Annotated in this window: 50 protein-coding genes and 1 pseudogene (2 of these 51 cut by a window edge); 25 read left to right on the forward strand and 26 right to left on the reverse strand. The window is 67.1% G+C overall.

What is annotated here, in order from left to right:
- Together pyrG and XARJCFBP2528_RS18260 are read right to left on the reverse strand one after the other, a co-directional pair.
- Window positions 1-1436: the 5' portion of a CTP synthase gene (gene pyrG / locus XARJCFBP2528_RS18255; protein WP_047124976.1), read on the reverse strand. 229 nt of this gene lie to the left of the window's left edge; the window shows 1436 of its 1665 coding nt (coding positions 1-1436); the start codon lies at window positions 1434-1436; the stop codon falls past the left edge of the window.
- 176 nt (window positions 1437-1612) lie between these two features.
- The gene (locus XARJCFBP2528_RS18260) at window positions 1613-1861 is read right to left on the reverse strand and encodes a hypothetical protein (RefSeq protein ID WP_047125010.1); all 249 of its coding nucleotides are present in this window, start codon (window positions 1859-1861) and stop codon (window positions 1613-1615) included.
- Window positions 1862-2023: 162 nt separating this feature from the next.
- Between XARJCFBP2528_RS18260 and parE the strand changes: the two genes are divergently transcribed.
- Window positions 2024-3913, forward strand: coding sequence for a DNA topoisomerase IV subunit B (parE, locus tag XARJCFBP2528_RS18265; RefSeq protein ID WP_047124977.1), 1890 nt, complete (start codon window positions 2024-2026; stop codon window positions 3911-3913).
- 489 nt (window positions 3914-4402) lie between these two features.
- Window positions 4403-5905, forward strand: a complete 1503-nt coding sequence (locus tag XARJCFBP2528_RS18270; protein WP_026064215.1) for a S10 family peptidase — start codon at window positions 4403-4405, stop codon at window positions 5903-5905.
- 247 nt (window positions 5906-6152) lie between these two features.
- Here XARJCFBP2528_RS18270 and XARJCFBP2528_RS18275 read toward each other — a convergent pair whose 3' ends face one another.
- The 3 genes from XARJCFBP2528_RS18275 to XARJCFBP2528_RS18285 all read right to left on the reverse strand — a co-directional run bounded on the left by XARJCFBP2528_RS18275 (window position 6153) and on the right by XARJCFBP2528_RS18285 (window position 8799).
- Window positions 6153-6914, reverse strand: a complete 762-nt coding sequence (locus XARJCFBP2528_RS18275; RefSeq protein WP_016902064.1) for a YdcF family protein — start codon at window positions 6912-6914, stop codon at window positions 6153-6155.
- Window positions 6915-7035: 121 nt separating this feature from the next.
- The gene (locus XARJCFBP2528_RS18280; protein ID WP_024939559.1) at window positions 7036-8163 is read right to left on the reverse strand and encodes an inorganic phosphate transporter; all 1128 of its coding nucleotides are present in this window, start codon (window positions 8161-8163) and stop codon (window positions 7036-7038) included.
- A 9-nt stretch (window positions 8164-8172) separates the two neighbouring features.
- Window positions 8173-8799 (reverse strand): DUF47 domain-containing protein, encoded by a 627-nt coding sequence (locus XARJCFBP2528_RS18285; protein WP_016902066.1) that lies wholly within the window; start codon window positions 8797-8799, stop codon window positions 8173-8175.
- Between the two features lie 274 nt (window positions 8800-9073).
- Between XARJCFBP2528_RS18285 and XARJCFBP2528_RS18290 the strand changes: the two genes are divergently transcribed.
- Together XARJCFBP2528_RS18290 and XARJCFBP2528_RS18295 are read left to right on the forward strand one after the other, a co-directional pair.
- Entirely contained in the window at window positions 9074-10414 is a 1341-nt protein-coding gene (locus XARJCFBP2528_RS18290) for a hemolysin family protein (RefSeq protein ID WP_016902067.1), read from the forward strand.
- Window positions 10398-11069 carry an exopolysaccharide biosynthesis protein gene (locus XARJCFBP2528_RS18295; RefSeq protein ID WP_026064216.1) on the forward strand — a complete coding sequence of 224 codons (672 nt, stop codon included), beginning with the start codon at window positions 10398-10400 and terminating at the stop codon, window positions 11067-11069. Before XARJCFBP2528_RS18290 ends, XARJCFBP2528_RS18295 begins: the two co-directional genes overlap by 17 nt.
- 31 nt (window positions 11070-11100) lie before the next feature.
- On the opposite strand, the gene XARJCFBP2528_RS18300 is transcribed toward XARJCFBP2528_RS18295, so the two are convergent.
- Together XARJCFBP2528_RS18300 and XARJCFBP2528_RS18305 are read right to left on the reverse strand one after the other, a co-directional pair.
- Window positions 11101-11601, reverse strand: coding sequence for a pyridoxamine 5'-phosphate oxidase family protein (locus XARJCFBP2528_RS18300; RefSeq protein ID WP_016902069.1), 501 nt, complete (start codon window positions 11599-11601; stop codon window positions 11101-11103).
- A gap of 60 nt (window positions 11602-11661) precedes the next feature.
- Window positions 11662-12663 carry an LLM class flavin-dependent oxidoreductase gene (locus tag XARJCFBP2528_RS18305; protein WP_016902070.1) on the reverse strand — a complete coding sequence of 334 codons (1002 nt, stop codon included), beginning with the start codon at window positions 12661-12663 and terminating at the stop codon, window positions 11662-11664.
- A gap of 367 nt (window positions 12664-13030) precedes the next feature.
- Here XARJCFBP2528_RS18305 and XARJCFBP2528_RS18310 point away from each other — a divergent pair, with 367 nt between their 5' ends.
- Window positions 13031-14440, forward strand: a complete 1410-nt coding sequence (locus XARJCFBP2528_RS18310; protein WP_039812537.1) for an MFS transporter — start codon at window positions 13031-13033, stop codon at window positions 14438-14440.
- Window positions 14441-14472: 32 nt separating this feature from the next.
- On the opposite strand, the gene XARJCFBP2528_RS18315 is transcribed toward XARJCFBP2528_RS18310, so the two are convergent.
- Both XARJCFBP2528_RS18315 and XARJCFBP2528_RS18320 read right to left on the reverse strand, forming a co-directional pair.
- On the reverse strand, window positions 14473-16170 hold the full coding sequence (locus XARJCFBP2528_RS18315; protein ID WP_016902071.1) for an ABC transporter ATP-binding protein: 1698 nt from the start codon (window positions 16168-16170) through the stop codon (window positions 14473-14475).
- A gap of 111 nt (window positions 16171-16281) precedes the next feature.
- Entirely contained in the window at window positions 16282-17343 is a 1062-nt protein-coding gene (locus tag XARJCFBP2528_RS18320) for a phosphoenolpyruvate carboxykinase (ATP) (RefSeq protein ID WP_016902072.1), read from the reverse strand.
- Window positions 17344-17499: 156 nt separating this feature from the next.
- Between XARJCFBP2528_RS18320 and XARJCFBP2528_RS18325 the strand changes: the two are divergent.
- Both XARJCFBP2528_RS18325 and XARJCFBP2528_RS18330 read left to right on the forward strand, forming a co-directional pair.
- Window positions 17500-19051, forward strand: a pseudogene (locus XARJCFBP2528_RS18325) (B12-binding domain-containing radical SAM protein).
- A 60-nt stretch (window positions 19052-19111) separates the two neighbouring features.
- A complete protein-coding gene (locus XARJCFBP2528_RS18330; RefSeq protein WP_016902073.1) occupies window positions 19112-20326 on the forward strand; it encodes a nucleotidyltransferase family protein in 1215 nt (404 codons plus the stop codon).
- A 289-nt stretch (window positions 20327-20615) separates the two neighbouring features.
- On the opposite strand, the gene XARJCFBP2528_RS18335 is transcribed toward XARJCFBP2528_RS18330, so the two are convergent.
- The 14 genes from XARJCFBP2528_RS18335 to XARJCFBP2528_RS18400 all read right to left on the reverse strand — a co-directional run bounded on the left by XARJCFBP2528_RS18335 (window position 20616) and on the right by XARJCFBP2528_RS18400 (window position 34231).
- Window positions 20616-21728: a glycosyltransferase family 4 protein gene (locus XARJCFBP2528_RS18335; protein WP_016902074.1), complete on the reverse strand. Its 1113-nt coding sequence runs from the start codon at window positions 21726-21728 to the stop codon at window positions 20616-20618.
- On the reverse strand, window positions 21725-22852 hold the full coding sequence (locus XARJCFBP2528_RS18340) for a glycosyltransferase family 4 protein (protein ID WP_026064219.1): 1128 nt from the start codon (window positions 22850-22852) through the stop codon (window positions 21725-21727). Before XARJCFBP2528_RS18340 ends, XARJCFBP2528_RS18335 begins: the two co-directional genes overlap by 4 nt.
- Before the next feature lie 136 nt (window positions 22853-22988).
- Window positions 22989-23687: a class I SAM-dependent methyltransferase gene (locus XARJCFBP2528_RS18345; RefSeq protein WP_016902076.1), complete on the reverse strand. Its 699-nt coding sequence runs from the start codon at window positions 23685-23687 to the stop codon at window positions 22989-22991.
- Window positions 23684-24904 carry an amidohydrolase family protein gene (locus tag XARJCFBP2528_RS18350; protein ID WP_049805025.1) on the reverse strand — a complete coding sequence of 407 codons (1221 nt, stop codon included), beginning with the start codon at window positions 24902-24904 and terminating at the stop codon, window positions 23684-23686. Before XARJCFBP2528_RS18350 ends, XARJCFBP2528_RS18345 begins: the two co-directional genes overlap by 4 nt.
- A 12-nt stretch (window positions 24905-24916) precedes the next feature.
- Window positions 24917-25759 (reverse strand): class I SAM-dependent methyltransferase, encoded by an 843-nt coding sequence (locus tag XARJCFBP2528_RS18355; RefSeq protein WP_016902078.1) that lies wholly within the window; start codon window positions 25757-25759, stop codon window positions 24917-24919.
- A gap of 157 nt (window positions 25760-25916) precedes the next feature.
- Window positions 25917-26768 (reverse strand): Wzz/FepE/Etk N-terminal domain-containing protein, encoded by an 852-nt coding sequence (locus XARJCFBP2528_RS18360; protein ID WP_026064221.1) that lies wholly within the window; start codon window positions 26766-26768, stop codon window positions 25917-25919.
- A 43-nt stretch (window positions 26769-26811) separates the two neighbouring features.
- Window positions 26812-27945, reverse strand: a complete 1134-nt coding sequence (locus XARJCFBP2528_RS18365; protein WP_026064222.1) for a hypothetical protein — start codon at window positions 27943-27945, stop codon at window positions 26812-26814.
- The gene (locus XARJCFBP2528_RS18370; protein WP_016902081.1) at window positions 27942-28892 is read right to left on the reverse strand and encodes a glycosyltransferase; all 951 of its coding nucleotides are present in this window, start codon (window positions 28890-28892) and stop codon (window positions 27942-27944) included. The genes XARJCFBP2528_RS18365 and XARJCFBP2528_RS18370 overlap by 4 nt, the downstream gene beginning before the upstream one ends.
- Window positions 28889-30142: an O-antigen translocase gene (locus XARJCFBP2528_RS18375; RefSeq protein WP_039812549.1), complete on the reverse strand. Its 1254-nt coding sequence runs from the start codon at window positions 30140-30142 to the stop codon at window positions 28889-28891. The genes XARJCFBP2528_RS18370 and XARJCFBP2528_RS18375 overlap by 4 nt, the downstream gene beginning before the upstream one ends.
- Window positions 30139-31251, reverse strand: a complete 1113-nt coding sequence (locus XARJCFBP2528_RS18380; RefSeq protein ID WP_039514354.1) for a DegT/DnrJ/EryC1/StrS family aminotransferase — start codon at window positions 31249-31251, stop codon at window positions 30139-30141. The genes XARJCFBP2528_RS18375 and XARJCFBP2528_RS18380 overlap by 4 nt, the downstream gene beginning before the upstream one ends.
- Window positions 31251-32162: a GNAT family N-acetyltransferase gene (locus XARJCFBP2528_RS18385; protein WP_080639681.1), complete on the reverse strand. Its 912-nt coding sequence runs from the start codon at window positions 32160-32162 to the stop codon at window positions 31251-31253. Before XARJCFBP2528_RS18385 ends, XARJCFBP2528_RS18380 begins: the two co-directional genes overlap by 1 nt.
- Before the next feature lie 7 nt (window positions 32163-32169).
- Entirely contained in the window at window positions 32170-33123 is a 954-nt protein-coding gene (locus XARJCFBP2528_RS18390; RefSeq protein ID WP_039812555.1) for a glycoside hydrolase family protein, read from the reverse strand.
- 2 nt (window positions 33124-33125) lie between these two features.
- Entirely contained in the window at window positions 33126-33797 is a 672-nt protein-coding gene (locus XARJCFBP2528_RS18395; RefSeq protein WP_016902086.1) for an acetyltransferase, read from the reverse strand.
- Entirely contained in the window at window positions 33794-34231 is a 438-nt protein-coding gene (locus tag XARJCFBP2528_RS18400) for a sugar 3,4-ketoisomerase (RefSeq protein WP_016902088.1), read from the reverse strand. Before XARJCFBP2528_RS18400 ends, XARJCFBP2528_RS18395 begins: the two co-directional genes overlap by 4 nt.
- Before the next feature lie 297 nt (window positions 34232-34528).
- Here XARJCFBP2528_RS18400 and XARJCFBP2528_RS18405 point away from each other — a divergent pair, with 297 nt between their 5' ends.
- The 14 genes from XARJCFBP2528_RS18405 (at window position 34529) to XARJCFBP2528_RS18470 (ending at window position 45861) form a co-directional block, all read left to right on the forward strand.
- Window positions 34529-35143: a cytochrome b gene (locus tag XARJCFBP2528_RS18405; protein ID WP_016902089.1), complete on the forward strand. Its 615-nt coding sequence runs from the start codon at window positions 34529-34531 to the stop codon at window positions 35141-35143.
- A gap of 71 nt (window positions 35144-35214) precedes the next feature.
- Window positions 35215-36567 (forward strand): hypothetical protein, encoded by a 1353-nt coding sequence (locus tag XARJCFBP2528_RS18410; RefSeq protein WP_026064224.1) that lies wholly within the window; start codon window positions 35215-35217, stop codon window positions 36565-36567.
- A gap of 24 nt (window positions 36568-36591) precedes the next feature.
- Window positions 36592-36981, forward strand: a complete 390-nt coding sequence (locus tag XARJCFBP2528_RS18415) for a c-type cytochrome (RefSeq protein WP_016902092.1) — start codon at window positions 36592-36594, stop codon at window positions 36979-36981.
- Between the two features lie 319 nt (window positions 36982-37300).
- Complete coding sequence (locus XARJCFBP2528_RS18420; protein WP_016902093.1) at window positions 37301-38035, forward strand: hypothetical protein; 735 nt, start codon at window positions 37301-37303, stop codon at window positions 38033-38035.
- A 63-nt stretch (window positions 38036-38098) separates the two neighbouring features.
- A complete protein-coding gene (locus tag XARJCFBP2528_RS18425; RefSeq protein ID WP_016902094.1) occupies window positions 38099-38680 on the forward strand; it encodes a sigma-70 family RNA polymerase sigma factor in 582 nt (193 codons plus the stop codon).
- Window positions 38677-39330: a zf-HC2 domain-containing protein gene (locus XARJCFBP2528_RS18430; RefSeq protein WP_016902095.1), complete on the forward strand. Its 654-nt coding sequence runs from the start codon at window positions 38677-38679 to the stop codon at window positions 39328-39330. The genes XARJCFBP2528_RS18425 and XARJCFBP2528_RS18430 overlap by 4 nt, the downstream gene beginning before the upstream one ends.
- On the forward strand, window positions 39327-40637 hold the full coding sequence (locus tag XARJCFBP2528_RS18435; RefSeq protein ID WP_016902096.1) for a S8 family serine peptidase: 1311 nt from the start codon (window positions 39327-39329) through the stop codon (window positions 40635-40637). The genes XARJCFBP2528_RS18430 and XARJCFBP2528_RS18435 overlap by 4 nt, the downstream gene beginning before the upstream one ends.
- A gap of 10 nt (window positions 40638-40647) precedes the next feature.
- Window positions 40648-41406 (forward strand): heme ABC transporter permease, encoded by a 759-nt coding sequence (locus XARJCFBP2528_RS18440; protein WP_039812566.1) that lies wholly within the window; start codon window positions 40648-40650, stop codon window positions 41404-41406.
- Complete coding sequence (gene ccmD, locus XARJCFBP2528_RS18445; RefSeq protein ID WP_016904798.1) at window positions 41403-41612, forward strand: heme exporter protein CcmD; 210 nt, start codon at window positions 41403-41405, stop codon at window positions 41610-41612. The genes XARJCFBP2528_RS18440 and ccmD overlap by 4 nt, the downstream gene beginning before the upstream one ends.
- The gene (gene ccmE, locus XARJCFBP2528_RS18450; protein ID WP_016904799.1) at window positions 41609-42079 is read left to right on the forward strand and encodes a cytochrome c maturation protein CcmE; all 471 of its coding nucleotides are present in this window, start codon (window positions 41609-41611) and stop codon (window positions 42077-42079) included. Before ccmD ends, ccmE begins: the two co-directional genes overlap by 4 nt.
- A 62-nt stretch (window positions 42080-42141) precedes the next feature.
- A complete protein-coding gene (locus XARJCFBP2528_RS18455; protein WP_016904800.1) occupies window positions 42142-44130 on the forward strand; it encodes a heme lyase CcmF/NrfE family subunit in 1989 nt (662 codons plus the stop codon).
- Window positions 44127-44669: a DsbE family thiol:disulfide interchange protein gene (locus XARJCFBP2528_RS18460; RefSeq protein WP_016904801.1), complete on the forward strand. Its 543-nt coding sequence runs from the start codon at window positions 44127-44129 to the stop codon at window positions 44667-44669. The genes XARJCFBP2528_RS18455 and XARJCFBP2528_RS18460 overlap by 4 nt, the downstream gene beginning before the upstream one ends.
- Window positions 44669-45151: a cytochrome c-type biogenesis protein gene (locus XARJCFBP2528_RS18465; protein ID WP_016904802.1), complete on the forward strand. Its 483-nt coding sequence runs from the start codon at window positions 44669-44671 to the stop codon at window positions 45149-45151. Before XARJCFBP2528_RS18460 ends, XARJCFBP2528_RS18465 begins: the two co-directional genes overlap by 1 nt.
- Window positions 45151-45861 carry a tetratricopeptide repeat protein gene (locus tag XARJCFBP2528_RS18470; RefSeq protein ID WP_016904803.1) on the forward strand — a complete coding sequence of 237 codons (711 nt, stop codon included), beginning with the start codon at window positions 45151-45153 and terminating at the stop codon, window positions 45859-45861. The genes XARJCFBP2528_RS18465 and XARJCFBP2528_RS18470 overlap by 1 nt, the downstream gene beginning before the upstream one ends.
- A gap of 96 nt (window positions 45862-45957) precedes the next feature.
- On the opposite strand, the gene XARJCFBP2528_RS18475 is transcribed toward XARJCFBP2528_RS18470, so the two are convergent.
- Window positions 45958-48030, reverse strand: coding sequence for a PAS domain-containing sensor histidine kinase (locus tag XARJCFBP2528_RS18475; RefSeq protein ID WP_047124978.1), 2073 nt, complete (start codon window positions 48028-48030; stop codon window positions 45958-45960).
- On the reverse strand, window positions 48017-49531 hold the full coding sequence (locus tag XARJCFBP2528_RS18480; protein ID WP_016903377.1) for an ATPase domain-containing protein: 1515 nt from the start codon (window positions 49529-49531) through the stop codon (window positions 48017-48019). Before XARJCFBP2528_RS18480 ends, XARJCFBP2528_RS18475 begins: the two co-directional genes overlap by 14 nt.
- Window positions 49532-49768: 237 nt before the next feature.
- Between XARJCFBP2528_RS18480 and XARJCFBP2528_RS18485 the strand changes: the two genes are divergently transcribed.
- Window positions 49769-50113 carry a response regulator gene (locus XARJCFBP2528_RS18485; protein ID WP_016903378.1) on the forward strand — a complete coding sequence of 115 codons (345 nt, stop codon included), beginning with the start codon at window positions 49769-49771 and terminating at the stop codon, window positions 50111-50113.
- Window positions 50114-50153: 40 nt separating this feature from the next.
- Here XARJCFBP2528_RS18485 and XARJCFBP2528_RS18490 read toward each other — a convergent pair whose 3' ends face one another.
- Window positions 50154-53012 (reverse strand): hybrid sensor histidine kinase/response regulator, encoded by a 2859-nt coding sequence (locus XARJCFBP2528_RS18490; RefSeq protein ID WP_026064540.1) that lies wholly within the window; start codon window positions 53010-53012, stop codon window positions 50154-50156.
- Window positions 53013-53429: 417 nt separating this feature from the next.
- On the opposite strand from XARJCFBP2528_RS18490, the gene XARJCFBP2528_RS18495 reads away from it, so the two are divergent.
- From XARJCFBP2528_RS18495 to XARJCFBP2528_RS18505, 3 genes are all read left to right on the forward strand, one after another.
- Entirely contained in the window at window positions 53430-53894 is a 465-nt protein-coding gene (locus tag XARJCFBP2528_RS18495) for a MarR family winged helix-turn-helix transcriptional regulator (protein WP_016903380.1), read from the forward strand.
- Window positions 53895-53931: 37 nt separating this feature from the next.
- Window positions 53932-55116: an FAD-dependent monooxygenase gene (locus XARJCFBP2528_RS18500; RefSeq protein ID WP_016903381.1), complete on the forward strand. Its 1185-nt coding sequence runs from the start codon at window positions 53932-53934 to the stop codon at window positions 55114-55116.
- Between the two features lie 413 nt (window positions 55117-55529).
- Window positions 55530-56176: the 5' end (the start) of a methyl-accepting chemotaxis protein gene (locus tag XARJCFBP2528_RS18505; RefSeq protein ID WP_016903382.1), read on the forward strand. Its footprint extends 1465 nt past the window's final position; only the first 647 of its 2112 coding nucleotides appear in the window; it begins with the start codon at window positions 55530-55532; its stop codon lies off the right edge, out of view.

Consider the following 56176-nt stretch of genomic DNA (forward strand, 5'->3'; position numbering starts at 1 on the left):
CGGTAGCGGTTGTTGAACTCGTAGCGGTGGCGGTGACGCTCGGCGACCACATCCTTGCCGTACACCTCGCGCGCCAGCGTGCCCGGCTTGAGCCGCTGCTCCTGCAGACCCAGCCGCATGGTGCCACCCAGGTCGGACTTCTCGTCGCGCTTTTCCACTTCGCCGGTGGCGGTGCGCCATTCGGTGATCAGGCCGATCACCGGGTGCGGCGACTGGCGATCGTTCTCGGTGCTGTTGGCTGCGTCCAGATCGGCCACGTGGCGGGCATAGTCCACCACCGCCGCCTGCATGCCGTAGCAGATGCCGAAGTACGGCACCTTGTGCTCGCGGGCGTACTTGGAGGTGAGCACCTTGCCTTCGAAGCCACGGTCGCCGAAGCCCCCCGGCACCAGAATGCCGTCGATACCCTGCAGCGCCGCCATGTCGCTGCCTTCCAGATCCTGCGCCTCCAGCCACTTCAGGTTGACCTTGGTGCGCTGGCGCAGGCCGCCGTGCCGCAGCGCTTCGGCCACCGACTTGTAGGCATCCTGGTGATCGACGTACTTGCCGACCACCGCAATGGTGACCTCGTCCAGCGGATGCTTGACCGCATCCACCACCGCAGCCCATTCGGACAGGTCGGGCGCAGCCACCTTGTCGCGCAGCTTGAACTGATCAATGACCAGTTCGTCCAGGCCCTGGCGACGCAGCTCCAGCGGCATGCCGTACAGCACATCGATATCGGGGCAGCTGATCACCGCGCGCTCGGAAACGTTGGTGAACAACGCGATCTTGCGGCGCTCCGAATCCGGCACCGCCTGCTCGGAACGGCACAGCAGCACGTCCGGCTGGATACCGATCGAGCGCAGCTCCTTGACCGAGTGCTGGGTCGGCTTGGTCTTCAACTCACCGGCGGCGGCGATGTACGGCACCAGGGTAAGGTGCATGAACATGGCCTTCTCGGCACCACGCTCGGTGCGTACCTGGCGGATCGCTTCCAGGAACGGCAGCGACTCGATGTCGCCGACAGTGCCGCCGATCTCGATCAGCGCCACGTCGAACCCGGCGGTGGCCTCGTCGATGCAACGACGAATCTCGTCGGTGATGTGCGGAATCACCTGCACGGTGGCGCCCAGATAATCGCCGCGACGCTCCTTGCGGATCACGTTCTCGTAGATCCGGCCGGTGGTGACCGAGTTCTTGCGCGACAACCGCGTGCGCACGTAACGCTCGTAGTGACCCAGATCCAGGTCGGTCTCGGCGCCGTCGTCGGTGACGTAGACCTCGCCATGCTGGAACGGGCTCATCGTGCCCGGATCCACATTGATGTAGGGATCCAGCTTCATCATCGTGACCTTCAGGCCACGCGCTTCCAGAATGGAGGCAAGCGAAGCGGCGGCAATGCCCTTGCCTAGCGAGGACACTACGCCGCCGGTAACAAAAATCAGGGGGGTCATGGGGCTTGAAGCCTCCCGGAAAGCCATAGTTTAGCGGGTGACGGGCGAATGCCCAAGGGTTGCGTGACGATCATGTCGCCACAGCGGCAAAGAACGCGCCGTGCATGGCGCACAAATGCAAACGCCCCGGCCGAAGCCGGGGCGTCCGTGTGGCGTATTGCCGACCCGAGATGGAATCAGCGCGCCGGCTTTTCTTCTTCCTCTTCCTCGCGCGGAGCAGTGTCGGTCTTGGGCTTGTGCGCCGCTGCGGCAGCACGGCGCTCGGCCTTGCGCTCGGCTTCGGTCTTGGCTTTGGCGTCGTCGGCCTTCTGCGCACTGGCGCCGGCGTCCTGCCCGCCCTGCTGAGGAGCCGCCCGGGCCAGGGCAGGAAGCGCGGCCACTGCGGCAGCACCGAGGGTGAGCATCAGGATGTGCTTGAACTTCATGGTGTCCTCCGGGTTCGGTGACATCCTCAGGTGGGGACGTTTGGTTCCGAATCCAATGCCAGGGTATCCATCCGCACCCCGCCCTGCACTGAACGCCGGGCGCGTGCAAAAAATCGCCTCAGCCCCCACACTTGCGCGTCGTTTCACGTGCCAACGAGATGCATGAACACCCGTTATAACGCCGCCGATATTGAAGTGCTGTCGGGCCTGGACCCGGTCAAACGCCGCCCTGGCATGTATACCGACACTGCGCGCCCGAACCATCTGGCGCAGGAAGTGATCGACAACTCGGTCGACGAGGCGCTGGCCGGTCACGCCAGGCAGGTCGAAGTGACCCTGTACAAGGACGGCAGCTGCGAGGTGTCCGACGACGGTCGCGGCATGCCGGTGGACATGCACCCGGAAGAGAAGATTCCCGGTGTCGAGCTGATCCTGACCCGGCTGCATGCCGGCGGCAAGTTCAACAACCGCAACTACACCTTCTCCGGCGGCCTGCATGGCGTGGGCGTGAGCGTGGTCAATGCGCTGTCGACCAAGGTCGAGCTGTTCATCAAACGCGAAGGCAGCGAGCACCGCATGGAGTTCCGCGATGGCCACGCCGCCTCCAAGCTGGAAGTGGTCGGCACCGTCGGCAAGAAGAACACCGGCACGCGGCTGCGCTTCTGGGCCGATCCAACGTATTTCGACACGCCCAAGTTCAACGTGCGCGCGCTGCGTCATCTGCTGCGCGCCAAGGCGGTGCTGTGTCCCGGCCTGACCGTCAAGCTGCACGACGAGGCCACCGGCGAGCAGGACAGCTGGTACTTCGAGAACGGCCTGCGCGATTACCTCAAGGGCGAGATGGCCGAGCACGAGATGCTGCCGGCCGACCTGTTCGTGGGCAGCCTGAAGAAGGACACCGAGATCGTCGACTGGGCCGCGGCCTGGGTGCCGGAAGGCGAGCTGGTGCAGGAAAGCTACGTCAACCTGATCCCGACCGCGCAGCACGGCACCCACGTCAACGGCCTGCGTTCGGGGCTGACCGATGCGCTGCGCGAGTTCTGCGACTTCCGCAACCTGCTGCCGCGCGGGGTCAAGCTGGCACCGGAAGACGTGTGGGACCGGGTCACCTTCGTGCTCAGCCTGAAGATGACCGACCCGCAGTTCTCCGGGCAGACCAAGGAACGCCTGTCCTCGCGCCAGGCCGCCGGCTTCATCGAAGGCGCCGCGCACGATGCCTTCAGCCTGTATCTGAATCAGAACGTGGAGATCGGCGAGAAGATCGCGCAGATCGCCATCGACCGCGCCAGTGCGCGCCTGAAGACCGAAAAGCAGATCGTCCGCAAGAAGGTCACCCAGGGCCCGGCCCTGCCCGGCAAGCTGGCCGACTGCATCAGCCAGGATCTGTCGCGTACCGAATTGTTCCTGGTCGAGGGCGACTCGGCCGGCGGCTCCGCCAAGCAGGCGCGCGACAAGGACTTCCAGGCGATCCTGCCGCTGCGCGGCAAGATCCTCAATACCTGGGAAGTGGCATCGGGCAGCGTATTGGCCTCCGAGGAAGTGCATAACCTGGCGATCGCGATCGGCTGCGACCCGGGCAAGGACGACATCACCGGGCTGCGCTACGGCAAGGTGGTGATCCTGGCCGACGCCGATTCCGACGGCCTGCATATCGCGACCCTGCTGACCGCGCTGTTCCTGCAGCATTTCCCGGCGCTGGTCGCGGCCGGCCATGTGTTCGTGGCGATGCCGCCGCTGTTCCGCGTGGACGTGGGCAAGCAGGTGTTCTACGCGCTGGACGAGGAGGAAAAGACCACGCTGCTGGACAAGATCGCGCGCGAGAAGCTCAAGGGCCAGGTCAGCGTCACTCGTTTCAAGGGCCTGGGCGAAATGAATCCGCAGCAGCTGCGCGAATCGACCATCCATCCGGACACGCGTCGCCTGGTGCAGCTGACCATCGACGATGGCGAACAGACCCGCTCGCTGATGGACATGTTGCTGGCGAAAAAGCGCGCCGGCGATCGCAAGCAGTGGCTGGAGACCAAGGGCGATCTGGCGTCGCTGGAGGTTTGAGTTCGCTGAAAGTCTGAAAACACCAAGCAGCGCAAGCTTCGCCCCCCAGCGGGGCGAGAAGGCACTGCTTGCGCAGGTCTCTTCGAGCGCCCGCGCTGCCAGCCCGGGCCGGGGGTGCGAAGCGGAAGTTGGGGTGAGGGTGAAGAAGTTGGGGTGAGGGTGAAGCCGATGATTCACTCTGGTGGCGCGTGGCGACGCGCTTGCCATCGCTGGCAGTGATATCCCTCTGAGGCGCCCCTCATCCGCCCCTGCGGGGCAGCTTCTCCCGAGGGGAGAAGGAAGTGTGATCGGCTTTCTTTTCGGCCGTTGCGGATTTCAGCGGATTGCGCAGACCCCCACCCTTTGGCTCAGACGGCTGCCTGCAGCGGCACATGCTGCTCCAAGCCAGGCAGGCCACGTCGGTCAGCGCGACACACATGCCTTTGTGCACATCCATCCGACGCCATCGGCGGCCTAGCATCGTCGCTCCCTGCCGAATCTCCGATGCTCATGCCCTCCCTTCTCCGTGCCAGCCTGCTGGCCTGCGTCCTGCTCAGCGGGACCGCGCTGGCCGATGCGCCCGACAACAACGCTGCAAAAACCAACACCAAGTCCGATGCCGCGGCCGCCAAACCCGCGCCACTGCCGGCCGATGCCAGCGTGCGGCAAAGCACCCGCGTGGGCGGGCGCACGCTGAGTTACACCGCAACCGTCGGCACGCTGCCGGTGCGCGATGCGCAGGGCAAGACCACCGGCGAGGTGGTGTTCACCGCCTACACCGTCGATGGCAAGGACCGCCCGGTGACCTTCGCGCTGAATGGCGGCCCCGGTGCGTCGTCGGTGTATCTGAACATGGGCGCGATCGGACCCAAGGTGGTCGGTTTCGGCGCCGAAGGCGACAGCGCCTCCGCACCGGCGGCGCTGCGCGATAACCCCGGCACCTGGCTGGACTTCACCGACCTGGTGTTCATCGACCCGGTCGGCACCGGCTTCAGCCGCGCCCTGATCGGCGACGACGAGGCCAAGAAGCAGTTCTACAACCCGCAGGCCGACGTGGAATATCTCTCGCGTGTGGTCTACGACTGGCTGCTGAAGAACCGCCGCCTGCAGGCACGCAAGTACCTGGTCGGCGAAAGTTATGGCGGCTTCCGCGGCCCGCGCATCACCCAGTACCTGCAGACCCGGCTGGGCGTGGCGATGAACGGCGTGGTGCTGGTGTCGCCGTATCTCAATCCCACCCTGGACGACAACAGCGATGTGTCGCCGCTGGCCTGGATGATGACGCTGCCCTCGATCGCCGCCGCACACCTGGAACGCCAGGGCCAGCTCAGCGACACGGCGATGCGCCAGGTGATCGATTACACCCGCGGCGACTACGCGGTGGCGCTGATGAAAGGCCGCACCGACCCGCAGGCGACCGAGGCGATGCTGCAGCAGGTCACCCGCATGACCGGGCTGGACGCGACCTATGTGCGCCGCTCCGGCGGGCGCCTGGAAACCCAGGCCTACCTGCGCGAGGTGTTCCGCGACAAGGGCGAGCTGGGCAGCCGCTACGACTCCAACGTGACCGCGTTCGACCCCTTCCCCAACGATCCCGAGCAGCGCGCCAACGACCCGCTGCTGGACAGCATCATCGCCCCGACCACCACCGCGATGGTGGACTTCGTCACCCGCGTGGTCGGCTGGAAGGTCGATGCGCGTTATCAGGCGCTCAACTACGACGTCAACAAGCTATGGGACTGGAACGACGAACTGCGCAAGGGCGCGGTCACCCAGCTGCGCCAGTCGGTGGCGATCGACCCCAAGCTGCGCGTATTGATCGCGCATGGCTGGAATGATCTCTCCTGCCCGTTCATGGGCTCGGTGCTGACGGTGGACCAGATGCCGACGATGGGCAGCGACCCCAAGCGCGTGCAGGTGCGCGAATATCCCGGCGGCCACATGTTCTACAACCGCACCGATAGCCAGGCCGCATTCCGCAACGACGTCAAGACGATGTACGAAACCCGCTGAGCACCACCATCGCCGGCCGCACACGCGGCGGGCGATACATCACGCCAGCTGCAACTAAACGCGCAACCAGCCGCGCTGCCACCAAGCAGCGCAATCACCTTCCCGACCGCCGCGCACACTCCTTACCACCCGTTAATCCGGAGCGGCAAGCGCTGTCGGACGCTAATCAGCCGCACATATCAGGAAGCACACCAGCTGCTACGAATCCCGAATCCCGAATCCCAATTCCCCATTCCCGATTCCCGATTCACAACGCCCCAGCCCGAACAGCCTCCACATTCCACCCCAGCCACTCGTAAACCCGATAGCGCGCAATGCCCAGGTACTCGTGCAAGGCGACATCGGCCACGGTGAAGTTGTAGCTCTGCGGCAACCACGCCCAGGACGCGGTCAACCAGTCCGAGCGCACCGGCGTGGCGTCGATGCCGAAGTGGCGGAAGTAGAGCTCGGCACGCCGCAGATGCGTGGCCGAGGACACCAGCACCACCCGCTCGGGGCGGTACTGGCGCAGCAAGGGCTGGCTGAACTGCGCGTTCTGCCAGGTGTTCATGCTGGAAGGCTCCATGATCAGGTCGGCCTGGTCGATGCCCAGCCCGATCAGCACCTTTCGATACACCACCGCCTCGGACAGGCCCAGCCCGCGCGCGTCGCCGCCGCTGATCTCGATCTTGCAGTCGCCGCCATGCGCACGGCACTGCCGGTACAGCCGCGCCGACTCGACGATGCGGCCATAGGCAAACATGTTGGCCTCGGCGGTGGCGTCGGGGCCATCCGGCCGCACCGTGCCCGCGCCCAGCAGCACGATCATGTTGCGTGCACGCCAGTCGTTGAAATCGTTGACGCCGGTCTGCTGCAGCCCGTGCAGCATCCAGCTCGCCAACGGACCGCAGCCCACCAGCAGCAGCAACGCCAATGTGGCCGCCGCCAGCGCACGCGCACTGCGCAGCCAGCGCCGGCGGCCGATCAGCCAGGACAGCAAGAACAGCACGCACACCAGCGCAAGCATCATCGGCGCGTTTCCTCAGGCAGGACGCGTTGGCACATCAGGGTCGAACGGCATGACCTGCAACAGGGCACGCCGCGGTTGGCGCGCATGCTCGCCCACCGAGGTGACCACAGCGCGACATCGCTCAGGTCCAGCCGAACCATTCGAAGCAGCGCAGGATCAGATACGCCACTCCGCCGGCGGCCGGGATGGTCAGGATCCAGGCCCAGACGATGCGCTCGATCACGCCCAGCCGCAGCGAGCGCGGGTTCTTGGCAAAACCCACGCCCATGATCGCGGTGGAAATGCTGTGCGTGGTCGACACCGGCATGCCGAAGTGCGCGGCCACGGTCAGCACGGTGGCCGAGCTGGTTTCTGCGGCAAAGCCGTGGATGGGATGCAGCTTGACCATCTTGTGGCCGAGCGTCTTGATGATCTTCCAGCCGCCCGAGGCGGTGCCGGCGGCCATCACCACCGCACAGGTCAGCACGATCCACATCGGAATACCGGCGCCCGCAGCCAGGCCGGTGCCCGGATGCAGGAACGACAGCCAGCTCGGCAGATCGTCCAGCGCACCGGCCGACTGCGCGCCAATCAGGGTCATCGCGATGATGCCCATGGTCTTCTGCGCGTCGTTATGGCCGTGGGCATAGCCCATGTAGGCGGCCGAGGCGATCTGCGCCTTGCCGAAGAACGCATTGACCCAGCGCGGACGCGCCAGCCGCCCGATCGGCCCGCCCAGCCGGGCCATGCCGGCGATGATTGCCCACAGCAGCAGCATCACCACGATGCCGAGCAGGAAGCCGGCGATCGGCGAGGTGATCATCGGCACGAACACCTTCCACAACAGGCCCTTGTTCTTGGCCCAGTTGCCGATGTTTTCCGACCAGATCAAGGCGTTCCAGTTGTTGTGCGCGGCCGCCAGGCCGGCGCCGCACAGCCCGCCGATCAGGGCGTGCGAGGACGACGACGGCAGGCCCTTCCACCAGGTGATCAGGTTCCAGATGATGCCGCCCAGCAGCGCGCACAGGATCACTTGCGGGGTGACTTCGACCACCTCGGTATTGAGCAAACCGGAGGCGATCGTCAATGCCACCGCAGTGCCGGTGAGCGCGCCGATCAGGTTCATGCCGGCGGCCAGCATCACCGCCCAGCCCGGCGACAGCACCTTGGTGGCGACCACCGTGGCGATGGAGTTGGCGGTGTCGTGGAAGCCGTTGATGAACTCGAACACCAACGCCGCCAGGATCACCACCAGAACTAGGGTAAGCACGCGGCGACCTCAGCTGTTCTTCAATACGATCTGGTACACCACCACCCCTGCCTCGCGGCAACGGTCGATGGCCTTTTCCAGAATCTCGAAGAATTCCTTGAGCAGGAACATCTGCAGCGTGTCCAGGCGGCCGGAATAGATGTCGCGGTACAGCTCGAGCATCAGCCGGTCGGCTTCGTTTTCCAGCATGCGCAGCTTGTCGTTGAGCGCGGTCATGCGATCGATGTTCATCTGCGGCAGGTCGGCCACCATCTCCACCACCACCGCCGCGGCCTGCTCCAGCATCGCCGCGCGCGGGGCGAAGTCGATGTGCTCCAGATGCTTGGTGGCCAGCGAGTAGCGGTCGGCGAACTTCTCGACCTGCTTGGGAATCTTGTACAGCGCCGAGCCCAGCGCTTCGATGTCCTCGCGCTCGATCGGGGTCATGAAGCTGTCCACCAGCGCCTGGCCGATCTTGTCCGAGGCGGCGCGTTCGCGCAGGCGCGCCAGCTTGAAGGCGTCCAGCGCCGGTTGGCGGTCGGACGTGCGCATCATGGCGTGCAAGGCCTTGGTGCTGTCGTAGGCGGCCTGCGCCGCTTCGTTCAGAAGCGCATAGAACTGCTTGCCGGAGCCGAAGATGGTCTGCAACGAGAACATGGGTGGAAAACTTCCTGCCGTCGAGGGAGAGACGGACGCCAAGCGCGAATTATGACCGTTCCATGACCTGTCTGGGTATCTCGGCGGCGCAGGTGGCCTTCACATCGGCATTTCCCGGCTCGAACCACCCTGTGGTTTGCTAACATGCTCCCGCGCCCTCGGGTGCACCCTATGGAAGACGACCCTATATTCCCCCGTTGCCGCCCCGCCCCTGTGCGCGCCGGCCAACCCAGTGCTCGCCCGCCCTCCCCTTCACTGACCGGGGAAGACGCCCGTGGTTGAGTTTCTGATCGTCATCGCGCTGATCCTGTTGAACGGCTTCTTCGCGATGTCGGAAATGTCGCTGATGACCTCGCGCAAGAGCCGGCTGAAGCAGATGGCCGGCTCCAGCAAGCGCGCCGCCCGTGCCCTGGCGCTGGCCGAAAGCCCGGAAAACTTCCTGTCCACGGTGCAGATCGGCATCACCCTGATCGGCATCCTCACCGGCGTGTTCGGTGGCGAGGCGATCGGCGAGGCCATCAGCAGCTGGCTGCAGGGGCTGTTCCCGGCGCTGTCGGCCTCGTTCGAGCTGGTCGGCAAGCCGCGCCCGTATTCGGTGGTGATCGGCAGCACGTTGGCGGTGGCCCTGATCACCTTCCTGACGCTGATCTTCGGCGAGCTGGTGCCCAAGCGGCTGGCGCTGCGCAACTCCGAGGACATCGCCGGGGTGGTGGCGGTGCCGATGGCCTGGCTGGCAAAGATCGCTGCGCCCGGCGTGTGGGTGCTGGCGCGCTCGACCCGGCTGGTGCTGCGCATGCTCGGCATGGGCAAGGACGAATCGGCATCGGTGACCGAAGAGGAGATCCGCATGCTGGTGGCCGAAAGCCACGAGGCCGGCGTGATCGATGCGCACGAGCGCGACATGATGAACCGCGTGATGCGGCTGGGCGACCGCACCGCCGACAGCCTGATGACGCCGCGCAACCGCATCGCCTGGCTGGATGCCAATGCCGAGCCGGAACGCAATCTGCTGGTGATGCGCGAGCACGAATTCTCGCGTTACCCGGTCTACCGCGGCAGCGACCAGGACATCGCCGGCGTGCTGGAGGTCAAGTCGCTGGTCACGCGCATGGACGGACACGGCGCGCAGCTGTTCCAGGCGCTGCGCGACACCTTGTTCGTGTCTGAATCCACGCATGCGATGAAGCTGCTGGAGATCTTCCGCGAAGAGCAGCAGTCGATGGCGCTGGTGGTGGACGAATACGGCGAAATCCGCGGGCTGGTGACCATCAGCGACCTGATGGGCGCGGTGGTCGGCCGCCTGCAGGCGGTGGAGAACACCGACGAGGATGCGCTGGTGGTCACGCGTGCCGACGGCTCGCTGCTGATCGACGGCTCATTGCCGGTGGAGGAACTGCGCGAAGTGCTGGGCGCCGAACTGCCGGAAGCCGATGAGGGCGACTACCACACCCTCGCCGGCCTGTGCATCTACTACTTCGGGCGCATCCCGCAGGCGGGCGAATTCTTCGATTGGGCCGGCTGGCGCATCGAGATCGTCGATCTGGATGGCGCACGCGTGGACAAGCTGCTGCTGAGCCGCGTCAGCGACGAGGGCAGCGATGACATCGTCGGATAACCGCGTACCGCCCTCGGATGGAGCGGACGGCGCGCAGATGCGCTATCGCAACGAAGGCATCCGCAGCCTGCTGGCGGCCTTCAGCGAGGGCGATCCGGAGCATGTGCTGCGGGTGCGCGAGATTCTGGCCGATCTGCAGCAGAGCGCATTCGGGGTGTTCCTGTTTCTGGCGATCCTGCCGTCGTTCATTCCGATTCCCGGCGTGGCCGGCGGCATCAGTGGCCCGCTGACGGTATTGATCGGGCTGCAGATGATGTGCTGCCTGCGCAAGCCGTGGGTGCCGCGTTTCATCGGCGATCGCGGACCGCGCCGCAGTACCAGCCAGCGTTTCGTCGCGCGGCTTGCGCCGACGCTGCAACGCCTGGACCGGCTGCTCAAGCCGCGCCTGCACGGCATGCTGGACCGGATTCCGGCGCAGATGTTCACCGGCGTGCTGCTTGTGCTGGTCGGCATCCTGCTGACGCTGCCGATTCCGTTCACCAACTACATCTTCGGGCTGATCCTGCTGCTGTTTGCGCTGGCCCTGCTCGAGCGCGACGGCGCATTGCTGCTGGTGGGATGGGCCGCTGCGCTGATCTCGGTGGCGGTGTTCGGCGTCACCTCGGACCAGTTGCTGGACCTGATCCGCGGTTGGTGGCCGGCCGCCTGGCGCTGAGCGCGCGGCGACCGGCGCACCTAGAGCGAAGTTACTTCAGATCGACCACGCGGTTGTCCGACAGGCTGCCGGTATCGTCGGTCACGGCCGTCATCACGAAATACAGCGCCTTGCCGAGCAGCCCGCTCGGGCCATCCCAGTACTCGGCCGATTCGGCGCGCACATGGATCAGGCGCAGGTTCGGGTCGTCCTTGCCGCCGGGGAAGAACACCTTCATCGCCGGCGACCACAGCTGCTCGATCTTGGCGCGGTCATCGACCACGCGTGCGGTACCGGCAACCGATACGTAGCTGTTCTTCGAGGCCGAGGCATAGGCCACGTTGACGCGCGGATCGGCGGCAATTTCGGCCACCTTCGGGCTGTCGGCGGCGGTGGCGAACCACAGGTCGCCATCGAATTCGACTTCCTGCGTCCCCAACGGCCGGCTCACCAACTTGCCGTCGGCCGACACGGTCGTGAACATCGCGATGTCCACGCCGCGGATCAATTCCGCCAACTGCTTGATGCTCTCGCTGCGTTCCTGAAATTGCATGCTGGTGTTCCCAATGGAGGTGCATGCATCTGAGCGGATCGCCGCGCAAAGCGACGTGAATCACGCAGGAGTCACGTCCAGCTCGCGGCAGGCCATGGCGGCGATTTCGAACGAACGCAAACGCGCGGCGTGGTCGTAGATATTGGCGGTGAACAGCAACTCGTCCGGCGTGTGGCGCTCGATGAACTCGGCCACGCCCTGGGCGATCTGCTCGGCATCGCCCAGCACCGTGCACGCCAGCGCACGCTCCACGCCGGCACGCTCGTGCGGCTGCCAGAAGCTGTCGATGTCGTCGATCGGCGCGGGAATCTTGCCCGGCTTGCCGCGGCGCAGGTTGACGAAGCTCTGCTGCTGGGTGGTGAACAGGCGGCGTGCCTGCGCTTCGGTTTCCGCAGCCACCACATTCAAGGCCAGCATCACGTGCGGCTTGGCCAACTGCGCGGACGGACGGAACTCGCGGCGGTAGATCGCCACTGCCTCGTCCATCGCATCGGGCGCGAAGTGCGAGGCGAATGCGAACGACAAGCCCATCGCCGCGGCCAGCCGCGCACTGAACAGGCTGGAACCCAGCAACCACACCGGCACGTCGAGACCGCCCCCCGGCACCGCCTGCACCAGTTGCCCCGGCACCACCGGCGCGAAGTAGCGCAGCAGCTCGGCCACGTCCTGCGGGAAATGGTCGGCGCTGTCGAAATAGCGGCGCAGGGCGCGCGCGGTCGGCTGGTCGGTGCCGGGCGCACGGCCCAGACCCAGGTCGATGCGCTGCGGGTACAACGAAGCCAGCGTGCCGAACTGTTCGGCCACCTGCAGCGGCGCGTGGTTGGGCAGCATGATGCCGCCGGCGCCGACGCGGATGGTCTTGGTGCCGCCGGCGACGTGGCCGATCAACACCGCGGTGGCGGCGCTGGCGATGCCCGGCATGTTGTGGTGCTCGGCCAGCCAGTAACGCTGGTAGCCCCAGCGCTCGGCGTGCTGGGCCAGATCGAGCATGTTGGCGAAGGCGTGGGTGGTGTCGCTGCCTTCGCAGACCGGCGCCAGGTCGAGCACGGAAATGGGCGTCATCGGATGACTCCGGGGAATGAATGATGTGCAAGAGATGGGGCTGAGCAGGCGGCTTTGCCACCTGCCCAGGTGGCGCTGGGGGGATTACAGCATTCCAGTGGTCAAACAACGGGAGGATCTGCAGCTGGCCACTCCCCCGCTCCGTGCCCAGGCCCGCGCCTGGCTGGACGGGTGCTGCAACGCAGGCGCGGCAATGGCGCGCAAGCCATGCATTCGCCGCGGAGGGAGGGATATCAGGCCATGCGCGATGGCTGTGGGTGTCTGGCGCTCGTCGGATCGCCTGCGAATGCAGTTGCCTGAACGCGAAGCGCGGGCGCCCGGTGACAGGGCTGCTGGCTATGATGGACACCGCACTGGCAGCGCCTGCATGACGATGGCTTCGACTACTCCGCTCGACCCCGCTTCCGCCCCCCTGCACATCGCCGCACGGATCGACCGGCTGCCGGCCAGCGCCACGCTGTGGCGGCTGGTCGGCCTGCTCGCGCTGGGTGGATTTTTCGAGTTGTACGACCTGTTCCAAACTGCCTACATCAGCCCCGGACTGATCCGCGACGGCATCTTTGCCAGCGCTGCCGATGGCGCGTTCGGCATGTCCGACCAGGCTGCGTTTGCGGCGGCGACGTTTCTGGGCCTGTTCGTCGGCGCCGCCCTGCTGAGTCCGTTCGCCGACCGCTTCGGGCGCCGTCCGGTATTCACCTTCGCCCTGATCTGGTACACCGCCGCGACCGTGGCGATGGGTCTGCAGCACACCGCCACCGGCATCATCGTGCTGCGCTTGGTGGTGGGGATCGGCCTGGGCATCGAGCTGGTCACCATCGACACCTATCTGTCCGAGCTGGTGCCGCGGCATATGCGCAGTGCCGCGTTCGCGTTTGCGTTCTTCGTGCAGTTTCTGGCGGTGCCTGCGGTGGCGCTGACTGCCTGGCTGCTGGTGCCGCATGCACCGCTGGGGGTGAGCGGCTGGCGCTGGGTGGTGCTGCTGAGCGGGGTGTTTGCGCTGGCGATCTGGTGGCTGCGCAGCCGGTTGCCGGAATCGGCCCGCTGGCTGGCGGCGCAGGGACGCCATGCCGAAGCCGATGCGGTCTTGACCCAGCTCGAAGCGCGCTGCGTGCGCGATCTGGGTGCGCCCCTGGCCGCACCGCAGGTGGCCGCCCCCTCGCCGGCCGGCGACATGCAGACCGCGATGCTGTGGCGTGCGCCGTATCGCGGGCGCATCGGCATGCTGGTGGTATTCCATATCTTTCAGGCGATCGGCTTCTTCGGCTTCGGCAACTGGTTGCCGGCACTGATCTCGGCGCAAGGCACCGGCGTGACCAAGAGCCTGGGTTATTCCTTTGCGATTTCGCTGGCCTACCCGCTGGCGCCGCTGCTATTGCTGCGCTTTGCGCAGCGCTGGGAGAACAAATGGCAGATCACCGCATCGGCCCTGGGCGCGGTGCTGTTCGGCGTGCTGTTTTCGCTGCAGCATCAGGCGATCGGCATGGTGCTGTGCGGGGCGATGATTGCGTTCTGCAATGCCTGGATGAGCTTTGCCTATCACGGCTATCAGGCCGAGCTGTTCCCCACCGGCTTGCGCGCGCGGGCGGTGGGCTTTTGCTATTCCTTCAGCCGTCTTTCCACGGCGGTGAGCAGCGTGCTGATCGGTTGGCTGCTCGCCCAGGTCGGCAGCCATGGCGTGCTGGCCTTTATCGTGATCAGCATGTCGATCGTGGCCAGCGTGATTGCGCTATTGGGCCCGCGCACGCGCAATCGGGCGCTGGAAGAGATTGCCGGCTGATCGCGGCGCCGACGCGAGCACGCCACCTGGCATCACGCGTCTGAGCTTGCAACCGCATCGGCGTGGGCAGCGGTCTGCGCCGCCACTGCAATGCCCAAGACAACCGTGCGATCGGCCACTGCGGCCAGGCTGGTGCGATGCGAGACCACCACCAGCACGGTCTGCGGCAGGCGTTGCCGCAGCATGCACAACACCTGCTGTTCGGCCTCGGCATCCAGTGCGCTGGTGGCCTCGTCCAGCACCGCCAGGGTCGGCTTGCGCAACAGCACCTGCGCCAGCAGCAGGCGCTGCGCTTCGCCACCGGACAGGCGCCCATCCGGGCCGTTGATCGGGCTGTCCAGGCCTTGCCCGTCGCGCTGCAGACGCACGCCCAGGCCGACGTCGGTCAACACCTGCCACATGCGTGCATCGCTGGTGCCGGGCAATGCCCAGTCCAGACAGGCGCGGACGGTGCGCTGCCACGGCCGCACCCCCTGGCCCAGGTAGGCGCCATGCCGCACCATGGCGCGATACGCGGTGAAATCCAGCCGGCGCCCGGCCATATGCGCGGTGAACTGCGCAGGCGGGGTCTGACCCGAGAGCACGTCCATCAGACTGCTCTTGCCGATGCCGGAGGGACCGACGACCAAGGTCAGTTCGCCGGGCAGCAACAGCAGCGGATCGAGAGCGAGCCTGGGCAACGGCGGCGCCAGGCCGATGTGTTCGAGATGCAGGGCTGCCGGCAACGGTTGTGCCGGTGCGGCCGACGCCGGCGGACGTGTCGTGCCCAGCGCCACATAGCGCCGCCACAGCTGCAATGCCGGCCACGCCGAGCGCAGTTGCTGCACGCTCTGGCGGGTGCTGACCAGATACGGCAGCAGACGCCCGAGCAGCAGGCTGACGGTGATCAACGCAGCGCGGTCCGCGCCCTGCCACAGATTGGCCAGCACCAGGATGCCGGCGATGGCAGCCACTGCGGTGGCCTCGAGCATCAGCCGGCTGCCCGCCACCAGCGCCTGCTGCTGCGCATAGCCCTGCCCCAGCCGTGCGGAAATGCGCTCGTAATGGCGGGTTTCCAGCGCTTCGCGCTGGAACGAACGCACATGCCGCAGGCGACGCGGGAAATCTTCGCTCAGCCAGAACAGCTGCGTCATATCGGCCACATAATCGCGGCTGATGCGCGCCTGGGTGTCGCTGCTGGAGATGCGCAAGCCCAGCCACGCCAGTGCCAGCAGCAGCGGCGTCGCCATCAGCAACGCGGGGGCGATCATGACCGCGATGCAGATGCTCACCAGTGCGGTCATGCCGGCCACCAGCAGCTGCAAGGCCGCACTGAAGCCCTGGGTGGCGATCTCGATGTTGTAGGTCAGCACATTGGCGATTTCCGCCGAGCTGGCACCGGACAGGGCCGGCAGCGGCGCATCGATCAACGCCGCATGCACGCGCTGCCGCAGCCCGATCGCGTAGCGGCTGGTCAGCCGTGCGGCCAGCCGTGCGCCATGCCAGCGCAGTGCGGCAAACACCAGGCTGACACCGACAAACAGCGCCACCTGCATTGCCAGACCAGCCGGTAACGCCAGCGCGTAGCCGGCCAGGCGGACGGCATGACCAGGCTGCACCAGTGGCACCAGGCTGACCGCGACCAGGCTGCCGGCCAGTGCGGCCAGCAGCGACAAGCCGACGTAGAGCGCGATGGTCGAGACATCCGCCGGCACCAGCGTGCCGACGAAATCGCGCCACAGCGCACGCATGGGTTTGCGATCTGCAGCCGCGCGTATCTCAGTCACGCCTGACGCTCACTGTGGAATACGGCATGGCGTCGGCCCGGCAGGGGACGCACCGCTGCCGCGCTGCCGGCGCGCTCACCGCAACACCTGCAGCAGCGCGTCCAGCGCGGCCTGCGGGTGCGCCCCGCGGCGCAGGGTGAACATGCCGATGCGCTGTACCTGTTGGACAAAGCGCTGCCAGCCCGGTTGCCCGGCCGCATACGGTTGATCATTTGCCAGGCAAGCGGCGATGCGTTCGGCGGGCATTGCCAGCAATGGCTGCGCGGGATCGCTCGCCGGCGTTGCCGACAGCATCACCACCGCACACAGCTGCAAGGGCGCGCGCGCCAGCTGCGCACGGCCGTGACGGATGTCGATCTCGAACTTTTCCACACCGCTGCGGCGACGGATGGTTGGCGAGGCACTGATCCACGCGCGGGTGTCCGCGTCGACCAGGCCCAGCGCGTCGGCGCGCAGATGCAGAAAGTTGGCAACGCCGGTGGTGAGCAGACTCTCCGGCGCCACGAACACACCGTCTTCGGCGATGAAATCCAGGCCATGCAGCAGGCCGTGCAGCGCCAGGGTCGATTTGCCGGCGCCACTGGCGCCGAGCAACAGCACACAGCGTCCCTGCCACCCCACGCAGGCGCCATGCAACGGCACCAGGCCCATGCCGCGCGCCGCCAGCAGGAACACCGAAAATTCGATCAGCTCATAACGCACGTGGTAGGCGTGGGCGAGCATGTCGTCGGAAACCACCAGCATGGCGCGGCGCGCGGGCACCGACAACATCAGGTAATTGCAGGCATCCATGACGCCGCACAGCAGGCCGCCGCTGGCATGGGTGCGCACCGGTGGCGGCTGTGCGCTCGAAGACGCGTGACCACGCGCCACCAGATCCAGCGTGATATGGAATTCCGGCGCACCCGGCAGGCGATGCGCAGGCAGGCCGGCGTAGGCCAGGTCCACCAATGCCAGCAGCGCGTCGCTGTCGCTTTCGAAGTGGAACAGTGCGCCGAGGATCTGGCGGCGCACGCACTGCCGACGCGGCCGATGTTCGCCGAACGGATCTGCTGCCACTGCCGCCGCATCCGGCGCGCCAGTGCGTACGTCATCGCCCACCGGCATCAATTGCGCCAACGCAGCCGACTGCGGCATGCCCTTCCACCCATTGCATCGATCAGCCGGTGTGTGCCGAACGGCAACAGAAAGGTTGCCGCATCGACATCGGCACGCGTGTCCAATGCACGCCAACGACGGCATGCCGATCGGCGCAACCAAAGCCACCTGCATCCGCACCTACTGCCGAGCCGAATGCCGGTGCCTGCGCACGCCGCCGCCGCGCACCTGGCGACAGAACGAGAGCCTTGTGCAGATGCTAAAGATCCAGGTCAGTCATTCGTATTTCCTGCGTTACGACCCCAAGCAATGGGAGCGCGGCAAGCCATATCCACCGCTGGCGACGCTGCAGGTTGCCGCGTTATTGCGCGAGCGCGGCCATGCACTGAGCCTGTTCGACGCGATGCTGGCCGACGACGTGCAGGACTACACCGGCGCCTTGCACGCTGCGCAGCCGGATCTGGTGGTGTTCTACGAGGACAACTTCAACTTCCTCACCAAGATGTGTTTGAGCCGCATGCGCGAGGCGGCCTGCCAGATGATTGGGCAAGCGCGCGCGGCCGGCTGCCGCGTGCTGGTGGCCGGATCGGATGCATCCGACAACCCGGATGTGTTTCTGGCTGCCGGCGCGCATGCGGTGTTGATCGGCGAAGGCATCGCACCACTGCTCGAACTGGTGGCGCGCGTCGAACAAGATCCCATCATCGATACAGACGCCTGGCTCGCGGGCGTTGCACGTATCGCCGTCAGCTCATCTGCTGCAGCATACGTGCATCGTGGCGCACAACCGCCGGACGCGCGCCTGAGCGGCCTGCCGGCCTGGGACCTGGTGGACATGCCGCGCTATCAGCGGTTCTGGCGGCAACGGCACGGCTATTTCAGCCTCAACATGGCCGCCTCGCGCGGTTGTCCGTTCCGCTGCAACTGGTGCGCCAAACCGATCTGGGGCAATCACTACAAGCGCCGCGATGCGGAAGACGTGGCTGCCGAAATGATCCATCTCAAGCGCAGCTTCCAGCCCGATCACCTCTGGATGGCCGACGACATCTTCGGCTTCCACATCGATTGGGTGGAAACCTTTGCGCAGCGCCTGAGCGACGCCGATGGCGCGATCCCGTTCACCATCCAGACCCGTGCCGACCTGGCCAGCGAGCGCATGGCTGCCGCGCTGGCGCGCGCCGGCTGCGCCGAGGCCTGGCTGGGTGCCGAAAGCGGCAGCCAGCGCATCCTGGACAAGATGACCAAGGGCACCGAGGTTGGCGAGGTGATCGCCGCGCGCCGGCGCCTGGGCGCGCACGGGATCCGCGTGGGCTTCTTCATTCAACTCGGCTACCTGGGTGAAGAACTCGAAGACATCCTGGCCACGCGCGCACTGGTGACGCAGGCCAACCCGGACATCATCGGCGTCAGCGTGTCCTACCCGCTGCCCGGCACCACGTTCTACGAAGAAGTGAAAAACCAGCTGGGCGGCAAGACCCATTGGCAGGACAGCGACGACCTGGCGATGATGTTCCATGGCGCGTACGACTCGGAGTTCTACCGCAGCGTGCGCGATCTGCTGCATACGCAGGTGGACCTGCAACAGGCGCGCGCCACGCTGGGCGCCGATGCGTTTGCACAGGCCTCGGACACGCTGGAAGCGCGCTGGTCCGCCTTGATCGCCAGCGAACGGCAACATCGCACCGAGCCGCTTGCCGGCGCTGCCGAACGCCAACCGCGCCAGTTGGCCAGCGTGCTGGTCGGTTGACGCGCAACCCGCCGACCTCGCTTCCCGACCTCACGTCGCCTTTCTCGGAATCTCCGCCGCATGCAGCCTTCCCTTCGCACCATCAAGCACGGCCTGCAGACGGCCACCGAACGGCTGGCCCGGGAATTGGCGCAGCCCGGCGAGGCCGTGCCGCAGTGGAACCGGCTGCAATGGCAGCTGGCCGCGGCCGCAGCGGCCGCGCATGGGGTGTCGCCGCTGCTGCAACGCCGCTCGTTGTGGCAGGACGCCGACTGGACCGCGTTCCTGCACGAGCAACGCAGCCATGTCGAAGACCGCCATCGGCGCATCGCGCTGCTGCTGACGCGCATCGACGCGGCAGCGCGTGCGGCGGGCATCGCCCTGGTCGGTCTCAAGGGCACCGCCCTGCATCGGCTCGGCGTCTATCTGCCCGGCGATCGCCCGATGGCCGATATCGATCTGCTGGTGGCGCCGGAGGATGCGCCCGCGGCGGCGACCCTGTTGTGCGAGCTTGGCTACGCGGCCTCCTTCGAACAATGGAAGCATCAGGTGTTCAAGCCGCTGCAGGGCGAGGCGGTCGCAGGGCTGGGCGAGCATCGCGATGCGCCGATCAATCTCGAGCTGCATACCCGCATCCAGGAACGCCTGCCGCTGAGCAGCGTGGACATCACCGCGCGCATCCTGCCGGAGCGTCCGCAGCCGGGATTGAATCCCTACCCGTCGGTCGGCGCGCTGATGTGCCATCTGCTGCTGCACGCAGCCGGCGGCATCTGCCAGCGCAGCATCCGCCTGATGCATCTGCATGACCTGGCATTGCTGGCCACGCGCATGGGCCCGCGCGACTGGGAACAGTTGTGGGACGACCCGGCCATGGCACCGTGGTGGGCGTTGCCACCGCTGCTGCTGTTGCAACGTTATTACCGCAGCGTGGTGCCGCCGGCGGTGATGGCGCGGCTGCAGGCCGATTGCCCGCGCCTGCTGCGCATGCGTGCGGCCCGCCAGACCCTGACCACCGCCTCGTGTTCCAACCTGTGGTTGTCGGCCCTGCCCGGCATCGAATGGTCACGCTCGCTGGGCGAAGCGCGCCAGTACCTGCGCAACCGGATAGTACCGTCGGCCGAGAGCCGCAAGGAACGTGCGGACATGCTGCAGACCCAGTTGTGGCTTCAGGACCAGCCGTGGGTGCGGCAGACCCAACTGCGCCGGGTGATGACGCGCCTGACCCGGCCGGTGCCGCGCACCGACATGCTGTATGTGGTGCGTGCAGCGCTGGACGGCTATCTGCAACCAGTCTGAGCGCGGCTGACAACGCTACTGCGCTCACTGCCGCACCGACGCGGCCGGTGCCCTGAGGCGGCAGGTATCTGCCGCACAGTCCGATTCCGCGCGCGCCGGCCGCATCCATCCATCGGCCGCTCGCCACGCCTTGTTGGCTATTCCATGCCTGCAGCGGGCATGCGCTAGCTGCTGGCTTGTTCAGCCGATCGCCCTTGCGAGGATGTCACCACGTTCGGCCTGGCAATCTCGTTGATGCACCACGCGCGTTGCATGGCGGCCGCTGCAGGCTGCGTCCTTACAGGCGCAGTCAGCGCAGCGGCCGCGCCTCGCACAGTTGCCGATACAGCTGCTCGAACAGTCGCGTGGTCAACGCCGCGTCCTCGCGTACCGCACGGCATTGCGCCGCCCAGGCCAGGCGCAGGCGCAGCTCGTCGTCGGCCAGGACCTGGCGGACGGCTTCTGCCAGCCCGGCCCAGTCGCCCGGCGGTACCGCGAGTGCGCACACCGGTGCCCACTCGACCAGATGCCCGACTGCGGTACCGACGGTAGGCACGCCGGCGACCGCCGCTTCCAACAGCACCAGCGGGCCGGCTTCGTGCAAGGACGACAGCACCATCAGGTCGGCCGTCTGCATGATCGGGCGCAACTCGCGCTGGGTCTTGAAACCGAGAAAACGCACCTGCCCGCCCAGGTCCAGCTGGTGCACCAGGCGCTGCATGGCACCATCCAGCGTATCGACGCCGACCATGTCCAGGGTAAAGGCGACACCGGCGCGTTTGAGCGCCGCCATTGCCTGCAGCAAGGTGGTCTGGTCCTTGACCGGATTGAGGCTGGCCACATGCAGCAAGCGGGCGATGCCGCCGCTGCGTGCACGTGGCGCGGCCGGTGGCCAGGCCCGCAGATCCACGCCCAGCGGCACCCGCTGCGCGTGGATGCCGAGCGCCGTCAGCGACTCGAGGATGGGCGCGCTGGCCGCGGTGACGCGGTCGGCCAGGCGCAGGATCACCGCTTCGCGCAGCCGCCCGCGCCAACGCTGCCGGCCGCCGTAGCCGATGCCATGCAATGCGACGAGTTCGCCACCGGCGATATGCACCACGCTTGGACGGCGCAACAGCCTTGCCGCGGCGACCGCGATCAGGCTGCAATAGCCGGAAAAGATCGCCTGGATCACATCGAACGGAGCACGCCGGTGTTCACTGGCAATGGCGGCGATCGCGCGCGTGCGGGTGCGCCTGGCGCCGATGTTGTGCACGGTGGCGCCGCGCAATGCCCAGGTACCGGGCAGCGGCTCCTGGTGCAGCACGAACACATGCACCTGGTGATGGCGCGCCAGCCATTCGATCAGGGTCAGGAACACCGGGATCACGCGGACCTCGCCGCTGCGGTCGACGCCGCCCGGGACCACCAGGGCCAGTTTCATGCGGCCCGCCCTGGCGCGGCCAGCAACCGGGTGTACGCATGCTTCCAGCGTTGTCCCACTGCGGAAAACGACAGCCGTGCCTCGAAATGCGCGCGTACCTGTGCGCGGTCGGGGCGTTGCCGGAAGAGCCGCAACAGCAGTTCCGCCAGGGCCGAGGCATCGCCCACCGGCCACAACGCGCCGACTGCGCCGCCATCGCTGAGCGCACGAAAGGCCGGGATATCGGTCAAGAGCGGCAAGGTGCCGCAGGCATACGCTTCCACTGCGGCATAACCGCAGCTCTCCGCATGGCTGGCGGAGACGAACAGGTCGCAGGCACGCAGCAGGGTTTCCACACGCGCATGCGGCACCTTGCCCAGCAACTGCACGCAGCGCGCCAGCGACGGATCGGCGCGCAGGCGCTGCTGTACCTGCTCCAGCAATGGCGCCTGGTCGAACACGCACCACAGCCGCAGGCCCGGCAACATGCGCGCGGCCAGGGCGACGGCATCGAGCACGCACAGCGGATCCTTGGCCGCGCTCAGATGCCCGACCCACAACATACAGGGGTCGCCCTGCAGGCGGGTGTGCTCGCGTGCCTGCAGGCGATCGCCCGGCGAGAAGCGGCTGCTCGATTCGGGAATCGCAAACAGCTGCGTCCTGGCCTTGAACAGGCGCGCCTGTGCGAACGGCTGCGCCATGTCTAGCGAGGTGAACGCGATCCCGGCGGCGGCAGCGTAGCGACGCCGCCACACACTCCGGGCCCACCAGCGCGGCGGGCGGTTGGCGTGATCCTGCAGCAGGATCGGCGTATGCGGCAGCAGGCGGGCAAGACGGCGTGCATCGCCGGCAAATTCCAGACCGTGGACATGGACCACATCGGCGCCGATCTCGCGCAGCGTCGCCGCAAGCAGCGCTGCGCGCTGCGCACTGCCGCGCGCGCCCAGCTCGACGAAGCGGTAGTCCACGCCCTGGCGGCTGAGCCGCAGGTCCAATGCAGAGGCCTGGACCACCGCCACGCGCACCCCGGCGCTGGCGACGGCCTCGGCGATATCGGCCAGCGATGGCCATTGCGCGAACACCTGTTCTGCCGTCAGGCCGGCCGGCGTCGGCACCAGGTTGAGTTGCGCCACCCGCAAGCTCATGACAGCGACCGCGCCCGGATTGCATGGCCTGCAATCGCGATCGGGCCACGTGGCGCGCACCGCGCGGCGCGCAAACGGCAAGGCTTGCCCGCGGCCGAGGTGCTGCAGGCACACGCCAGCATGACCGCCACGGCGCTCACGCGATGCGCCGCAGCCGCAGCACCAGCGCGACCGGCACCTGCAGCGCGGCCCGGTCGAACCGTGCACCGGGCGCGATGTCGGCCGGGTCCAGCATCGGCTCGGCCACCGCTTCGATCTCCATCCCCAGCGCCGCACAGGCCGCATGCCAATGGCTGTAGAGATGTTGCGTGTGCCGCACCGCGTACTGCCGGCCATCGGCCTTGAAGTCGCGCCGCCAGCCCAGCGCATGGCCGATCGGATGCACGTCGCTGCACAGCACGATGCCGCCGACGCGGGTGACCCGATGCAGTTCTTCCAGCGCCGGCCACAGCCGCTGCAGATGGCCGACCACCAGGCCGCAGACGCTGAGATCGGCCGCTGCATCGTCCAGCGGCAGCTGCTCCAGGCTGCCCTGTTGCAGCCGCATGCGCGCCGCTGGCCAGTGCTGCGACAGCTCGGCGTGCGCACGCTGCAGCATCTGCGGCGACAGATCCACGCCGGTGACCTGCAGCGCGCCGCGTCGCAAGGCATGCAGCATGTAGCGGCCACTGCCGCAGCCGGCGTCCAGCACGTGCTGGCCCTGCAACACGCTCGGCATCAGCGCGAGCATGGCGCGTTCCTCGGCCAGCATCACCGGATTGTGCGCATGCGGCGGATACGCCTGCGCCCACAGCGCATACGCCGCTGCCGGCTCCAGCGTCGGCACTGCGCTCACGACAGCGCACCGCTGGCGGCCATGGCCATGCCGGGCCGGTGCGCAGCCTGCGCCACGCGCTGCAGGCCCGGTTCCAGTGCCAGCACCGCCGGATCGGCCAGCGTGGCGTCGAGCAGCTTGGGGCGGCCATCCAGCAGTACCGGCACGGTCGGGACGCCTGCAGCGTCGAACCAGCCGGCAAAATCCGGGTCGGCGATGCGCGGGACGCCATCGCGTATCACCGCACGCAGGTCGCTGCGTGCGCAGCCCACCACGCTGTCGGCCGGGTCGCCACCGCGGTCGCGCACGATCACCAGATCGGCCGCCGCCCCCGGCGCCAGGCGTCCACGCGTGGCCATGCGCAGGATGCGCGCCGACTGATGGGTGACCAGGCCGAGCAATAGATCCGCGGCCAAGCCGCTGCTGGCGGCGATGCGCAGTTCTTCCAGCAGATCGCGCGAACCGCTGACGCGCGAATCGTTGCCCAACGCGAGCCGGCCCGCCATGCACAGGCGCCAGGGGTCGAGCGTGCGACCCAGCAGCGCAAGATTGCTCGACGGGCACCACACCACCGCCGCGCCGCATACGATCACCCGCTCGATGTCGCGTTCGCCCATGCCCACACCGTGAATCAGCACGCTGTTGGAGGCCAGGCAACCGAGCCGATCCAGTTCGTCCAGTTCGACAGCCGCCACCGCGTCGGTGCCTTCGGCCAGGTGGATCATCCAGGGATGCTCGGACGAGGTGGCGGCAAAGCTGCCCTGCACCGGTGGGCCATAACCGGTCCATCCCAGTGCATAGCTCCAGCCGAACTCGCGCAGCAGGCCAACCGGAAAGCTGGCCTCGTCCAGGGTGGCATGCCACGGGTCGTGCTGCGCCACGCAGGTGACGCCGGCCAGCAGATTCTTCAATCCACCGTGACGCAGACGCACCGCCTTGGGCACACGCAGGGCCGCGGCCACCTCGGAATGCCGGAAGTGCGCCTGGAATGCCTCGATCCACGCATAGCTGTTGGGAAACGCCGCGCCCTGCGGCAGCGGCGGCACGCAGTTGACCTGCAGATGATCGTGCGCATTGATCAGGCCGGGCGCCAGCACATGCCCCTGCAGGTCCAGGCGCAGGCTGCGCGTGCCGAGCGTGCCGCCGAAGCGCCCTGCGCGGATGGTCAGCGGCGCGCGCGAGGGGCCGGCCAGGGTGATCGAGCGCGCGCCCTGCAGACAGACATCGGCCATGGACATCGGCGTCTCCACTCAGCGCTTGCGCATCACGATCAGGAAGTGGTCGCCCATGTCGCGCAGCAACGGCAGGCCGCCCAGCCGGTCGTCGCACTGCCCCAGGCGCGCGGACAGGCGCGGATGCCGTTCGCAAAAATCCACCAGGTACGGCGGCGGCAGGAACAGACTCAACGCGCAATAGCGGTCCAGGACGAAGTGCTTGGCAAAGGCGCGGTAGAACTCGCGCGGCAGGTGGTACCAGGTCCAGATGGTGTGGCCGTTCATGCCCACCGCGGTGACCCCGCGCGCGGCCCGCACCGCGGCGCGTTTGAACCGCCCGCGCACGCCGTAATGGCCGATTTCCCAGGGGCAGATTCGCCCGATCACCGAGAACACCAGGCAGCCATCGGCGCGCAGCAGACGCGCGCATTCGGCCGCCACCGCCGGCAGATCCGGCGCGCAGTTGAGCGGGCCGAAGTTGGAATACATGCCGTCGAAGCGGCCCTGCAGCTGGTCGAGCTGCTGGATGCCGACATGGGCCGCGCTCAGGCGCTCTTGCAGGCCTTGCGTGGCCGCGCGATGGCGGGTGCGCTCGACCATCGCCGGCGACCAGTCGGTGGCCAGCACGTGATAACCGCGACGTGCGAATTCGCCGGCATCCAGGCCGGTACCGCAGCCCAGGTCCACCAGATGCGAGCCCACCGGCAGTTCGGCCGCGACCGTGTCCCACAAGGTGGTGCGCATGCGCTGGATCAACGCGTTGTTGCCGCGTGGGCCGTCGTAGTCGGGCGCAACGCTGTCGAACGCGCGTTGCGTCTCCAGCAAACGCTCCGGGGCCACCGTGCCACCGCGCGCCGCATGCTCATTGATCACCGACATGCGCAGCCTCCCATACCGATCCAGCTGTTCTCACGACACTCTCCAGGCGCGATACCGCCAACGCGGCACCGCTTGATTGACCGGTGAGTGCCACGCGCCGGCGGTTTGGTTGCAGCGTGGGCAGCGTTGCGCAGCGTGCCGCACGGCGCTGCGCAGATCAGCCGGCAGCGCGCGGAGTGGCCACCGCGCGGCGCCGCCATGCATTGCGCAACACCGCCGCCAGCACCGCCAGCCCCGCCCCGCCGAGCAGGCCGGCGGCCCAGGCGGTGACGGCATTGGGAAACGCCTGCTGCTCGGGCACGTACAACGGCCACGCCAGCGAGGTCTGATAGGTGTAGCGCGTGGTCAGGCGGGCAATCAGATCGTCGCGTTCGCTCTTCAATGCGCGCACGGTGGTGTTGCTGTCGGTCAACAGCACGCCTGCCAGCACCTGGGCCGGCGTGGCCGCGGCGGCGCCCTGCCCGGCCTGCACCTGCTGCTGCAGCTGATCGCGGTTGCGGATTGCCGCGCGCAGATCGTCGGTGAGGCCTTGCAGGCGTGTACGCGCCAGTGCGAGCGCCACCGCATTGGTGTCGCCGTGCAGGCCCTGCAAGGCGCTCACCGTCGCCAACGCCAGACTGCGCGCCTGCGCCGACGATTCGGCCCGGATGGTCACCCCGATCAGATTGGCATACGGGTCCGGGTCCGGCTTGAGGCTGCCGCGGTACAGCTGCGCAGCGCGGCTTTTCAGCGGCACGCCGGCCTGGCGCAGCACCGCATCCTGGAACAGCCGCGTCTTCATGCGGTCGATCACGCGCTGGAACGGCTCGACCTTGGGGTCGCGCCCGGCCGGCGTGGGGCCGATCTCGCCGACCTGGATCCAGGCGGTGGCTTCCCACTGCGGCCTGGCCAGGCGGGTAAAGGCCAAGGTCAATGCAAGCACCACCACCAGCGCAGCCAGCGCCCAGCGCCATTCGCGGCGCAGGATGCGCCACAGGTCGATCAGATAGATATCGTCGTGTTGAGTCATGGTGCACCGGCTCTGGAACAGGGTAAAGCGGAGCGGCCGCGCATTACGCAGCAGCGGTGGGTACGGCATTGCGGGTAGGCAACAGCACCGTGCAGGCATGCAACACCAGGCACAGCGCGATGAAGCCGAAATTGGTCCAGGTGAAGGCCTGCGGCGCGAACGGCGACATCAGGCAGGCATAGGCGATGCGCAGGAAGATCAGCACATGGAAGATCGACAGCGAGCGGTTGAGCAGGCGCACGCTCCACACCAGCCCCGCATACAACGCCAGCAGCGCCAGCAACGCACCCGGCGCGCCCCAGGCCATCAGGAACGGAAAGAATTCGGTCCCCACATTGATGTTGGGCGCGTCCAGCGGAATGCTGGTGCCGGCGGTGGCGATCGAGCCACTAAAGGGCACCAGCTGATTGACCAGGAAACTGGCGTTGACGTAGCCCTTGGCCAGGATCGCGCCGAAGTTGTACGGCCCGGCGCTGATGTACAGCAGCAACCACTGCACGCCCTGCGGCATGGCGCGATACAAGGCACTGAACGGCAGGGCGACCGTGGCCAGCGAGCCGGAACGCAGTGCGCCGAGGATGGAAAACACCCCGCCGCCGGCCAGCATCAGCAGGCCGATGGTCTTCCATGGCAGGCGACGTGCCGGATCGCGGCGCAACAGCATCACCAGCACAAACGAAAACAGCCCGGCAAAGATGCGGTTGCGGTCGATCACCACGATTGGAAACACGAAACCCAGCGTCAGCATCGCCGCGCGCAGCCCGCGATGGCGCACGCACAGCAGCGCGATCGGCGGCAGGATCCAGCACATGTTGGAGATATGCCGCACATGCGCGCGCAGCGGGCTCAAGGTGGCATACGAGGACGGATCGCTGAACAGCGGAACCGGAAACAGCGCCACATCCACGATGCAGAACAGCGTCACCACCGCCGCCAGCGTCAGCACCAGGAAGGCATCGCGGGTGCCGGCGTAACGGTAGGCGCGAAAGCGCTCCACCGCAGGCAACTGCACGCGCAGCACGGCGTCCAGTACACAGGTCGCGGCGGCGGCGGCGGCCAGCAGCGCGATGCCGTCCGCATAGTCGCCGGGCAAGCTGTAAGTCAGAAGCGTCAGCGCGCAGCTGAGCAGCATCGGCAGCGCCAGATAGGTCGCCGGCCGGCGTAGCAGCGTGCTCATGCCGGTTTCACCGTGCTGCGCGCCGACCTGGGCCGCCACCTGGCCGGCAGCGACATCCAGGCATAGGCGAGCAGATGCCCGATCACCCGGTGCGGCCGGCGCTGCAGGAACGCCACCTTTGCGGCGATGTAGTGCGACTGCGCGTGCAGCAGGCCGCGCTCGGGCGCATCGAACAATTCCGCACAGCGCCGTGCCACCTGACGCGACTCACTCAGGTTGGCGATGCGCGCGCGCACGTCCACGGTCTTGCTGAGATTGTGGCCATGCAACCGGTACGCGCACACCGGCACGTCGACAAAACCCAGCGCATCACGCGCGGCCAGGCGCAGGAAAAAATCCCAGTCTTCGATCCGCAGCGACTCGTCCCAGCCGGCGCGCGTATCGAAGGCACTGCGACGCAGCAAGGCCACCGCGCCGCCGACCGCCCACTGCTGGATCACCGCGCGGCGGATGCCGGACGCGGAGCGGTACAGGTCCACATCCACCCGATGCAGGTCGCGCATGGCGCTGCCGTGCAGCAGCTGCCCATGCTGATCGACCACACAGGCATCGCCGATCACCGCCAGTTTCTGCGGATGCGCACGCAGGTAGCGCACCTGCGCATCCAGCCCGCCGGCCAGCAGATAATCATCGCTTGCGCCCAGCCGCAGGTACTCGCCGCGCGCACGTAGCGCCAGCTCGTTGAGTGTGGCCGCCACCCCGCGATTGGCGCGCTGCACGAACTGCACCGGCAGCCGATGGCCATGGCTGGCGATCCATTGCGCAATCCTCTCGCCGGTCGCATCGCTGGAGCCGTCGTCGATGATGACCAGTTCCTTGCACGGGTACGGATCTTCCAGCACGCTGTCCAGGCAGCGTTGCACGAAACGCTCGTGATTGAAGGCCGGAATCAGCACCGACACCAGCGGCCAGCGTGCACGCCCGAGGGGTGGGGTGAAATCGCTCATGCCTGCTGCACCAGATAGCGCCGCACCACCACGATGTTGAACAGCAGATACAGCACGTAGTTGGCGAGAAAGGCATACATCGCGCCGATCAGCCCCCATTGCGCGGTGAACAGATACACCAGCGCCAGATAGCTGGCGGCAAACGCGCATTCGGAGATCACGAACAGCCGCGTCATCGCCTTGGCCAGCATCACGTACGACAGCACGAAGGCGGCGATCTTGATCACATCGCCCAGCAGCTGCGGGGCATACAGCGGGGTGGCCCGGGCAAACCGGGCGTCGAACAACAGCCAGGTCAGCCAATCGCGACACAGGTACACGCCCAGCGCCATCGCGATCACCGCCGGCAGCACATGGCGATACGCGGCCTGCAGCTCGCGCCCGAGCGCTGCGCGCTCCTGCAGCGATGCCAGCTTGGGCAGGTAATACACGTTGATCGCGGTCGTGAAGAACAACAGATACGCATCGGACACCCGGCTCACCGCCTGCCAGTACCCCACCTGCTGCCAGCCGAACTGCAGCGCCAGATGGTCGCGCACCAGCATGGCCACCAGCTGCGGCACCAGCGTGGAGGTCAGCGTCATCACCGAGAACGCCGCCAGCCTGCGCGTCATCTGCGCATCGAAGCGCATGCGCAACATCTCGCGCCGAAAATAACCGCTGCGCCGCAGCGCCGGCACGCCGGCCAGCAACCACAGCACCTGCCCCAGCACCAGCGCCAGCAAGGCGCCCTGCAGCTGTGCCCGGCTGGACAGCCATGCCACCAGTGCCGTGCTCAGCAGCGCGCCGCTGACCTGCACGAATGCCAGGCGGCGCACGTCCATGAAGCCGTTGATTACCGCCAGGATGTAATTGACCAGTGCGATGCCCAGCTGCGCCACCGCCGCCACGCAGATCAGCGGCCGGTACGCCGCATCACCAAGCAGGCGCTCGGCGATGACGCCACTGAACAGCAACGCCAGCACCGCCATCACGCAGGCCGCGCAGAACGCGTACCACAGCGCCGCGCTGAGCAGACGTGCCAGCGCAGCCGCGTCGTCGCGGTACTCGGCCACGTACTTGACGATGCCGGCACTGATGCCGCCGCCCGCCAGCACTGCCAGCACCGACATCAGATTGAGGAACTGGCCCAGCCGGCCGACCCCCTGCGGGCCGGCGTAGACCGCCACCAGCTTCACCACCACCAGCGCGGCCAGCAGTTTGGCCAGCGTCGCAACGCCGGTGTAGGCGCTGCTGCGCACGACATTCATGCGGGGGCGCCAAACGACTGGCATGCGGCAATCACGCGCGCAACCGACGCATCGTCCAGCGCCGGCCCCATCGGCAGGCTCAGCACCTCGCGGTGCAGCCGCTCGCTCACCGGCAGGCAGGCATCGCCCAAGGTGGTGTAGGCCGGCTGCCGATGCGGCGGCACCGGGTAATGGATCTGGGTATGGATGCCCGAGCGCAGCAGATGCGCCTGCAAGGCATCGCGCCGGGCGCTGCGCACCACGAACAGATGCCAGACGTGCTGCGCTTCGGCCGCCACCGTCGGCAAGGTGATCAGAGGGTTGTCGATGCCGTGCAGGTAGCGCTGCGCCACTGCGCGGCGACGGCCGATCTCATCGTCCAGATAGCCCAGCTTGACCCGCAGGAACGCCGCCTGCATCTCGTCCAGCCGCGAATTCACGCCCTGGCAGAGGTGGTGGTACTTCACCTGCGAACCGTAGTTGCGCAGCGCACGGATGCGCTCGGCCAGGCGCGCATCCGAGGTCACTATTGCGCCGCCGTCGCCGAGTGCGCCCAGGTTCTTGGTCGGGAAAAAACTGAACGCCGCCGCATCGCCAAAGGCGCCGGCACGTCGCCCGTTCGCACTGGCGCCATGCGCCTGCGCGGCATCTTCGATCAGCAGCAGCCCGTAGCGATGCGCCAGCGTCTGTAGCGCCGCCACATCCACCAACTGCCCGTACAGATGCACCGCCATGATGGCGCGCGTGCGCGGGCCGATCGCCTTCTCCACACTGGCCGGGTCGATGTTGAAGGTCGCAGGGTCCGGCTCCACCGGCACCAGCACCAGGTGGTTCTGACTGATCGCAAGAAAGGTGGCAATGAAGGTATTGGCGGGCACGATGATTTCGTCGCCCTCGCGCAATACGCCCAGCTCGCGATAGCCGCGCAGGATCAGCGACAACGCATCCAGCCCGTTGCCCACACCCACCGTCTGCGCGGCGCCGCAGTAGCTGGCGAATTCCTCCTCGAAGGCGGCCAGCTCCTGCCCAAGCACATACCAGCCGGCATCGATCACCCGCGCCGCAGCCAGCTTCAGCTCATCCGCATACCGCGCATTGACCGCGCGCAAATCCAAGAACGGCACATCCATTACAGCATCCACCGATAAAAATCCTGTACCACGGCGCGTGCGCCGAAACGTTCCTTTTGTTCGACCAGACCGTCGTTGAGCACCTGGCCGGCCTGCTCGGTCGAGATACCGAAGCTGAAGTAATGGCGCTGCGCATACACCTGGGTGATCAGCTCGGCCAGCAGCAGGCTCAGCGCATCCAGCTGGCGACCGCGCGCGGACACCGCCAGATACTGGGTGTGCACGCTGCGACCGAAATCCAGCACCAGCGCTGCCGCCAGCAGTTCCCCTTCGACCCGCGCCTCATGCAGCACGATCTGCTGCGGAAACCGGCGTTGCAGCAATTGCAGCTCGTCCAGCCGATGGGTCGGCGTCACCTGGTGGCGCTGCAACACCTCGGTCAGCAGGGCATGAAACCCGTCGAGTCGGGTGCCGACCCGGATCTGCACACCGGCCTTGCGTGCCTTGACCAGCGAGCGCCGACGTTCGGCGCTGAACGCGAACGGCTCGCGCAACGCGATCGCCGAGGACAGGTCGCGCCGGTACAGCTGCGCGCCCACGCGATGCAGGGCATACAGGTCTTCTTCGGCCGGATACGCGTGAAAGATATGCGGCACCGGCTTGTACACAAGCGTGCGCACCCCACGCGCGCGATAGTGCGCGGCCATCTGTTCGAAGACCTGCAAGGTCGCACCCGCGCGCAAGGCCCTGGACGACAGCAGGCCCGCGTAGGTCAGGCCGGCGTGGCTGCTGACGCAGTCGCCCTCCACGTTCGCCGGCAACACCGCCACCACCTCGCCACCGCGTTCGATCAGCAACGATGCGTCCACGAAGCGGTCGGCGTGATAGTCCATGTAGCCGCGCCGATGCAACACGTTGCCATTGCGCGAGGACGCCACCAAGGCATCCCAGGCAGGCCCATCGCCGGGCAGATACGGCCTAACCGAAAACATGGCGCCCCTTCAGGCCCGGCGGCAACGCGGCATCGGCCAGGCCGAAGCCGGCCTGCCCCATCGCATTGCCGTTGTAGAACATCAACACCCGATCATGCTGCTGGATCAAGGCCGGGTAACAGAGCGTCTGCGCATCCCAGCCCTGCTCGGACAGCTGCAGCCCCAGCTGACTGTCGTCGCGCTGCCACTGCACACCGTCGCGACTGGACGCGAAACCCGGGAAATAACCGCCGTGCGTATCGCCGCGGGTGAAATACATCAGATAGCGATCGCCCAGGCGATATACGCGCGGACGGCCGATGCGGTATTCGTCGCCCTGCGGACGCAGGCACACCACATCGTCGGCAGGGATGCAGCGCAGATCGTCGGTCTCCGCATAGCGGATGTGGTAGCGCGGATACGGCTGGCCGCCGATGCTTTCCCAATCGTCGCCCACCGCGTACCACAGCCGCCACCGCCCCTCCTCGAAACGTGCCGAGTGCACCGCGGCAATCGTGCTGCGCCCGGGCGCGCGATCCAGCAGCGGGGTGTCCTGCAAGCGCTGGAAACGCGCGCCACCATCGCGGGACAGCGCAAGCCCGGTGAAGGCCAGGAACTTGGCCTTGGCCACACGCTGGAAGCCGACATAGAACATGTACAGCCCCTCCGGCCCGGCCACCACATCGCCGAGAATCATGCCGTTGTCGTCGAAACAGCCAGCGCGGCCGATGTCCAGCACCGGCTGCGGGCTGACACCGACGATCTGCGTCGGTGCGTCGGCGCGTACGTCCACATAGCCGATCCGGCTCACGCCCTGCGCATCGCGAAAGCCCGCATAGACACGCAGTACCTGCGCAGACAACCGGTAGGGCGTCGGCGTCAGCGCGGCGTGCTGCATCCAGCCGCCCACGCCATCGCGTGCGACGTCGAACACCAGGCCGCGCTTGGTCCAGGCAAACATGCTCACAGCTCCACATCGAAACTGGATCTGCCGGCCACCGCGCGCGCCGGCGAGCCGACGTAGACGCGCTCGGCATCGGTATGCCGGGTGACCAGCGCACCGGCGCCGATGATGTTGTCGGCGGCGATGCGCACCTTGTCGCTGAGCGTGGCGTTGACACCGATGAAGCTGCCGCGCCCGATCTCGCAATAGCCGGAAATCACCGCATGCGAGGCGATGAAGACATTGTCCTGCACCACGGTGCGATGGCCGATATGGTTGCCGCTCCACAGGATGCAGTTGTCGCCGATCCGGGTGAACGGCTGGATCACGTTGCCTTCGAACAGGAAACAGTTGGCGCCGATCTGCGCATTGCGCCAGACGAACGCACGCGAGCTGACATAGCTGGCGCAGCGATAGCCACGCCGCAGCATGTCCTGGAAAAAGCGCGTCCGCAGGCGATTGAGCTGCGTGGCCGGGATGGCGACGAAGACCTCGTACTGTTCGGGCGGATAGCGCTGTTCGAGCTCTTCGTAGGCCACCACCGGCAGTTCGGCCAGCGTGGGCCGCAGCAGGAAGTCGCGCTCCACGCTGAAGGCCACCACCGTGTAGTCGCTGTCGTGCTGAAAATACTCGCAGGCGATCTGCGCAAATTCGCCTGCGCCCACGATCACCAGCGGCTTGTGCACGCTCATGCTTCCAACCTGCGTGCGTCCAGACCGCTGCCAGCGCGCACTTCGCTGAGGAACTGGTCGTAATCGAGAATGTAGTCGGCAGGATCGTAGAACTGGTCGGCCAGCACCATCAGCACGCAGTCGGGGCTGAAGCGATGCAGGTCGCGCCACACCATGCGGCCGAGCAGCAGGCCCTGCGATGGATCGTCCAGTACCACTTCCTGCTGGCCGTGGCCGTCGCCCTGATCCAGCAGGATCGTCACCGAGCCATGCAATGCCACGGCCAGCTGGTTGAGCCGCCGGTGTGCATGCTGTCCGCGATGGACGCCGTTGCGGGTGCCGAACAGGTAATACACACGACGTATCTCGAACGGGACATTGCGCTGCTGCTCCAACGAGATGAGCAGCCCGCGATCGTCGCCGTGGGTATGCAACTGGATGCGTTCGATGGCCATGATCGGAAGGGCGTAACCGCTGACTGCACGTAGTGCGACATGCCTGAGTGCGCCGGCATGCGCGAAAGGTTGCGCGACGTCACGACGCTGCGAACCCGTGTGCGCACAAGCGCAGTCGCTGCCGCCAACACCGTGACCGGGCGCGTCATCATTGCACTGCGATGCAACCTTTCGGCGGCCGCGCCGCACATATCGCTGCACGTTCACGTGGCCGCAGCTCGGCCGGCGTGGGGAGCCAGGCCTGGCAGCGCACCGCGCACTGCCGGATCCAACGACACCAGCGCAGGACACCGATCGATGAGTTCATCCCCCCACGCGCCCGATGCGGTTGCAGCCGACAGTGCCAGTGCGCTGCCGGAGCAGGCCGCACTGCCGGCGCGCGTCATTCCGCTGCCCCGACCGATGCGCGTATTGCATTGGCTGACGGTGTTCTGCCTGGCCATGGCGGCCACGCTGATCCTGCTGCGCGCCGAGCTGGAAGGACGCGCCCTGCGGCAGTGGCTGATGGAAGGCCATCGCCACTTCGGTTTGATGGTGCTGCTGCTGTTCGTCCTGCGGGTGGGCCTGCGCATCCGCCTGCGCGCGTTGCCGCCCGGCCCGCCATCGCCGCTGCCGATGCGGCTGGCTGCTGGCGCCACCCACCTCGCGCTGTACGGCTTGATGGTCGCCCTGCCGCTGATCGGCTGGTCGTTGAGCAATGCCTACGCCAAACCGGTCTACCTGTTCGGACTGACGCTGCCCAATCTGGTTGCGCCGGACGAAGACCTGGCCGACACCCTGAGCACCTGGCACTTGAATGCCGCCTGGGTGTTGCTGGCCTTGGTGATTGCGCATATCGGCGCCGCCCTCTGGCATCACCTGGTGTTGCGCGATGGCCTGCTGCACCGCGTGCTGCCGGGAAAACGCCGATGAGCTCCGCCGTGTTGCCCGCCGTCCCCCGCTCCCGCAGCACCGACCCCCGTACCGTCGAACAAGGACTTTCCATGCCTACTCCCCAGCCCGCTCCGCGTCGTACCACTGCCACGCGCACCGCCTCCCTGACCTCCTTGTTGTGCGTGTCCGGCCCGTTGCTGCTGCTGGCCAGCACCCAGGCGCAGGCGATTCCCTCGTTCGCACGCCAGACCGGTTCGTCGTGCGCGGACTGCCATGTCGGCTCCTACGGTCCGTCGCTCACGCCGTACGGCATGCGCTTCAAGCTCGGCGGCTTCACCGATACCGACGGCAACGGCACCAAGATCCCGGCCTCCGGCCAGGTCACCTGGACCCGGCGCAATCCCAGCCGTGGCGACAGCAGCGCACGCATCAACGAAGCGGACCTGTATCTGGCCGGTCGGGTCAACGACCACGTCGGCGGTTACTCCAAGATCCGCTCCAACAACGGCGGCAACGACACCTTCAACACCCAGCTGGACGATGTGGACCTGCGCTTTGTCAGCAAGCCGTTCCAGCTGGCCGGCAAGGACGCGATGGTCGGCGTCAGCATCAACAACAATCCCGGCGTGTCCGACCCGATCCAGGTGCTGCCCAATGCATCGACGTTGAGCCCGGTGTCCAATGCCGGCTCGGCCAGCATGCTCAGTTCGTCTTCGCTCTCCAACCGCGTGATCGGCGCCACCGTGTACGGCCTGTTCGACCGCAACTGGTACGGCGAAGTCGGCAGCTACAGCGCGCTGTCCACCGACGCGCAGGACCACCTGGGCTGGAACCCCAACGGCGACCCGGGCAAGCTCAGCGACACCGGCTATGCGCGCTTTGCCTACATGAAGGACATGAAGCGGCAGTTCTTCTCCGCCGGCCTGACCGCCATGACCACGCGCCGCCAGCGACTGCGCAGCGGCGGCCCCAGCGATGACCTCACCGATCTGGGCTACGACCTGACCTATCAGTTCCTCGGCACCCGCGAGCACGTGCTGTCGCTGGCCTACGTCAACATCTACGAACGCCGCAAATACGGCAGCCCGCTGCTGCCCACCGACCCGAGCATGTCCCCGCGCGACCGCGGCAGCGTGCGCGATCAGAACATCAGCATGAACTACGCGTTCAAGCAGACCTACGGCGTGCTGGCGGCGCATCTGATCAACAGCGGCTCGTTCGATGTGGCGCGCTATCAGCCCTACGGCATCCCCGACACCACCGCCAATCTGATCCTGCTGTACTGGACCCCGTTCGGCAAGGAAGGCACCTACACCACCAATGCCAACGTGCGGTTCGCGGCCACCTGGTTCCGCTTCGACAAGTTCAACGGCAGCACCACCAATGTGTTCGGTGGCGGCATTCCGATCACCAACCCGCGCGATCTCGACAGTTTCGCGCTGTCGGTCAATGTCTCGTTCTGATCCCCCGCACGCGTAAGGACCCCCATGAAGTCATTCCACCAGACCCTGTTGTGCGCCCCGCTGGCCGGCCTGCTGCTGGCCGGCGCCCTGCTTGCCCCACCTGCGCACGCGGCCGACGGCAAAGGCGTTTTCATGACCGAATGCGCCGAATGCCACAGCGCCGCCCAGGGCAAGAACAAGAAGGGCCCGTCGATGTTCGGCGTGGCCGGGCGCCCGGCCGCCAGCCTGGCCGACTACAGCAATTACTCCGATGCGCTCAAGGCGAGCAAGTGGCAGTGGACGCCTGCCCAGCTCAAGACCTATCTGTCGCAGTCCTCCTCCAAGGCCTTGCCGGGCACCAAGATGAAGTACGAAGGCCTGGAAGATCAAAAGGAACTCGACGCGCTGATCGCCTACCTCAACACCCTGCACTGATCGCCACCGGCGTGCTGGCGCCAGCGTTGCCGGTTGGCATCCGGAAGCGCGCTCGCCGGCGCATACCGGCACAGGTGCGCGTTGCCTGTGCCGGTTCCTTCGCGTATACGGACGGAACAACCGCTGTCGCAGTGGTCTCGTCTTACGTGATGGGTCACTATCGCGCCCCTGTTCCATGTAGACGCCTACCCCGTTGCCGAATGCCTTGACTGCCAGGCCCTACCCACTCCGGACGCGACGCAGCTGCGCCTGCGACGGGCAGCCGTGGCTCGCGAGCGGCCACTGGGCGGGCCGGCGACGCTGCCACACGCCCTGGGGGATGCCGCACTGCCGGCACGCGCAAGCCGCACGCCGACGCGCCGCGTTGCGCCACTGCCTGCTGCTGGCCCTGGTGTTGGGCCCGGGCAATGCCATCGCCGGCACGGTCGGCGGCGCGGTGGCGCTGACCTCGCAGTTGATCGACCGCGGCATCTCGATCGCCCCCAACAAGGCCACCCTGCAGACCGCAGGCTACTGGCTGCCCGCACCGGGCTGGTCGATGTCGGCGTCGGTCGCGCTGCAATCGCCCTCGCGGAGCAGGCCGGTGGCGGTGACCGCCCAGGCCGCACGCGCCTGGATGCTGGGCAACCGCTGGCAGATGCAGGCCAGCGCGCTGTATTACGGCTACCCCACCAACCAGGCCACGCGCACCTTCGACCGCCAGGAGGCCAGCCTGGCCTGGTCCTATCGCGACGTGCTGACCTTCTCGGTGTCGACCTTCAATTTCCCGCGCGCCGATCAGTCGCCGTGGAATGTCGCCATCGACGTCACCGCCAATGTCCCGCTGCGCGACGACCTCAGCCTGACAGTCGGCGCCGGTTCGTCACGTTTCCCGGCGATGGCCTACGGCGCCGCCCGGTCCGGCCGCTATCAGTATGGGCAATTCGGCCTGCGCTGGAGTCGGGACCGATGGACGCTGAAGCTGGAACGCATCGTCACCAGCGACAACACCCCACGCCTGCAGGGCGGCCCCGGCGAAACGCCCTGGCTGGGCACCGCGTCGGTCACCTTCTGATCCCCACGCAACCTTTTGCCCGCCCGCGGGCACTGACATGCGTCCTAAGCCGTGCCTGCCTCGATGAATGATTCCGACACCCTGGGTGATGCCACCGATCGCATGCTGCTGCGCCGCATGGCGGCGGGCGATCGCGCCGCGTTGTCCACCATGTACACCAGCTATCACGGCCGGCTGTGCCGCTTCCTGTCGCGCCTGACCCGGCGCCCGGACATCATCGAAGAAGCCATCAACGACTGTTTCTGGATCGCCTGGCAGAAGGCCGGCGACTTCCGCGGCGATTCGCAGGTTTCGACCTGGATCATGGGCATCGCCTACCGCTGCGGCCTCAAATGCCTGCGCCAGCACGACGGCGAGGCCATCGACGATACCGCGGTGGTGGAAGACCACGCCCCCAGCGCCGACGACAACGACGACCGCGAGCTGCGCGACTGGCTCGACAAGGGCATGGAACGGCTGTCGCCGGACCAGCGCCTGGTGATCGAACTGGTCTACGGCGTCGGCCACAAGCTGGAAGAAGTGGCCGAGATCATGCAGTGCCCGGTAGGCACCATCAAGGCCCGGCTGTTCCATGCGCGGGTCAAATTACGCAATGTGCTGCCCGGCCTGGCCGGCGGCGCCCCCTATACGGAGACCATGCAATGAAGACGTTTTTCATCGCGCCTGGCAAGGAATGCTCGCACGCCTGGGAACTGATGCCCGCGGTCCTGCTCGACAGCGCCACCGAGGAAGAGAACACCTGGCTGATCGCGCACGTGGCCAAGTGCGGCTCGTGCAGTGCCGAGTTCGCCCAGCAGAACCGCCTGCGCCAGGCGTTGGCGCTGCCGTCGGCAGTGAAGCTGGACGCCAACGCCGGCCTGCAGCGCCTGCTTGGCCGCCTGGACGCGCCGGAGCAGGCCATCGCGCCCGCGCCGCCGGCAGCGCGCCGCTCCGGTAGCTGGACGGTGCGCGCGTTGGCGGCCGCGGCGCTGGTGCAGGCAATCGGCCTGGGCGTCATGGGCGTCAGGCTGGCCGCGCCCGCGCCCTCGCACGACTACCGCACGCTCAGCAGCGCCACCGCCCAGCCGGTGCCGCAAGGCGCCATCCGGGTGGTGCCGGACGCCAAGATGACCGTGGCCGACTGGGACCGCCTGCTGCATGCACAGCAGTTGCAGGTGATCGGCGGGCCCAACGAGATGGGCGCCTACACCGTGGTGCCGGCCCAGCCGCAACCGCCGGCCCAGCCGCAGCAGACCGTGCAGCAGCTGCGCGCCAACCCGGGCATCCGCATGGCCGAGATCGTGTCCGCACCATGAAGCGCCTGCTCGCCATCGGCATCATCGCCGCCTGCATCGGCCTTGGCCCGCAGGCCGCCGCGCAGGAGCCGGCGCAGGCCGCCGCCAGCGCCAGCACGCCACCGGCGACCGATGCGCACACGCCCGACAGCAGCCGCGACATCCTGCTGGCGGTGGCCAACCCGCTCAGCGCACCACCGGCCCGCGCCGGGTCCAGCCTGATCGGCTACGCCTCCAGTTATTACGGCGCCGGTCAGAAGGCCGCCGTGCGCATGGAAGCACTCAAGCAGCGCTACAAGCTGCGCGAAGTCTCCGGCTGGCCGATCACCTCGCTGGGCCTGTATTGCGCCGTGCTGCAGCCACCGCCGGGCGTGTCGCGCGACGAACTGGTCAGCGCGCTGGCCGACGACGACGGCGTGGAGCTGGTGCAACCGGTGCAGGATTTCTCGGTGTTTTCCGCCGACGCATCGGAAAAGACCACCGCGCTGTCCGGCTACAACGACCCCTACGTGGATCTGCAACGCGGCTTCATCGCCACCGATGCGGCCAGCGCACAGACCGTTACCCAGGGCCGCGGCGTGGTGGTGGCGGTGGTCGATACCGGCGTGGACACCACGCATGCCGACCTGAAGGCGCGCATCCGCGACGTGCATGATCTGGTCGACGATTCGCCGGTGATGACCAGCAGCGACTCGCACGGCACCGAGGTGGCCGGCATCATCGCCGCCGGCAGCAACAACCATCAAGGCATCGTCGGCATGGCGCCCAAGGCCATGCTGAGCATCTACAAGGCCTGCTGGTATGCGCCCACGGTCGGCGCCACCGCACGCTGCAACACCTTCACCCTGGCCAAGGCGCTGGCGGCGATCAACAACAGCTCCGCGCGTGTGATCAACCTGAGCCTGGGCGGCCCGGCCGACCCGCTGCTGAGCAAGATGCTGCAGCACCTGGTGCAGCAGGGCCGCATCGTGGTCGCCGCGATGCCGCCCAACGGCCGCCTGGACGGCTTTCCCAACGATGTACCGGGCGTGCTGGTGGTACGCAGCAGCAGCCCCACCGCGGCCATGCCCGGCGTGCTCAGCGCGCCCGGCAAGGACATCCTGACCACCCAGCCGAACGGCCGCTACGACTTCACCTCCGGCTCGTCGATGGCCACCGCGCATGTCAGCGGCGTGGTCGCGCTGCTGTTGTCGCTGTCGCCGTCGTTGGACGCCACCGCATTGCGCGAGCTGATGCAGCGCACCAGCAAGCTCTCCGACGGCCAGTTGCAGGTCAACGCCGGTGCCGCCGTGCAGGCGCTGGCGCCTCCCGCCAGACATTCCAACTGACGACACCGGCATGGCCAAGTGGATTCCCTTGTGGCTGCACAGACTCAGCTCGCCGCCGACCTTCTATCGCGTGGCCGGACGCGTGCGTCCCTGGGCCTTGGGCCTGGCGCTGTTGCTTGGTGCGGTGGCCGCCTACGGCGGGCTGGTGCTGGCACCGCCGGATTACCAGCAGCACGATGCCTACCGCATCATCTTCATCCACGTGCCCAGCGCCTGGATGAGCCTCTTCATCTACGCGGCGATGGGCGTGGCGGCGTTCATTGCGCTGGTATGGCGGATCAAGCTGGCCGAGGTGGTGACCATGGCCTCGGCGCCGATCGGCGCGGCCTTCACCTTCATCACCTTGTGCACCGGCTCGCTGTGGGGCAAGCCGATGTGGGGCACCTGGTGGACCTGGGATGCGCGGCTGACCTCCGAATTGCTGCTGCTGTTTCTGTATCTGGGCGTGCTCGGCCTGTACCACGCGGTGGAAGACCGCCGCCAGGCGATGCGTGCGGCCGGCTTGCTTGCATTGGTGGGCCTGGTGAATCTGCCGATCGTGCATTACTCGGTGGTGTGGTGGAACACGCTGCACCAGGGCTCCACCGTGCGCCTGCTCGGCCCCTCCACGATGAGCGCGGACATGCTGTGGCCGCTGCTGACGATGATGCTGGCGACCAAGTGCTATTACCTGGCCAGCCTGTTCGGCCGCGTGCGCGTGGACCTGCTCGCCCTGGAAAGCGGCAAGGACTGGGCGCGCCGCATCGTGTTGACGGAGCGCACCGCATGACGACCCTGCTGGCGATGGGTGGTTACGGGCAATACGTGTGGACCGCGTACGCGCTGTTCGTGCTGGTGCTGCTGGCCGACCTGGCATCGCCATGGTTGCGTCGGCGCCGGCTGCCGCGCGAGCTGCGCGGCCAGCTGCAACGGCAAACGCCGCGGCGCACGCGCGAAGTGTCGGCAACAGCGCCGCTGGAGCGTGACGGCCCATGAACGCCACCCGCAAGCAACGCCTGTGGCTGGTGATCGGCGCGCTCGCCGCTGCGGCATTGGCGGTCACGCTGATCGTGCTCGCGCTGCAGCGGAACATGAGCTACCTGTTCACGCCCAGCCAGGTACATGCCGGCGAAGCGGCCGGCTACCGGCAATTCCGCCTCGGCGGCATGGTCAAGGCCGGCTCGATCCAGCGCGCCAGCGACAGCCTCACCGTCCACTTCACCGTGATCGACAAGCATGCCGCGACGCAGGTCGAATACACCGGCATTCTTCCGGACCTGTTCCGCGACAACCAGTCGGTGATCGCCAACGGGCGCATGCAGGGCGGGCACTTTGTCGCCAACGAAGTGCTGGCCAAGCACGACGAAACCTATATGCCGAAGGAACTGAAGGACGCGATGGCCGAAGGCCATGTCGGCAAGCCGATTCCCGCCGCTGCGGTGCCGCTGTCTGCGCCGCGCTGATGCGGCGCGCAGGCTGTTCTTTCCCTCGATGATTCCTCTTCGCTGCACGATGCGATTCGCCCATGACGCCTGAACTCGGCCAGATCGCACTGATCCTGGCGTTACTGCTCTCGCTCGCCCAGGGCGTGCTGCCGCTGATCGGCGCCTGGCGCGGCAATGGCGCGTTGATGGGCATTACGCGGCCGGCCGCGGTCGGTCAGGCGCTGTTCGTGTGGATGGCGTTCGGCCTGCTCGCCTGGTCGCTGCTGTCGCTGGATTTTTCGGTGCGCTATGTCGCCGACAACGCCAACATCGCCCTGCCCTGGTACTACCGCTTCGCCGCGGTGTGGGGCGCGCACGAAGGCTCGTTGCTGCTGTGGATCGCGATCCTGTCGACCTGGACGCTGTTGCTGGCCGCCTTCAGCCGGCATCTGCCGCAGCATTTTGCCGCGCGCGTGCTGGCGGTGCTGGGGCTGGTGTCGGTGGGCTTTCTCGCCTTCATCCTGCTGACCTCCAATCCATTCGCGCGGCTGTCGCCGATTCCGCTGGATGGCAACGAACTCAATCCGGTGCTGCAGGACCCGGGCATGACCTTCCACCCGCCGGTGCTGTACACCGGCTATGTCGGCTTCTCGGTGGCGTTTGCGTTTGCGGTGGCGGCCTTGCTGGGTGGCGAGCTGGAACAGGCCTGGGTGCGTTGGGCGCGGCCGTGGACCAATGTGGCCTGGGCCTGCCTCACCGCCGGCATCGTCGCCGGCAGCTGGTGGGCGTATGCGGAACTGGGCTGGGGCGGCTGGTGGTTCTGGGACCCGGTGGAAAACGCCAGCTTCATGCCGTGGCTGGTCGGCACCGCGCTGATCCACACCCAGGCGGTCACCGAAAAACGCGGCAGCCTGCGCGCCTGGACCATCCTGCTGTCGATCCTGGCGTTCTCGCTGTCGTTGCTGGGCACCTTCCTGGTGCGCTCGGGCGTGCTGACCTCGGTGCACGCCTTCGCCGCCGATCCGCGCCGCGGCCTGTACATCCTGATCTTCCTGATCGCGGTGGTCGGCGGCTCGTTGCTGCTGTACGCGCTGCGCGCGCCCCGGATCGCCAGCGGCAAACCGTTCGCCGCCGCCTCGCGCGAGACCGCCATCCTGATCGGCAACCTGCTACTCACCGTGGCGGCGGCGATGGTGCTGCTGGGCACCTTGTTTCCGCTGGTGGCCGATGCCTTCGGCCTGGGCAAGGTGTCGGTGGGGCCGCCCTACTTCGGCTTGCTGTTCCCGCTGCTGATGTTGCCGGTGGTGCTGTTGCTGCCGTTCGGCCCCTATCTGCGTTGGGGCAAGGCCGAGGCGGCGCCGTTGCAGGCACTGGGCACGCGCGCCGGCATCGCCGCGGTCGCCTGTGCGCTGGTCGGCAGCCTGTTTGCCGAGGGCCAGCCCAGGGCGATTGCCGGCATCGGCGTCGCCGCATGGGTGGCCGCCGGCACCGCGCTGTACATGTACAAGCGCTGGCGCGAGATGCCGCGCGGCCGGCGGTTTCCGGCGGAAATGGCCGGCATGCTGCTCGCGCATGCGGGCGTGGCGGTGTTCGTGGCCGGCGTGCTGGTGTCGGAAAGCCTGTCGGTCGAACGCGACGTGCGGCTGTCGCCCGGGCAGACCGCCGAGATCGCCGGTTACGCCTTCCGCTTCGACGGCGTGCAACTGATCGACGGGCCGAACTGGAAGGCCGAACAAGGCAGCGTGCAGGTCAGCCGCAATGGCCAGCTGGTCGCGCAACTGCACCCGCAAAAACGCCTGTACAGCAGCGAGCGCATCCAGACCGAATCGGCGATCGACCCCGGTATCACCCGCGATCTGTATGTCGCCCTCGGCGAGCCGCTGGACGATCAACACATCGAGTACGACTGGACGCTGCGGCTGTACTACAAACCCTTCATCCGCTGGATCTGGGCCGGCGGCCTGCTGATGATGCTGGGCGGCTTCGTCAGCGCCTGCGCCCGTCGGTTCCGTGCGCCGGCGCTGGCCACGATGGCGGCCACGGCACCGGCACACGGCACCAGTGTCACTGCGCAGGAATCGCACGCATGAACCGTCTGCTGCCCTTGCTGGGTTTTCTGTTGCTGGCGGCGCTGTTCGGCTTCGGCATCTACTGGACGATGCAGCACAACCCGCGCGATGTGCCCTCGCCGTTGATCGGCAAGCCGGCACCGGCGTTCTCGCTGCCGCGGCTGGATCGGCCCGAGCAACGCGTCACCCGCGACCAGCTGCTGGGCAAGCCCTATGTTCTCAATGTCTTCGGCAGCTGGTGCGCCGAATGCGTGCACGAACATCCGGTGCTGATGGCGCAGGCCAGCCGGCTCGGGGTGGCGTTGATCGGCTACAACTACAAGGACGCGCCTGCCGACGCCACGGCCTGGCTTGCGCAGTACGGCAATCCGTATGCGTTGGTGATTGCCGATGAAGCCGGCCAGACCGCGATCGATTTCGGTGTCTACGGTGCGCCGGAGAGTTTCCTGATCGATGCGCAAGGCGTGATCCGCTACAAGCACATCGGCGTGCTCACACCCGCGGTCATCGACGACGAATTGCTGCCCGCCATCGCCGCACTGCCCAAGGGCACGCGGTGATGGCGGCGCGCTGGGTTTGGCGCTGGTACTGGCGCATGCACGGCCGGCAGCTGCGTCTGCTGCTGGTGCTGCTGCTGGGCGTGCTGCTTGCGCCGCCGCTGGCGGCGCAGGCGGTGGACCCGCTGCCGTTCAAGAACCGCAGTGACGAAGCGCGTTATCAGCGCCTGACCGCGCAGTTGCGCTGCCTGGTGTGCCAGAACGAGAACCTGGCCGACTCCAATGCCGAGCTCGCGCGCGATCTGCGCCATCAGGTGTTCGCGCAGTTGCAGGCCGGCAGGAGCGATGCGCAGATCAAGCAGTACATGGTCGATCGCTATTCGGACTTCGTGCTGTACGACCCGCCGGTCAAGCGCGGCACCTGGCTGCTGTGGTTCGGCCCGTTGCTGCTGCTGGGCGCCGGTGCGGGCGTGGTGATCCATACCGTGCGCAAACGTGCGCGTGCCGGTACGCCGGTGGCGCCGCAGGCGGAGGAAGAGTGGTGATGGCCGGTTTCTATATCGCAAGCGCCGCGCTGGTGGTCGTCGCCTTGCTGTTGGTGCTGGTGCCGTTGCTGCGCCAGCCCGCACGCAAGGGCAATGCACGCTACAGCCTGCCGATTGTGCTGGTGCTCGGCTTGCCGATCGCCACGGCCGGCTTGTATCGGCTGGTCGGCGCGCCGGATGCGATCGCACGGCGTGTCTACGCGACGGCGCGGCCCCAGGCGCAACCGGCAGACGCGCCTGCCGTCGCTGCGGGTGAGCAAGTCCGGGCCGCAGAGGCCAACGCCGACGCTGCGCAAGAGCAGGCGCTTGAGTCGTGGATGCAGCAAGCCAGGACCCACGAGCAGGACAACCGCCCCGCCGATGCGCGTGAGGCCTATGCGCAAGCGCTCAAAATCGCGCCGGATCTCAGCGCCGCCATCGTCGGCTGGGTGGCCGCGGACATGGCCACGCGCAGCGATTTCGCCATCGACGCCGACTCACGCAGCCGCCTGCAACAGGTGGTCGCACGCGAGCCGGACCATCAGCGCGGCCTGTGGCTGCTGGGCATCAGCGACTTTCAGCAGCACGATTACCGCGCTGCCAGCGAGCACTGGCGGCATCTGCATGGCTTGCTCGACGCCGGCTCGCCGATGCAGAAGGCGGTGGCCGACAAGATCGCCGTGGCCGAGTCGCTGGCGAGCGCGCGGCAATCCGGGCGCGCAGCACCCTGACGCCAACCTCAGGCTGCATCCCTCATCAAAGACGCCCCGGTGCCAGCCGATGGCAGCGCCGTCGTGGTGTCAGGCGCGATTGACCGCGCACCCCGATCAGCCCGACGGCCCCAACACCTCGTGCAGCTTTCCGCTGAACTCGCCCAGCGTAAACGGCTTGGCGATCATGCTCATGCCGTCGGCAAGAAACTCGCCGCGATCGCGCGCGGTTTCCGCATAGCCGGTCATGAAGATCACCGGCAGATCCCGCCGCGACTGCCGCGCAATCTCGGCCAACTGGCGCCCGTTGAGTCCGGGCAGGCCCACGTCGGTCACCAGCAGATCGATGCGCCGTTGCGAGGCCAGGATCGGCAGCGACGCATCGGCGTCGGCCACCACATCGGCTTCATAGCCCAACTCGTTGAGCAGCTCGGTGACCAGCAGCCGCACCTGTTCGTCGTCTTCCACCACCAGCACCTGCTGGCCGCGTCCGGCCACCACGGCACCGGCTTGCGGTTGCGGCGACAGCGCCTGCGGATGGATGCCGGCAGGCAGATACAGGCTCACCGTGGTGCCCTTGCCCAGCTCGGACTCCACCCACACCTGCCCGTTGGACTGCTGCATGAAGCCGTAGATCATCGACATGCCCAGGCCGGTGCCCTGCCCGATCGGCTTGGTGGTGTAGAACGGTTCGAACACACGCTCCAGCACATCGGCCGGCATGCCGGCGCCGCTGTCGGTCACCGACACCACCGCGTAATTGCCCGGCGCCAACGTCACCCCGCGCCCGAGTTCCAGCGGCTGCGCTTGGACCTGCAACTGCCGGGTGGCGATGCGCAACTGCCCGCCATCGGGCATCGCATCGCGGGCATTGATCGCCAGGTTGAGCAGCGCGCTTTCCAGCTGGTTTTCGTCGACATACGCCTGCGGCAGGTCGGCCTGCAGATCGGTTTCCAGATGCACCGATTCGCCCAGCGTGCGCGCCAGCAATTCCTGCAGCGACACCACCAGGTCGTTCAGATGCAGATGCCGCGCTTCCAGCGATTGCCGGCGCGAAAACGCCAGCAGCCGTTGCGTCAGTGCGGCCGCGCGCAGGGCCGAGGCCGACGCCACATCCAGAAAGCGGCCCAGCCCCTCGGTGCGGCCCTGGTCGATGCGCAGGCGCGCCAGATCCAGCGCCGACAGGATGCCGGTCAGCATGTTGTTGAAATCGTGTGCGATGCCGCCGGTCAGCTGGCCCACCGCTTCCATCTTCTGCGCCTGGCGCAGTGCCGCCTCGCTGGACTCGCGTGCCAGCATCTGCTGCTGCAGCTCGGCGGTGCGTTCGGCCACCTTGACCTCGAGCAGGCTGGCCTGCTGCTGGATCGATTCCAACGCCAGCGCGCGCGCAGTGATGTCGGTGGCAAACACATGAAAGCCGTCCACCTGGCCGTCCGCATCCAGGCGCGGCATGTAGCGGATCTCCGCATCACGCCGGCGTCCGTCGGCGTGCGGCCAACTGGCCTCCACCGTCAACGCCTGCCCGGCTAACGCGGCCTCGATCCAGGCGCGGCGCTGCTGCACCATCGCCGGCCCCACCACATCCACCATGGACCGCCCGATCACCTCGGCAGGCGGGATGCCGATCCAGTCTTCATACGACCGGTTGGCGAAGCGGTACACCAGATCCTTGTCGATGAAGGCAATCAGCACCGGCAGCGCATCGGTGACGCGGCGCAGCTCGGCCTCGCTCGACATCAAGGCCATTTTGCTTTCGGCCAACTGCTCCATCTGGTCGCGGATCACGAACTGCTTCTGGCGCGAGCGCAAAGCAGTAGAAATCGCGCTCAACAACGAAGACGAACTCAGCGGCCGTTCCAGCTCGATGACATTGGTGACTTCCGCCGGCAGTGTGGCCTGGCGCCCGTTATGGGTGACGCGCGGTGCACGCAGCAGCACGAACGGAATATCCGACCAGGCGGCCTGGCTCTGCAGGATGCGCGAAAGCTGCTGCAGATCGCCGCCGACCGCTTCCTCGGTCAGCACCACCACACCGGAGGCATCGAGCAGGTCGTCGGCCAGCGCAGCCAGCGAGCCGTACACCCTGCGCGTCAGTCCGCGCTGGCCGACGATGCCGGCGATGCTCTCCGCATCGCGGCCGAACGGCGCGATGATGTGGACGATGGACCCATCCGGATCACAGGTAGTCAAGTGGACGATCCAGCAACGGCGTGTCGTCCCCAACGAAATGCGGAGTACCGGTCAGCACGCCGTGGAATTTCTCCAGCGGCTCGCTCAGATGGATACCGCCCGTCCCGATGCGCAGCTCGCGGATCGAATCCTCGTGCGCGCCACTGCGGTTCTTGATCACCGACACGGCCTTGCGGATGCGCCCTTGCGCCTCGAAGAAGCGGAACAGGATGACGGTGTCGGCCATGTAGGAGATGTTGAGGTTGCCGGTGGACATCGTGCCGACCAGGCCGTGCTGCGGATTGACCAGGAACGTGGTCACGCCGCTCTGGTTGAGGTAGGACAGCAGCTCGTGCATCTGCAGCATCAGCTGCTTTTCCTGCGGCATCGAGGTGAGATAGCCGTTGAGGCTGTCGATCACCAGCACGCGGCAGTTGCGCTGTTCCACACTGGCGCGCACCGCCCAGGCGAACTCGCCCGGGGTCAGCTCGGCCGGATCCATCTGATGCAGTTCCAGCAGGCCCGCGTCCAGATACTTGCGCAGATCCATGCCCAGGCTCTCGGCACGCGTCAGCAAGGTGCCGGTGCGCTCGTCGAATTCCAGGATGCAGCAATGCTCGCCGCGCTCGCAGGCAGCGGTCACGTACTGCAGCGCGATATTGGTCTTGCCCGAACCGGCAGGCCCGGTCAGCAGCGTGCTGGTACCGCGCAGCGGCCCCCCGTGCAGCAGCGCATCGATCCGCGCCACGCCACTGGACACCGCATCGCCGATGAACGGCACATGGTGATCGCAGGCGATCAGCCGCGGAAAGATCCGCATGCCGCCGGTGGCGATGGTGAGGTCGTGGTAGCCGGCGATGAAATCCACACCGCGCAATTTCTGCACCTGCATGCGCCGCCGCGCCGCACCGAAATCCAGCGTCATGCGTTCCAGCGAAATCACCCCGTGGCACAGGCTGTGCAGATGCGCATCGCGTTCGCCGTTCTCGCCGGTGAGGTCGTCGACCAGGAACACGGTGATGTTGCGCGGCGCAAAGAACTGCTTGAGCGCCAGCACCTGACGCCGGTAGCGCAGCGAATCCTGCGCCAGCAGGCGCAACTCGGACAACGAGTCGAACACCACACGCGTCGGCTTGACCCGGTCCACCTCGGACTGGATCAGCTTGATGGTGCCGTCCAGCTCCATTTCCCACGGATGCAGAATGGACTGCTGGCGTCCATCGCCCAGAAACGCTTCGGCCGATGCCAGCTCGAAGATATGCAGCGCCTCCAGCGACCAGTCGTGCGAGGCGGCCACTTCGTTGAGCTCGTCGATGGTCTCCGACAAGGTCACGTACAGGCAGCTCTCGCCCTTGGCCGCGCCGTCGAGCAGGAACTGCAATGACGCGGTGGTCTTGCCCGAGCCCGGCTGGCCCTCCAGCAGGTACAGGCGGTTGGGCGGCAGGCCGCCGCGCAGAATGGTGTCAAGCCCCGTCGTACCAGTCGTAATGCGGTTTGCGATCATCGGCTTCAGATTTCCCATAGGTTTAAATTTATCACGGGCGCATCACTGGCCGCTGCGCACCACTGAATGGATCAGCTTGCTTGGCGCGAGCTGAGCGCCCGCGCTACCGGTAGCGTGCTATGACCTGCGCCGTGCTTTATGACAGTTCCGACACGTTCGTCACGCGCGTGGGCCTAGCGTTACGCCTGAAGTGCATCGCATGGTTGCGATCGCTCGAGGACAGCGGTGAATCACGCATCATGTAACGCCCGTATCTTGTTGGTCGAAGACGACGATGCCATTCGTGCGATGACCGCAGATATCCTGGGTGACGAGGGCTACCAGGTCATCGCGTCGCCAGATGCCGAGCAGGCGCTGGAGCAGCTCAACCAGGCGCGTCCGTTCGATCTGCTGCTGTCCGATATCTGCCTGCCCGGCATGAACGGGCGCGACCTTGCCGACAATGCACGCCGTCTATATCCCGCCCTGCCCATCGTGTTCATGACCGGCTACGCCGGGTCCATTGCCAAACGCGCGGATTTTCTCGATACCGGCATGCGTCTGTTGACCAAGCCGTTTTCGTTACGCGACCTGCTGGGCATCGTGCAGACCGCGCTATAAGCAAGCCCGACCGAATCATCGCCAAGCCTGCACGCAGGCATCAGTGCGATTTGCGCTCCAGCAGCTGCGCCACGCGGCGTTCCAGGTCCACGGTCAGAAACGGCTTGGTCAGCACCTCCATGCCCTCCTCAAGTTGCCCGGCGCCCACCGCCGCGGTTGCCGCGTAGCCGGTGACAAACAGCACCGGCAGCGTCGGCCGGTACTGCCGTCCTGCGTCGGCGACCTGACGTCCGTTCAATCCGCCGGTCAGGCCGACGTCGGTCACCAGCAGATCGATCGTCTCCTGCGAGCGCAGGCGCTCCACCGCGGCGTTGCCTTCGGCGGTCTCGATGACGCGGTAGCCCGCTTCGCTCAGCACTTCGGACATCAGCACACGGATCGCTGTTTCGTCTTCCACCAACAGCACCGTGCAGCTTGGCGCGGTCGAGCGCAGCGGTTGCTCGGTCGCCGGCACCGCCTCGTCCTGCGCCAGCACGCCATCGAAGCGCGGCAGGTACAGCGCCATCGTGGTGCCGACGCCCACCTCCGAATCGATCCGCACGTGGCCGCCGGACTGGCGGGTGAATCCGTAGATCATCGACAAGCCCAGACCGGTGCCCTGCCCGATCGGCTTGGTGGTGAAGAACGGCTCGAACACCTTGGACATCACATCGGCGCTCATGCCGGTGCCGGTGTCCTGCACGCTCAGGCACACGTACTCGCCGATCGGCAGGTCCAGCTGCTGGGCGGCGCCGGCGTCCAGCACCCGGTTGGCGACGGCGATGGTGAGCTCGCCGCCATCGGGCATCGCATCGCGCGCGTTGATGCACAGGTTCAACAGCGCGTTTTCCAGCTGCGGCGCATCCACCAGCACTTTCCAGGGGGCGGCTGCAGGGCGCAGCTGCAAGGCGATCGAAGGCCCCAGCGTGCGCGCGATGATGTCGTGCATGCCCTGCACCAGTGCCTGTACCTCCAGCGAGGTCGGCGCCAGGGTCTGCCGGCGCGAAAACGCCAGCAGCCGCTGGGTCAGTGCGGTGGCGCGCGCGGCGCTGGACTGCGCCATTTCCACATAGCGCTCCAGGCGGTCGTACTTGCCCTGTTCGATACGCGTCTGCAACAGCTCCAGACCGACGCTGATCGCCGTCAGCAGATTGTTGAAGTCGTGTGCCAGCCCGCCGGTCAACTGGCCGACCGCCTCCATCTTCTGGCTCTGGCGCAGCTTTTCCTCGGCCAGCAGCAGCGCCGCGCTGCGTTCGCGCACGCGCTCTTCCAGCGTTTCGGTCAGCTGGCGCAGCTGCTGTTCGGCCAGCCGCTTGTCGGTGATGTCGGCCGCGGTGCCGAACCACTCCACGATCTGCTCGCGCTCGTCCAGCAAGGGGATCGCGCGCATCAGGGTCCAACCCACCCGCTGATCGGCATCCAGCACGCGGTATTCCACATCCAGCCCGGTCTTGTTGACGATCGAATGCGCAATGGCTTCGGCCAGCCGCGCGCGATCGTCCGGGTGCACCATCTCCTGCTGCCAGTTCAAGCTTGCCGAGAGCGCATCACTCAGCGCCCCCTCGCCAACCAGTTGGCGAAGCTCGCGCCAGTCGGCGCTGGCCGAGAAGATCGACTGCGAGGACGCGCGCACCAGCGCATCCAGCCGGCGCTCGCTCTCGCGCAGGGCTTCGCTGGCCAGCCGCTCGGCGGTGCGGTCGCGCAGCACCTTGACAAAGCCGATCGCCGCGCCGGTTTCGTCGCGCAGCACCATCAGCGACCCGTTCGCCCAGAAACGCTGGCCGGACTTGCGTACATGCCAGCGCTCGTCCATACCGCTGCCGCTTTCCAGCGCCGCCGCCGCCTCGATCAGGATCTGCCGCCGCTCCACATCTTCCGGGGTAAAGGTGCGCTCCAGGGTCTGGCCCAGCATCTCCGCCTCGCTCCAGCCCAGAATGCGCTGCGCGCCCTCGTTCCAGGACGTGACCAGGCCGTGCAGGTCGGTGGCGATGATCGCGTAGTCCATCACGCTGTCCAGGATCTGCCGGTTGCGCACTTCCGCCTCGCGCACCGCGCGTTCCAGGCCGATGCGGTCGGTGATATCCAGGCCCTGCACGAAGATGCCGGAGACGGTGCCGTCGGCACCGGCGATCGGCTGGTAGACCAGATCCAGCAGACGTCGCTCCACCCGGCCGCCCGGCTCGGCCTGCACGTTGTAGGCCAGCGCATTGGCCGCGTAGGCGCGCCCGGACTGGTACACCTCGTCCAGGCGATGCAGATGCCCCTGCTCGACCAGATCCGGCAAGGCCTCGGCCAGCGGCTTGCCGATCACGTCGCGGTGCCCGATCAGGCGCGAATAGCACGGGTTGGCGAACTCCACCCGGTGCTGCGGACCGCTCAGGAACGCCATGAACATCGGCGCCTGCTCGAACAACCGGATCAGCCGCTCGTGCTCATCGGCAAGCCGGTTTTGCGCCACCTTGCGGTCGGTGACTTCGTTGGTGACGCAGAACGCGCCGCCCACACGCCCATCGTCCAGATAGATCGGCGAGAACGAGAATGTCCACCAGGTGTCTTCCGGCGTGCCGTAGCGGTTCATGCCGATCGGCACTTCCTCGAAGCGCGAGGCGCGCCCCGCGAACGCGGCCTCGATCGGCGCACGCACCGCCTCCCACGCATCGGCCCACAGTTCCTGCAGCGGCGCACCCAGCGCATGCGGCTGCCGCGGCCCCAGGATCGGCGTATAGGCATCGTTGTAGAAGAAGGTCAGCGCATCGCCCCACACCACATACATGCTTTCCGGCGAGCTGAGCATCAGGCTGACCGCATTGCGCAGCGGCGACGGCCATTGCGTGGTCGGCCCCAGCGGGGTTGCGGCCCAGTCGTAGGCGCGCACGGCCTGCGCCATGGCGCTGTCGCCATACGGAAACGACGCGCTCATGCGGCGCCCGATCGTGCTGCCGTCCAGCGGCAGTCGTCCTGCGTGCAATGCGCACCGCGGTGCGCGGCTGGCTTACCAATCACCCAAACAAGCATCTTTGACGAACCATTGAAGAGGAACCAGGGGCCAACGCCGCGCATCGCCGGCTGGCAGGATCGGACCAGGCCGACCTGCCGACCTGACCTGCCACCAGCGCCATCCGGCATCGCCGTCGGCGCCCTGCCCGGCGTGCAGCGCCCGCCTACGTTACAACACTCGGGTGACGATGCCTGCTGACTGCGCGCCGCCCCACCATGGCACGCGTTGCTGCGCGGCAGCCGGCATGGATCCCTCGACGCGGCGCGCAGGCAGTGCCCCGTGGTGCGCGTGCCCGGATAAAATCGCGAGATGGCCGAAAGGCGTGGCACGGTAACGCAGATGCAGGATCGCGACGTACTCATTCACCCGCTGGCTGCGGTCGCACCGGGGTATCTGGCCAACCATGCTGCGCGGGTCTTCAATCGTCTGGTGGATGCGCAACTGCGCCCGCATGGCGTGTCGCTCGCACTGATCGGGCCGATCATGCTGCTGTCCTGGAAAGGGCCGATGCTGCAACGCGACCTGGTGATCGACTCGGCGGTGAAGCAGCCGGCAATGGTGGCCCTGCTGGACAAGCTGGAGGGCCTGAAGCTGATCAAGCGCTCCCCGGCGCCGCAGGACCGCCGCGCGGCGGTGGTCTCACTCACGCCGCGCGGGCGCAAGATCGCCGAGATCGGCGGCAAGATACTGATCGATCTCAATGCCGATGCGCTGAAGGACTTCTCGCCCGAGGAGGCGCAGCAGACTGTCGCGTTCATGCAGCGTCTGATCGCCAACCTGGAGCAGCGCGACCGAGACATGTAATATCACTTCTGATATTTCTTCTTCCGGGTGATCTGTCATGGCGCGTCGCATCCTCATCACCGGCGCAAGCGTCGCCGGCAACACCGTGGCCTGGGCGCTCGCCCGGCAGGGGTTCGACGTCAGCGTCGTCGAGCAGGCCGCGCAGTTTCGCGATGGCGGCCAGAACATCGACGTGCGCGGCGTCGGCCGCGAGGTCCTGCAGCGCATGGGCCTGGAGCAGGCCGCACTCGATCACGGCACCGGCGAGGAAGGCACCGCCTGGGTCGACGACCACGGCCATGCGGTGGCGACCTTCAAGACCGACGACATGGACGGCGATGGCCCGACCGCAGAGCTGGAAATCCTGCGCGGCGATCTCGCCCGACTGCTCTACGACGCCGCCCGCCAGAAGGCCGAGTACCGGTTCGGCGACCGCATCGCCAGCATCGACGACGACGGCGAGGCTGCCACCGTGCACTTCCAGAGCGGACGCAGCGACCGCTTCGATGCCGTCATCGTCGCCGAAGGCGTCGGCTCGGCCACACGCGAGTTGCTGTTCCCCGGCGAGAACGACCCGCGCTGGATGGATCTGACAATCGCCTACTTCACCATCGCACGCACCGCCGACGATGACCGCCTGTGGCGCTGGTATCACGCCACCGGCGGGCGCAGCATCTGCTTGCGCCCGGACCAGCACGGCACCACGCGCGCCATGCTGTCGCTGCAGAAAGCCCCCGAGGGCGAGCAGGACTGGGACATGGCGACCCAGAAGGCCTATCTGCGCGAACGCTTCGCCGACGCCGGCTGGCAGGCTGCGCGGGTGCTGGACGGCATGGACACCACCGACGATTTCTACTTCGATGCCTTGCGGCAGGTGCGCATGCCGCGCTGGCACGCCGGCCGCGTCGTGCTGACCGGCGACGCGGCCTGGTGCGCAACCCCGCTGGCCGGCATCGGCGCCACCCTGGCGGTCACCGGCGGCTATGTGCTGGCCAGCGAGATCGCACGCGCCGCGACGCTGGAACAGGCCTTCGCCGCCTACGCCGACGCCATGCGGCCGATGGTGGAACAAGGCCAGGGCGTGCCGAAGATCGGCCCGCGCCTGATGAATCCACACAGCCGGCTCGGCATCCAGCTGCTGCACGGCGCACTGAAATTCGCCAGCCAACCCAGCATCCAGAACATTGCCGCCAAGCTGATGACGCCGTCGATGAAGGCGCCGGATCTGTCGCGCTATGACTGAGGCCACCTGGATCGGCGGCTGTGCTGCGGTGCGGCACGGTGCGTGCTGATCGACGCCTGCAATCGGCCGCAGCGCCGGCGCCGCGGCCGTCTCCACGCCTAGGCCATTCGCTGAGCCTGAATCCGCTTCTGCCCTGGCGCTGACCGGCACCGCAGCACTGCGCTGCGGCCGCGACCGATGGCTTGCGTTCTGATCGCCCTGGCCTGACGGCATTGCGAAGCCAACCGTGGATGAATCCTGGCGCGGCGAGCGGTTTCATTTCCGCTGACGAAGGCCGCTAACGAACGGGTCGAGACATCTTTCGTGCAGCGGCAACGCTGCCGACCCCATCGGTGTCCCGGGCGCATCGCCTCCCAGCTGTTGCTGGGATTCTCCCCGCTCTTCCGCTCGCCGGATCACCGATCAAACTCCCTATGTCCCTGCTTTCGAATCTGCGCATCGGTCAGCGCCTGGCCCTCGGCTTCCTCGCGATCATTGTCCTGATGGTGATCATCACCGTCGTCGGCATCCAGCGCGTGCGCAGCATCGACCAGCAGCTCACCGCCATCAACGAAGTGAACAGCGTCAAGCAACGCTATGCGATCAATTTCCGCGGCAGCGTGCACGACCGCGCGATCGCCCTGCGCGATGTCGTGCTGCTGGACGACCCCGCAGAGCGGCACACGGCAGAACAATCGATCGACAAGCTCGCCGCGGACTACGCCCGCTCCGCCAAGCCACTGGACGACATGATCGCCGCCTCCACGGACGCGGAAGAAAAGGCCATCCTCCAGCGGATCAAGGCCGTCGAGCAGCGCACCATGCCGTTGATCGCGCAGGTGCGCGCGTTCCGCGATGGCGCCGACAAGCCGCATGCCGAACAACGCCTGCTGCAGCAGGCGCGCCCCGCCTTCGTCGCCTGGCTGGCCAGCATCAACGCCTTCATCGACCTGCAGGAGGCCAAGAACCGCGCGGCCGCCAAGGACGCGGTGACCACCGCGCGCGGCTTTGCAATGCTGATGGTGGTCTCCACCGTCATCGCCTTGCTGCTGGGCGCCACCATTGCGTGGTTGCTGACCCG

It is taken from the genome of Xanthomonas arboricola pv. juglandis (assembly GCF_001013475.1).
GTDB classification, from domain to species: Bacteria; Pseudomonadota; Gammaproteobacteria; order Xanthomonadales; family Xanthomonadaceae; genus Xanthomonas; species Xanthomonas arboricola.

What these genes read in the sequence shown, in the direction of transcription:
- XARJCFBP2528_RS18260 (WP_047125010.1), bottom strand. Translation starts at nt 1,861, where the DNA reads ATGAAGTTCAAGCACATCCTGATGCTCACCCTCGGTGCTGCCGCAGTG.
- parE (WP_047124977.1), top strand. Translation starts at nt 2,024, where the DNA reads ATGAACACCCGTTATAACGCCGCCGATATTGAAGTGCTGTCGGGCCTG.
- XARJCFBP2528_RS18270 (WP_026064215.1), top strand. Translation starts at nt 4,403, where the DNA reads ATGCCCTCCCTTCTCCGTGCCAGCCTGCTGGCCTGCGTCCTGCTCAGC.
- XARJCFBP2528_RS18275 (WP_016902064.1), bottom strand. Translation starts at nt 6,914, where the DNA reads ATGATGCTTGCGCTGGTGTGCGTGCTGTTCTTGCTGTCCTGGCTGATC.
- XARJCFBP2528_RS18285 (WP_016902066.1), bottom strand. Translation starts at nt 8,799, where the DNA reads ATGTTCTCGTTGCAGACCATCTTCGGCTCCGGCAAGCAGTTCTATGCG.
- XARJCFBP2528_RS18295 (WP_026064216.1), top strand. Translation starts at nt 10,398, where the DNA reads ATGACATCGTCGGATAACCGCGTACCGCCCTCGGATGGAGCGGACGGC.
- XARJCFBP2528_RS18300 (WP_016902069.1), bottom strand. Translation starts at nt 11,601, where the DNA reads ATGCAATTTCAGGAACGCAGCGAGAGCATCAAGCAGTTGGCGGAATTG.
- XARJCFBP2528_RS18305 (WP_016902070.1), bottom strand. Translation starts at nt 12,663, where the DNA reads ATGACGCCCATTTCCGTGCTCGACCTGGCGCCGGTCTGCGAAGGCAGC.
- XARJCFBP2528_RS18310 (WP_039812537.1), top strand. Translation starts at nt 13,031, where the DNA reads ATGACGATGGCTTCGACTACTCCGCTCGACCCCGCTTCCGCCCCCCTG.
- XARJCFBP2528_RS18315 (WP_016902071.1), bottom strand. Translation starts at nt 16,170, where the DNA reads ATGCGTGCGCTGTGGCGCGATTTCGTCGGCACGCTGGTGCCGGCGGAT.
- XARJCFBP2528_RS18320 (WP_016902072.1), bottom strand. Translation starts at nt 17,343, where the DNA reads ATGCCGCAGTCGGCTGCGTTGGCGCAATTGATGCCGGTGGGCGATGAC.
- XARJCFBP2528_RS18330 (WP_016902073.1), top strand. Translation starts at nt 19,112, where the DNA reads ATGCAGCCTTCCCTTCGCACCATCAAGCACGGCCTGCAGACGGCCACC.
- XARJCFBP2528_RS18335 (WP_016902074.1), bottom strand. Translation starts at nt 21,728, where the DNA reads ATGAAACTGGCCCTGGTGGTCCCGGGCGGCGTCGACCGCAGCGGCGAG.
- XARJCFBP2528_RS18340 (WP_026064219.1), bottom strand. Translation starts at nt 22,852, where the DNA reads ATGAGCTTGCGGGTGGCGCAACTCAACCTGGTGCCGACGCCGGCCGGC.
- XARJCFBP2528_RS18350 (WP_049805025.1), bottom strand. Translation starts at nt 24,904, where the DNA reads ATGTCCATGGCCGATGTCTGTCTGCAGGGCGCGCGCTCGATCACCCTG.
- XARJCFBP2528_RS18355 (WP_016902078.1), bottom strand. Translation starts at nt 25,759, where the DNA reads ATGTCGGTGATCAATGAGCATGCGGCGCGCGGTGGCACGGTGGCCCCG.
- XARJCFBP2528_RS18360 (WP_026064221.1), bottom strand. Translation starts at nt 26,768, where the DNA reads ATGACTCAACACGACGATATCTATCTGATCGACCTGTGGCGCATCCTG.
- XARJCFBP2528_RS18365 (WP_026064222.1), bottom strand. Translation starts at nt 27,945, where the DNA reads ATGAGCACGCTGCTACGCCGGCCGGCGACCTATCTGGCGCTGCCGATG.
- XARJCFBP2528_RS18370 (WP_016902081.1), bottom strand. Translation starts at nt 28,892, where the DNA reads ATGAGCGATTTCACCCCACCCCTCGGGCGTGCACGCTGGCCGCTGGTG.
- XARJCFBP2528_RS18375 (WP_039812549.1), bottom strand. Translation starts at nt 30,142, where the DNA reads ATGAATGTCGTGCGCAGCAGCGCCTACACCGGCGTTGCGACGCTGGCC.
- XARJCFBP2528_RS18380 (WP_039514354.1), bottom strand. Translation starts at nt 31,251, where the DNA reads ATGGATGTGCCGTTCTTGGATTTGCGCGCGGTCAATGCGCGGTATGCG.
- XARJCFBP2528_RS18390 (WP_039812555.1), bottom strand. Translation starts at nt 33,123, where the DNA reads ATGTTTGCCTGGACCAAGCGCGGCCTGGTGTTCGACGTCGCACGCGAT.
- XARJCFBP2528_RS18395 (WP_016902086.1), bottom strand. Translation starts at nt 33,797, where the DNA reads ATGAGCGTGCACAAGCCGCTGGTGATCGTGGGCGCAGGCGAATTTGCG.
- XARJCFBP2528_RS18400 (WP_016902088.1), bottom strand. Translation starts at nt 34,231, where the DNA reads ATGGCCATCGAACGCATCCAGTTGCATACCCACGGCGACGATCGCGGG.
- XARJCFBP2528_RS18405 (WP_016902089.1), top strand. Translation starts at nt 34,529, where the DNA reads ATGAGTTCATCCCCCCACGCGCCCGATGCGGTTGCAGCCGACAGTGCC.
- XARJCFBP2528_RS18410 (WP_026064224.1), top strand. Translation starts at nt 35,215, where the DNA reads ATGCCTACTCCCCAGCCCGCTCCGCGTCGTACCACTGCCACGCGCACC.
- XARJCFBP2528_RS18415 (WP_016902092.1), top strand. Translation starts at nt 36,592, where the DNA reads ATGAAGTCATTCCACCAGACCCTGTTGTGCGCCCCGCTGGCCGGCCTG.
- XARJCFBP2528_RS18420 (WP_016902093.1), top strand. Translation starts at nt 37,301, where the DNA reads ATGCCGCACTGCCGGCACGCGCAAGCCGCACGCCGACGCGCCGCGTTG.
- XARJCFBP2528_RS18425 (WP_016902094.1), top strand. Translation starts at nt 38,099, where the DNA reads ATGAATGATTCCGACACCCTGGGTGATGCCACCGATCGCATGCTGCTG.
- XARJCFBP2528_RS18430 (WP_016902095.1), top strand. Translation starts at nt 38,677, where the DNA reads ATGAAGACGTTTTTCATCGCGCCTGGCAAGGAATGCTCGCACGCCTGG.
- XARJCFBP2528_RS18435 (WP_016902096.1), top strand. Translation starts at nt 39,327, where the DNA reads ATGAAGCGCCTGCTCGCCATCGGCATCATCGCCGCCTGCATCGGCCTT.
- XARJCFBP2528_RS18440 (WP_039812566.1), top strand. Translation starts at nt 40,648, where the DNA reads ATGGCCAAGTGGATTCCCTTGTGGCTGCACAGACTCAGCTCGCCGCCG.
- ccmD (WP_016904798.1), top strand. Translation starts at nt 41,403, where the DNA reads ATGACGACCCTGCTGGCGATGGGTGGTTACGGGCAATACGTGTGGACC.
- ccmE (WP_016904799.1), top strand. Translation starts at nt 41,609, where the DNA reads ATGAACGCCACCCGCAAGCAACGCCTGTGGCTGGTGATCGGCGCGCTC.
- XARJCFBP2528_RS18455 (WP_016904800.1), top strand. Translation starts at nt 42,142, where the DNA reads ATGACGCCTGAACTCGGCCAGATCGCACTGATCCTGGCGTTACTGCTC.
- XARJCFBP2528_RS18460 (WP_016904801.1), top strand. Translation starts at nt 44,127, where the DNA reads ATGAACCGTCTGCTGCCCTTGCTGGGTTTTCTGTTGCTGGCGGCGCTG.
- XARJCFBP2528_RS18465 (WP_016904802.1), top strand. Translation starts at nt 44,669, where the DNA reads ATGGCGGCGCGCTGGGTTTGGCGCTGGTACTGGCGCATGCACGGCCGG.
- XARJCFBP2528_RS18470 (WP_016904803.1), top strand. Translation starts at nt 45,151, where the DNA reads ATGGCCGGTTTCTATATCGCAAGCGCCGCGCTGGTGGTCGTCGCCTTG.
- XARJCFBP2528_RS18480 (WP_016903377.1), bottom strand. Translation starts at nt 49,531, where the DNA reads ATGGGAAATCTGAAGCCGATGATCGCAAACCGCATTACGACTGGTACG.
- XARJCFBP2528_RS18490 (WP_026064540.1), bottom strand. Translation starts at nt 53,012, where the DNA reads ATGAGCGCGTCGTTTCCGTATGGCGACAGCGCCATGGCGCAGGCCGTG.
- XARJCFBP2528_RS18495 (WP_016903380.1), top strand. Translation starts at nt 53,430, where the DNA reads ATGCAGGATCGCGACGTACTCATTCACCCGCTGGCTGCGGTCGCACCG.
- XARJCFBP2528_RS18500 (WP_016903381.1), top strand. Translation starts at nt 53,932, where the DNA reads ATGGCGCGTCGCATCCTCATCACCGGCGCAAGCGTCGCCGGCAACACC.